47 protein-coding genes, 1 tRNA gene and 2 rRNA genes (1 of these 50 running past the window's edge) are annotated in these 57,671 nt (G+C 44.6%); 4 read left to right on the top strand and 46 right to left on the bottom strand.

Annotated features, from left to right (window positions below):
• The 31 genes from BM243_RS12130 to BM243_RS11980 form a co-directional block, all read right to left on the bottom strand.
• A protein-coding gene (locus tag BM243_RS12130; protein WP_074912615.1) for a DRTGG domain-containing protein crosses the window boundary here: on the bottom strand, positions 1–779 show its 5' portion. 520 nt of this gene lie to the left of the window's left edge; the window shows 779 of its 1,299 coding nt (coding positions 1–779); its start codon is at positions 777–779; its stop codon lies beyond the left edge, outside the window.
• Positions 779–1,729 carry a DNA-binding protein WhiA gene (whiA, locus tag BM243_RS12125; RefSeq protein ID WP_074912614.1) on the bottom strand — a complete coding sequence of 317 codons (951 nt, stop codon included), beginning with the start codon at positions 1,727–1,729 and terminating at the stop codon, positions 779–781. Before whiA ends, BM243_RS12130 begins: the two co-directional genes overlap by 1 nt.
• 209 nt (positions 1,730–1,938) lie before the next feature.
• Complete coding sequence (locus tag BM243_RS12120; protein ID WP_074912613.1) at positions 1,939–3,270, bottom strand: gluconeogenesis factor YvcK family protein; 1,332 nt, start codon at positions 3,268–3,270, stop codon at positions 1,939–1,941.
• Between the two features lie 407 nt (positions 3,271–3,677).
• Positions 3,678–7,055, bottom strand: a complete 3,378-nt coding sequence (locus BM243_RS12115) for a hypothetical protein (RefSeq protein ID WP_207646198.1) — start codon at positions 7,053–7,055, stop codon at positions 3,678–3,680.
• An 86-nt stretch (positions 7,056–7,141) separates the two neighbouring features.
• Entirely contained in the window at positions 7,142–8,050 is a 909-nt protein-coding gene (locus BM243_RS12110) for a carbohydrate ABC transporter permease (RefSeq protein ID WP_242943558.1), read from the bottom strand.
• Positions 8,037–9,008 (bottom strand): carbohydrate ABC transporter permease, encoded by a 972-nt coding sequence (locus BM243_RS12105; RefSeq protein WP_083422790.1) that lies wholly within the window; start codon positions 9,006–9,008, stop codon positions 8,037–8,039. The genes BM243_RS12110 and BM243_RS12105 overlap by 14 nt, the downstream gene beginning before the upstream one ends.
• Positions 9,009–9,062: 54 nt before the next feature.
• The gene (locus BM243_RS12100; RefSeq protein ID WP_083422789.1) at positions 9,063–10,601 is read right to left on the bottom strand and encodes an ABC transporter substrate-binding protein; all 1,539 of its coding nucleotides are present in this window, start codon (positions 10,599–10,601) and stop codon (positions 9,063–9,065) included.
• Between the two features lie 358 nt (positions 10,602–10,959).
• The gene (locus BM243_RS12095) at positions 10,960–12,312 is read right to left on the bottom strand and encodes a glycoside hydrolase family 30 protein (protein WP_074912610.1); all 1,353 of its coding nucleotides are present in this window, start codon (positions 12,310–12,312) and stop codon (positions 10,960–10,962) included.
• Positions 12,309–15,425 (bottom strand): hypothetical protein, encoded by a 3,117-nt coding sequence (locus BM243_RS12090; protein WP_074912609.1) that lies wholly within the window; start codon positions 15,423–15,425, stop codon positions 12,309–12,311. Before BM243_RS12090 ends, BM243_RS12095 begins: the two co-directional genes overlap by 4 nt.
• A 299-nt stretch (positions 15,426–15,724) precedes the next feature.
• Entirely contained in the window at positions 15,725–16,735 is a 1,011-nt protein-coding gene (locus BM243_RS12085; RefSeq protein WP_074912608.1) for a LacI family DNA-binding transcriptional regulator, read from the bottom strand.
• Between the two features lie 213 nt (positions 16,736–16,948).
• Positions 16,949–17,404, bottom strand: coding sequence for a zinc ribbon domain-containing protein (locus BM243_RS12080; protein ID WP_074912607.1), 456 nt, complete (start codon positions 17,402–17,404; stop codon positions 16,949–16,951).
• Positions 17,405–17,419: 15 nt separating this feature from the next.
• A complete protein-coding gene (gene hisC, locus BM243_RS12075) occupies positions 17,420–18,523 on the bottom strand; it encodes a histidinol-phosphate transaminase (RefSeq protein ID WP_074912606.1) in 1,104 nt (367 codons plus the stop codon).
• A gap of 161 nt (positions 18,524–18,684) precedes the next feature.
• Positions 18,685–19,599, bottom strand: coding sequence for a UDP-N-acetylmuramate dehydrogenase (gene murB, locus BM243_RS12070; protein WP_074912605.1), 915 nt, complete (start codon positions 19,597–19,599; stop codon positions 18,685–18,687).
• Positions 19,600–19,829: 230 nt separating this feature from the next.
• Positions 19,830–21,734, bottom strand: coding sequence for an excinuclease ABC subunit UvrC (gene uvrC / locus BM243_RS12065; protein ID WP_074912604.1), 1,905 nt, complete (start codon positions 21,732–21,734; stop codon positions 19,830–19,832).
• A gap of 4 nt (positions 21,735–21,738) precedes the next feature.
• The gene (locus BM243_RS12060; RefSeq protein WP_074912603.1) at positions 21,739–23,235 is read right to left on the bottom strand and encodes a peptidoglycan D,D-transpeptidase FtsI family protein; all 1,497 of its coding nucleotides are present in this window, start codon (positions 23,233–23,235) and stop codon (positions 21,739–21,741) included.
• Complete coding sequence (locus tag BM243_RS12055) at positions 23,232–24,431, bottom strand: FtsW/RodA/SpoVE family cell cycle protein (protein ID WP_074912602.1); 1,200 nt, start codon at positions 24,429–24,431, stop codon at positions 23,232–23,234. Before BM243_RS12055 ends, BM243_RS12060 begins: the two co-directional genes overlap by 4 nt.
• A 9-nt stretch (positions 24,432–24,440) precedes the next feature.
• Positions 24,441–24,872, bottom strand: a complete 432-nt coding sequence (locus tag BM243_RS12050; RefSeq protein WP_074912601.1) for an FHA domain-containing protein — start codon at positions 24,870–24,872, stop codon at positions 24,441–24,443.
• A 212-nt stretch (positions 24,873–25,084) separates the two neighbouring features.
• Entirely contained in the window at positions 25,085–27,904 is a 2,820-nt protein-coding gene (uvrA, locus tag BM243_RS12045; protein WP_074912600.1) for an excinuclease ABC subunit UvrA, read from the bottom strand.
• Between the two features lie 24 nt (positions 27,905–27,928).
• A complete protein-coding gene (uvrB, locus tag BM243_RS12040) occupies positions 27,929–29,926 on the bottom strand; it encodes an excinuclease ABC subunit UvrB (RefSeq protein ID WP_074912599.1) in 1,998 nt (665 codons plus the stop codon).
• Between the two features lie 85 nt (positions 29,927–30,011).
• A complete protein-coding gene (locus tag BM243_RS12035; protein ID WP_074912598.1) occupies positions 30,012–31,145 on the bottom strand; it encodes a PDZ domain-containing protein in 1,134 nt (377 codons plus the stop codon).
• Between the two features lie 17 nt (positions 31,146–31,162).
• Positions 31,163–32,371 carry a S41 family peptidase gene (locus BM243_RS12030; protein ID WP_242943557.1) on the bottom strand — a complete coding sequence of 403 codons (1,209 nt, stop codon included), beginning with the start codon at positions 32,369–32,371 and terminating at the stop codon, positions 31,163–31,165.
• A gap of 41 nt (positions 32,372–32,412) precedes the next feature.
• Positions 32,413–33,297 carry a permease-like cell division protein FtsX gene (ftsX, locus tag BM243_RS12025; RefSeq protein ID WP_074912596.1) on the bottom strand — a complete coding sequence of 295 codons (885 nt, stop codon included), beginning with the start codon at positions 33,295–33,297 and terminating at the stop codon, positions 32,413–32,415.
• Positions 33,284–33,976 (bottom strand): cell division ATP-binding protein FtsE, encoded by a 693-nt coding sequence (ftsE, locus tag BM243_RS12020; protein WP_031574610.1) that lies wholly within the window; start codon positions 33,974–33,976, stop codon positions 33,284–33,286. Before ftsE ends, ftsX begins: the two co-directional genes overlap by 14 nt.
• Before the next feature lie 179 nt (positions 33,977–34,155).
• Positions 34,156–35,019: a YitT family protein gene (locus BM243_RS12015; RefSeq protein WP_074912595.1), complete on the bottom strand. Its 864-nt coding sequence runs from the start codon at positions 35,017–35,019 to the stop codon at positions 34,156–34,158.
• Positions 35,016–35,888: a YitT family protein gene (locus tag BM243_RS12010; protein WP_074912594.1), complete on the bottom strand. Its 873-nt coding sequence runs from the start codon at positions 35,886–35,888 to the stop codon at positions 35,016–35,018. The genes BM243_RS12015 and BM243_RS12010 overlap by 4 nt, the downstream gene beginning before the upstream one ends.
• An 8-nt stretch (positions 35,889–35,896) precedes the next feature.
• Positions 35,897–37,063: an alanine racemase gene (alr, locus tag BM243_RS12005; protein ID WP_074912593.1), complete on the bottom strand. Its 1,167-nt coding sequence runs from the start codon at positions 37,061–37,063 to the stop codon at positions 35,897–35,899.
• Positions 37,064–37,178: 115 nt separating this feature from the next.
• Positions 37,179–38,723: a bifunctional ADP-dependent NAD(P)H-hydrate dehydratase/NAD(P)H-hydrate epimerase gene (locus tag BM243_RS12000; RefSeq protein ID WP_074912592.1), complete on the bottom strand. Its 1,545-nt coding sequence runs from the start codon at positions 38,721–38,723 to the stop codon at positions 37,179–37,181.
• A 4-nt stretch (positions 38,724–38,727) separates the two neighbouring features.
• Positions 38,728–39,102 (bottom strand): holo-ACP synthase, encoded by a 375-nt coding sequence (gene acpS / locus BM243_RS11995; protein WP_242943556.1) that lies wholly within the window; start codon positions 39,100–39,102, stop codon positions 38,728–38,730.
• A gap of 167 nt (positions 39,103–39,269) precedes the next feature.
• A complete protein-coding gene (locus BM243_RS11990; RefSeq protein ID WP_177213518.1) occupies positions 39,270–40,253 on the bottom strand; it encodes a YihY/virulence factor BrkB family protein in 984 nt (327 codons plus the stop codon).
• 161 nt (positions 40,254–40,414) lie between these two features.
• Complete coding sequence (locus tag BM243_RS11985; RefSeq protein WP_074912589.1) at positions 40,415–40,621, bottom strand: DUF2922 domain-containing protein; 207 nt, start codon at positions 40,619–40,621, stop codon at positions 40,415–40,417.
• Between the two features lie 13 nt (positions 40,622–40,634).
• The gene (locus BM243_RS11980; RefSeq protein ID WP_074912588.1) at positions 40,635–40,856 is read right to left on the bottom strand and encodes a DUF1659 domain-containing protein; all 222 of its coding nucleotides are present in this window, start codon (positions 40,854–40,856) and stop codon (positions 40,635–40,637) included.
• A 133-nt stretch (positions 40,857–40,989) separates the two neighbouring features.
• On the opposite strand from BM243_RS11980, the gene BM243_RS11975 reads away from it, so the two are divergent.
• The gene (locus tag BM243_RS11975; protein WP_074912587.1) at positions 40,990–41,859 is read left to right on the top strand and encodes an aldose 1-epimerase family protein; all 870 of its coding nucleotides are present in this window, start codon (positions 40,990–40,992) and stop codon (positions 41,857–41,859) included.
• Positions 41,860–41,925: 66 nt separating this feature from the next.
• On the opposite strand, the gene BM243_RS11970 is transcribed toward BM243_RS11975, so the two are convergent.
• From BM243_RS11970 to BM243_RS11905, 8 genes are all read right to left on the bottom strand, one after another.
• Positions 41,926–43,389: a gluconokinase gene (locus tag BM243_RS11970; protein ID WP_074912586.1), complete on the bottom strand. Its 1,464-nt coding sequence runs from the start codon at positions 43,387–43,389 to the stop codon at positions 41,926–41,928.
• Positions 43,389–43,526 carry a hypothetical protein gene (locus BM243_RS15135; RefSeq protein WP_207646197.1) on the bottom strand — a complete coding sequence of 46 codons (138 nt, stop codon included), beginning with the start codon at positions 43,524–43,526 and terminating at the stop codon, positions 43,389–43,391. Before BM243_RS15135 ends, BM243_RS11970 begins: the two co-directional genes overlap by 1 nt.
• 45 nt (positions 43,527–43,571) lie before the next feature.
• A complete protein-coding gene (locus BM243_RS15065) occupies positions 43,572–46,688 on the bottom strand; it encodes an SH3 domain-containing protein (RefSeq protein WP_083422785.1) in 3,117 nt (1,038 codons plus the stop codon).
• 114 nt (positions 46,689–46,802) lie between these two features.
• The gene (locus BM243_RS11925) at positions 46,803–49,109 is read right to left on the bottom strand and encodes an ATP-dependent DNA helicase (RefSeq protein WP_074912585.1); all 2,307 of its coding nucleotides are present in this window, start codon (positions 49,107–49,109) and stop codon (positions 46,803–46,805) included.
• Positions 49,110–49,263: 154 nt separating this feature from the next.
• A complete protein-coding gene (locus BM243_RS11920; protein ID WP_074912584.1) occupies positions 49,264–49,407 on the bottom strand; it encodes a YvrJ family protein in 144 nt (47 codons plus the stop codon).
• Between the two features lie 47 nt (positions 49,408–49,454).
• Complete coding sequence (locus BM243_RS11915) at positions 49,455–50,033, bottom strand: DUF1836 domain-containing protein (protein ID WP_074912583.1); 579 nt, start codon at positions 50,031–50,033, stop codon at positions 49,455–49,457.
• A 113-nt stretch (positions 50,034–50,146) separates the two neighbouring features.
• The gene (gene rsmI, locus BM243_RS11910; RefSeq protein ID WP_074912582.1) at positions 50,147–50,989 is read right to left on the bottom strand and encodes a 16S rRNA (cytidine(1402)-2'-O)-methyltransferase; all 843 of its coding nucleotides are present in this window, start codon (positions 50,987–50,989) and stop codon (positions 50,147–50,149) included.
• The gene (locus BM243_RS11905) at positions 50,986–51,729 is read right to left on the bottom strand and encodes a tRNA1(Val) (adenine(37)-N6)-methyltransferase (RefSeq protein ID WP_074912581.1); all 744 of its coding nucleotides are present in this window, start codon (positions 51,727–51,729) and stop codon (positions 50,986–50,988) included. The genes rsmI and BM243_RS11905 overlap by 4 nt, the downstream gene beginning before the upstream one ends.
• A 143-nt stretch (positions 51,730–51,872) precedes the next feature.
• On the opposite strand from BM243_RS11905, the gene BM243_RS11900 reads away from it, so the two are divergent.
• Both BM243_RS11900 and BM243_RS11895 read left to right on the top strand, forming a co-directional pair.
• Entirely contained in the window at positions 51,873–52,412 is a 540-nt protein-coding gene (locus BM243_RS11900) for a phosphatase PAP2 family protein (RefSeq protein WP_074912580.1), read from the top strand.
• Positions 52,405–53,064: an HAD family hydrolase gene (locus BM243_RS11895; RefSeq protein WP_074912579.1), complete on the top strand. Its 660-nt coding sequence runs from the start codon at positions 52,405–52,407 to the stop codon at positions 53,062–53,064. Before BM243_RS11900 ends, BM243_RS11895 begins: the two co-directional genes overlap by 8 nt.
• A gap of 58 nt (positions 53,065–53,122) precedes the next feature.
• Here BM243_RS11895 and BM243_RS11890 read toward each other — a convergent pair whose 3' ends face one another.
• A complete protein-coding gene (locus BM243_RS11890) occupies positions 53,123–53,875 on the bottom strand; it encodes a peptidylprolyl isomerase (RefSeq protein WP_074912578.1) in 753 nt (250 codons plus the stop codon).
• 162 nt (positions 53,876–54,037) lie between these two features.
• Here BM243_RS11890 and BM243_RS11885 point away from each other — a divergent pair, with 162 nt between their 5' ends.
• Complete coding sequence (locus tag BM243_RS11885; protein ID WP_074912577.1) at positions 54,038–54,505, top strand: peroxiredoxin; 468 nt, start codon at positions 54,038–54,040, stop codon at positions 54,503–54,505.
• A 42-nt stretch (positions 54,506–54,547) separates the two neighbouring features.
• Here the strand turns inward: BM243_RS11885 and BM243_RS11880 are convergent, their stop codons facing one another.
• From BM243_RS11880 to BM243_RS11855, 6 genes are all read right to left on the bottom strand, one after another.
• Positions 54,548–55,159: a hypothetical protein gene (locus tag BM243_RS11880; protein ID WP_074912576.1), complete on the bottom strand. Its 612-nt coding sequence runs from the start codon at positions 55,157–55,159 to the stop codon at positions 54,548–54,550.
• A 117-nt stretch (positions 55,160–55,276) separates the two neighbouring features.
• Entirely contained in the window at positions 55,277–56,134 is an 858-nt protein-coding gene (gene speE / locus BM243_RS11875) for a polyamine aminopropyltransferase (RefSeq protein WP_074912575.1), read from the bottom strand.
• A gap of 10 nt (positions 56,135–56,144) precedes the next feature.
• On the bottom strand, positions 56,145–56,951 hold the full coding sequence (gene speD, locus BM243_RS11870; RefSeq protein ID WP_074912574.1) for an adenosylmethionine decarboxylase: 807 nt from the start codon (positions 56,949–56,951) through the stop codon (positions 56,145–56,147).
• Between the two features lie 307 nt (positions 56,952–57,258).
• Positions 57,259–57,334: transfer RNA gene (locus BM243_RS11865), tRNA-Phe, on the bottom strand.
• Between the two features lie 7 nt (positions 57,335–57,341).
• Positions 57,342–57,459: ribosomal RNA gene (gene rrf / locus BM243_RS11860) — 5S ribosomal RNA — on the bottom strand.
• Positions 57,460–57,533: 74 nt separating this feature from the next.
• Positions 57,534–57,671 (bottom strand): 23S ribosomal RNA (locus BM243_RS11855); the annotation flags it as partial.

Genomic DNA, 57,671 nt, shown 5'->3' with positions numbered 1-57,671 from the left:
ACAGAAAGATTCACCTTGCGGAGCACCTCTCCCACCCGGTCACTGTCTTCTCTGCCAAGGGTTTCCTTGGGGGTGATGATGCCCTGGACCACCATTTTCTCATCCACCACCGGAAACTTCTCATGGCCAGAACGCTCCGACAGCCTGATATAGTCATGGATGGTGTCCCGCACTGTCAGATGATAGGTTTCCTTCTGGATGATGTCTTTCACATAAGGAATGGTCTGCTTAATGAGATTTTCTGAGATTCCACGATTGATCATGGATGCCGTGGTGAATGTGTCATAGGAACAGGAGATGATAGGAATCTTCAGCCTGTCCGCCAGAGCCACATTCTTTTCCGAAGCTTTGAATCCACCGGTGATAAGAACACCAACCCCCATGTTGAGGGCAAGGCTATGCACTTCATCCCGATTGCCCACAATGAGAAGGCCACCAACTGTGAGATACTTTTTCATGGCTTCCATGGTCATGGCTCCGATGTTGAACCTGTAGATGGTCTTTTCAATGCCATCTCTGCCACCAAGAAGCTCTCCATCTACAATACGGATGATCTCATTGTAGGTGATGGATTCGATCTTTTTCTCTTTTTCACTCTCCACACGGATGGTTCCTGTTCGGGGAAGGGTTTCCAGATACCCCTCCTCCTCCATGAGCTTAATGGCTTTATAAGCCGTGGCATCACTGACTCCCCGGTCTTTTGCCAGGGTTCTGACAGAGAGTTTTGTGCCCAGCTGCATTTCTTTGATATGTTCCATGATACGGTCGATCTTCGCCATTAGAGTCCTCCCTTTCTCAGTTCATCTGCAATCTTTTCTATTTTTCTCAATCTATGGTTCACTCCAGATTTCCCAACCGGCGGATCGAGCATTTCTCCAAGCTCCTTCAATGACTCATCTGGATATTCAAGCCGCAGCTCTGCAATATCACGCAGGGGCTTTGAGAGTCTTTTCAGACCAATCTCTTTTTCGATGAGCTTAATGGACTCCACTTGCCGAACCGCTGCATTAACGGTCTTTGAAAGGTTTGCTGTCTCGCAGTTCACCAGTCGGTTCACATTGTTTCTCATATCTTTGACAATGCGGACGTTTTCGAACTCAAAAAGGCTGTTGTAGGCACCGATGATGGAAAGAATATCCACGATCTGCTCTCCCTCTTTCAGGTAGACAATGTGGGAGTTCTTTCGGGCGATGACCTTTGAAGTCAGCCCATAGGAATTGATGAGCTCTTTCAGCTCTTCTGCAAGTTCCAGAGAGTTCACCACAAACTCCAGATGATAGGCTTTCTCCGGATTTGACACACTGCCGGATCCCAGAAAGGATCCTTTGATATAGGCTTTCTTCAGAGCATCCGTATGCACCAGATTGGGGCTGATGGAGTAGTTCAGTCCCATAGCACCTTCCTCTTCCTTCAGTATTCCTGTCTCCAGAAGAAGTTCCCGAAGGCCCATATCCTCAGAGATGACAATCACATAGACATTGTTTTTCTTGAGCGAACCTGATTTTTTCACGAGAAGCCTTCCGTGAATTTTCAGATGGTCCTTGAGAAGCTTAAAAATAAACCTCGCTGTGGAGGGGTTTTCCGTGGTGATTTTAAACGACAGCTTGGCAGACCCAAAGGCCAGGGTTCCGGACAGACGCATGATAGCGGATAAAAGAGCAATGATCTCTGCCCTTGTAATTTCTGTATTTTTCGTGATTTCATTTTTCACTGTAGAGGAAAAAGACATATAGTTCACCAGCCTGTTTTATTATAGTTCAAAAATTCTCTGTATCTTCTGTATTTTTCAAGACAGTTTTAGTACAGCTGACCCTTCAATTATAGCATAAACCATCCCTGGTGCATCGCAAAAAGACCCCTTTACGCCGTATAAAATTAAACCGGAAGTCTTTGGTTTTGAACTCAAAGACTTCCGGCCCTATCTTTTTTACTCGCAGTTTACTGCTTCTTCCCTTTAAGTTTTCCAGAGAGCGCCACATACTCCAGGATTCTCTTCTTGTCACTGACCAAGGTCTCTTCCAGAACAATCTCCATGAGCTTCTGAGAGAGCTTGTCCGCATCATGACGTACAGAAGATTCTCTAGGTTTGATAAAATCTCCCTGAATCAGTTTGAAAGGCTCCTCTTTAAGGTTCTCATAATCAATCTCTACTTCAAACTGGTTCATTCTATGATACTTGTCCCGAAGATGATCATTTCTGATCTTCATATCATTGGCAAAAACGTAGTCCAGCGGACCGATGTCCCCATGGGCATACAGGGCTTTCAGATGATCCGATACTCTAAATCCATCTGTTTCTCCTGGCTGAGTCATGACATTGGCGATGTAAATCTTCCTGCCTCTGCTTTCTTTAATGGCCTCAGGCACACCTTTCACCAGAAGGTTTGGAATAACGGAGGTGTACAGGGATCCCGGACCTAAAATAATGGCATCTGCCCGTAGAATTTCATTTTTCACATCTTCTAATGCCTCTGCATCCTCCGGCACAATATAAAGCCTTTGAATCCTCGCCCCTTCTTTGATGCTCACATCAGGAATATGGGACTCTCCCACCACCAGCTGGTTGTTGTCCAGCACCGCATGAATCTTCACATTATCCAGGGTCACAGGGAGCACCTTTCCAGTGATGGCAAGAACACTGGCCATCTTCTGCACCGCATCCTCAAAATTGTCTGAGACTCCATCCATGGCCGCCAGAAAAAGATTACCGAAGCTTTGTCCTTTCAGCGTACCATCTTTAAAACGATACTGCATAAGTTCCTCCATAAGAGGCTCTGTATTTGCAAGGGCCACCAGACAGTTTCTGATGTCACCAGGCGGCAGGATGCCAAGATCATCCCTAAGCGCACCTGAGCCCCCTCCGTCATCGGCTACGGTCACCACAGCGGTAATATTGTTGGTATAGTTCTTGATGCCTTTTAAGATGGTGGAAAGACCTGTTCCTCCACCAATGATGACCACTCTTGGTCCTTGGACCAGAAGCTTCTTGTCATGAATGAGGCTTCCGATTTCCCTGGAGTCCATATTAAAATGAATGAGACCATCCTGTACAAGACTCATGAAGCTTTTGATGAGCTCCGCTGTAGATACATACAGGGTGGAAGCTCCCAGTATCAGAAGATACACATAATAGACGCTGTAGGCTTCTTCTCCAAAGCGTCTGAAAATAAGCTCTATGATCGCAAATATCAGAAGTCCTATGCCCACAATCCCCAGTCCAAACCATCTTTTCAACCCCACACCCATATTAAGCCAGTCTTTTATCTTCATAGTTACGCACCACAAATCCCTCATACTTATTACATAGATTATACCACAGCCGCTTGGATAGAGAACATATCGCCGGTACATAAGAAGTTCTTGCGGTAAATACCACGGAATCCCTGTTTCTCCTCTGGCTCCAAAGTCGATAAAACTCAAATGTCTGTAAGGCATACGATGTTCGGGCAATGCTTTTTTTAGCTTAGCACTGAACTTACTTCGCCTCTCCCTAGACCAAGTGCACCCATAAGGTCCCACTCAAATACATATAGTGAAGAATCTCTTATCTTACGCATCATGTGGAAGCTGCCACATTTTCTCAAACTGAAAGAGGAGACTATGGTAAAATAGCCTCCTCTTTCAGAAATTCTGGTTATTACTCATTCAATATACATGAAATCTAACATTCACTTGAATTATCTTTTGTTCTTTACCTTCTCCCAGTTGATCTGTACGATGATTTTGTCAAATTTAGCTTCCCGTCTGAAAATGCTGGATGAGATTTCTCTATTGAGCTTAAGACAGTTCTCAAAGGTGTATCTATCCCCATTCTCATAAAACACCGAAACTGCATCATGATCTGTACATTCGTATATGACAGGCACAGAACATAGGGTGAATCCGAGCTGGTTCTCCCGAATATCCAGCTTCCGTCCAGGCAGCATCCAATCCACAGGGCTCTTTATGAACTCCTCTTCCGATAAAAGAGTCGGTGCAAAGGAGATTTCCCCTTGCGATACGAAGACACCAAGCTCACTGAATCTTGTTATGATATCCTCTTTGACCTGTCCCGTCATACCAGGCTGCTGGACGCCAGCAAAACTTGGTGTATGGGAGTAGGCATCCGTTGGGAACGCACCATAATTCACAGGTGATTTTGTCACACCAATGCCTTCCTTCAACTCTCTGAAGTGCTTTGTCAGCTGATCCGCTTCATCCGCTGCTCCCCTAAGAACAGCACGGTCATGATTTTCCTTCGCTGCCAGCACCAGTTTTGAAACCATATGCCAGTAAATACTTCCTAGGCCCTCATACTTGAAGAAGGTCCCCGATCGGCCGGTAAAGGCATGATGATCAAACAAGTTGCTGAATATCTCACCCACAGCCTGAATATCCTCATACTTGTAGGTATCAACTTTACTCAATGCATCCATGATTTCCTTGGCATTTCGGAACTGGCCATTAAAACGGTACCGTCCATTGACATCCTTTTCCACAAATCTCCGGGAACCCATCTCAAGTTCCTTCTTCAAAATCAGAGAGGTTTCCACCGCTTCTGCTGGAATGATGTTTTTCTCCAAAAACTTCGGTAAATCCCGCTCAGGATACAGCATATAGCTGTTCTGGTCTTCCCGGTAAATTTTACTGTTTCTGAGAGCTTCCAGCACGTTCAGCGCTTCATCCTCGCTTAAGGCTCCAGAGCTTAGCACCGCCACCTGGCCTTCAAGCATCTCATATAAATGGGATAGAGTGCAGGCATTCTCAGAGAACTTCAGCAGATTATAGGAATGATAGAGTCCATCTTCTCTTCTGTTTTCTTTGATGGTCGTGATCAGATGCCGTTCTGCCGTATTCAAAAATCTTCTGACATCCATGTAATCGAGATGAATCTTCTCTCCTGTAAAACCATTCTCATAAATAGCTTGGCGGTAGGATTCTCCAATTTCCCCAAGTTTCTTGACCATCTCATACCGCTCTTCTTCTGTGAGCCCTCTCATGAGAGCTTCCTCACTTTCTGAAAGCACCTTCAGCATCTCATCAAACATGGTTTTCACTTCAGAAGATACCTTTACTGTTCCAGAGACCTCATCCATGAGGCGATCCATAAAGCTCAAGTACCTGTAGAGATAGTATAACGTAACCATCGATACGCCATTTCCAACCAATGCATTGTTGGCATCATTCCATTCCGGACGCTGTGTGTTCATCCATATACCCCCGCCAGGGATATAGTTTGACATCTTGGAAAGCATCACAACAAGGAGTTTTTCCATCAGGTTCACATGATAGATCTCTTCCCCTCTAAAATGCAATTTGCCGTCTGCACCACAGTTTTCCACTCTTTTTTCGATGAGTCCCGCGGATTCTTCATCATAGACAATGGTATCTTTCGGATTTCCAATCAGGCTGTCTATTCCTTTGATTCTATAGGGTACATTGGCATAGACAAAGCTCTCTTTTGAGAGCATTTCACTTAATTTCTTTGGATGGTAATTTCTCGACATCTCCAAGATCTTTAGAAGATAGATGACTTGATGGTCTCCCCAGTAACCGATATTCGACCAAGGATCGGAAGGATCCGGTTCTTCCCAGTCTATTCCATCCTTCGTGATACGGTACGGATTGTATCCGTCTGGTGTAGATGCATTGACGAACTTGGAAATGATGCTTTCAATATATTCCGGGAAGGAAATGGAAAGGGCTTCCCAGTTCTGGAAAATATCTCTCCAGTTTCCTTCAAAATTCAGATTCTGCTCTCCATTTTCTCCATTGATCTTGATGTTGAATTTATTCCATGGACGGCTTGGATCCCCATGGCGTCTGGAATAGGTCAGAGGAAGATATTCAAGAACCAACCGCTCATAATCAGGGTCTCCAGTCTTCTCCACCATAGCGAGAAGGTCCAAATAACTGATCTCACCAGGTAAGTTCTCCAGTTCCTCCTTGTATTTTGCCATAATGGAACTGTTCCATTTTCCAATGAAGGCGATGAGGTCCTGCGTGGGAATCCTATACCCATCCGCATAAATGCCTCCTCGCATGATGTTGTAAAGCGTATTTGAAAAATGTCTGTACCCAGCCAACCGATCTTCGGTGAACTGGAACCCATCCGCATCAAAGACCAGCTTCTTCAGATTATCGTCACCTTTGGCAAGATCCTCTTCCAAGGAAGCCAGTATGCTGTCTCCATCCGCGATCTCTTTCATCAGGGATTCCACATCTGAAGCGCTCTGTTTCAGCTCTGAAACAATCACCCACTTCTTTACGTCAGAAGGTTCAAGCGTCAGTGCAGCGGAGACATAAAACGCACCTCTTTGTCCTTTGATATCATGCTCAGTGGACACTTCAAGACCCTTTCCGAAATTTCTGATCTGCTTTTCGGAGAGAAGATACCTGGCATCCCCCAGGCCCTTTGTCCAGACCGTTGTCGCTTTAAGTGATTCACTGGGTTCTGGCTGGTCCGAAATGATAGAACTGAGTGTAAAAATCCCAAGAGCAGCACTCTCTATCAGTTCATTTCTCTTGTACCCATCAATGAGCGTGCTTCGGCTTGTCTGGGTAAGTGCATCGACACCATAAGGGAGGATATTCCGAATCCCGTCCAGCACAGAGATCTCCACAGTCTTGCTGCAGCTGCTGACAATCTCTGACTCTTTGACTATTCCATAGCGGCTGCTCATTTTCCAGGAGTACCGGTAGGTCAGGTTGAGATCAAGATTCTCTTCCTCGAATATTATTTTATTCCCCAGGGTGTTCTTGTATAGATTTCTTCTGATTTTATATAAATCCGCATTATGGTTCGTAAAAGGTTTCCAGAAAACTTTCCGTTCTCCCAAGGAAACGATCAAAGCGGTATCCGGTCCCGTGGTTTCTATGCTGTCATGGACTTTATCGTCGGTGACGTAGGGAAACAGCGCATTATCTGCATTTTCTCTTCCCGCCGTAAGACCACCGGTACTGGACACAAACATCCAAAAATCCCCATCATTGACAATGGTCATGAAAAACGGAGGCATCTCATGAAAATCACTGATTCTGAAAAATGTTTCACCGTTCATTCCCACTGTTTTCAAAGAAATCTCCGGTGAATCTCCTTGTAAAATACAATCCCCGATATATAAACTCTTATCTCTCATCTTACTATCCTTTCATCCTATGGTTAGCCTTTTACTGCACCTGCTGAGATATTTTCAATCAGATATTTCGAGGCGAAAATAAACACAATAACAATTGGTACAATCGAGATGGCAAATCCCAGATAAATTGCTCCCTGATTCTGATACCAGATCCGAAGGGCCTTCAGCGAGGAAATAACCATGGGCAGTGTTTCATTTTCCTTGGAACTTAAAATCACTCGCGCACTGAGATAATTGTTCCAAGATCCGATGAAGGTGAAGATGGACATGGTTGCCACTCCTGGTGCCATAAGCGGCAGCGCGATCCTATGGAAGATATACATCTCTCCTGCGCCGTCTATTCTTGCCGCCTCTATGATCTCTCTTCCTAAAGATGAGCTGATATAGGCTCTAAGGAAAAACACCGTACCGATGGAGGCAATGGACGGTATGATCAGTGCAAGGTGATTGTCCATGAGACCGATCTGTGTCATGAGTCTGACATACCCAAGAAATGCCAGTTGGCTGGGCACCATCATAAAAATCAGAATCAACCCAAACAGCACATTTTTCCCTCTAAAATTATAGATATGGAACCCGTATGCCGTCAGTGCGGAAAAATAAGCTGAAAGAACCGTAACGGACAGAGCGATTTTCAGAGAGTTTCTGAAGCCTCGCATCACATCAACATTCTCCACGAGAATTTTATAGTTTTCCATTAAACTGTTTCCGGGTATCAAGGTGATTCCCTGAGTCGAAATAGACATGCCGTCTCGGGTGGCATTGATGAGCACGATCCAGAATGGTATCACTGCGATAACCACCAAAAATGCCAAGAAAAGATAGATCAGCGTATATACCGTCACCTTTCTGACTTTATTCCTTCGGAGTTCTTTCTGTCTTTCCTCTTCAGTCTGTGGAGCGCTGCGCTCTACGATTCTATTGCCTTTCAAGGGAATCACCACCTTTCATCATCAGTGCCTGTTTCTTTCTCAACTTCTTCTCTTTACGGTTCATAAAAAACTCTTTAATTTCTCGTCTATTTGTTGCGATGGTAAAAACAGCGGTAAAGACCATAATAAGTAAAAATAAAACAAAGGAAAGGGCGGATGCATAACCGTAGTTTCGATAAACAAAAGCCATGTTATAGATGTATACAATCATCGTGTTCAGACTGCCTTCCGGAAAACCTTTGCCGTCGGTAATGAGAAACGGTATGTCAAAAAGCTGCAGACCACCAATAAGCCCTGTCACCATCACATACATCAGGATGGGTTTAATAGAGGGTATGGTGATGTTTTTCATGATCTGAAGTCTGGTGGCACCGTCAATTCTGGCAGCTTCAAATGTTTCTTTACTTACTGCCTGCACAGAAGCCATGAACAGAATAAACGAATTGCCAAACCACATCCAAGTCTGAATGCCTGAAACACTCATCTGTGCCAGAATAGGCTTTGTAAGCCAACCAATAGCTTGATCGATCCACCCGATGTTAAAGAGAACCTGATTCACCACTCCATAATCCCGATCTAGAAGTTTGAAGAAAATCAAAGCTATGGTCGCAGAAGCGATGAGATTCGGAAGATAAAACACCACGCGGAAGAATCCCAGTCCTTTGACTTTGTATTTGATGTCTGAAAAGATCATCACCAGCAGAAATGCCAAAAAGATCTGGAAAAAAATGTTCACAGCCCAGATTCTGATGGTATTGAAGAAAGCATCCACCACGTTGGGATCATTGAAAACCAGCTTGAAATTCTCCGCTCCAATAAACACTTGTGGTCCATAGCCCTTATATCTTGTCATAGAAAGATAGAGTGTAAACAGAATCGGATATACATTAAATAATGCAAACACCAGAAAAAATGGTGTGATGAAAAAATATCCTTTCCTTTCCTTTGTTTTTCTCATTTTTACCTCCATATGCAAAAGTAGACATTACGTCTACTTCTGCATAGTTTTTGTTTATTCAGTTGGGAGTCCATCCACATAAATTTCAGGATATGTTACCTTCACATCATTGTAGAATGCAGTCAGCACATCCGCTACGGAAGCATAACCTGCAGAACCCTGCTTGTAATTTGTGATATGGATGCCCAGAAGATCATTTAGTCCTCTGTCATACACAGTAACGTTGGATAGATCAATCTTGGCAGCTTCTTCACTGAAAACCTCCAGGTGGTTCATGCCGCCTAGGGAATCTCTTCCAGCATAGTCAGCGATGACTGGTGCCATAACAGATTCAACAGAATACATGTCTCCGTCAGCAGCCTGTCTCTCAGCAAGTCTTTCCTTGTCAAACAGCATGGACTTCAGGAATGCAAATGCTGCTTCTGGATTCTCAGAGTCTGCGTTAACCCCAAGATAAGTTCCACCCCAGAAATAAGAGTTAGGACCTGAAGCCATACCCCAGTTGCCTTTAAACGCTGCCTTTTCATACTCGTCTTTCTTTGCCTGGTCAGCATCCTCTGCTGGCTTAGGTAGTGTGTTGCCATTGGCATCCACTTTTTCCATGTTTGGTTCGATAATATATTTTAGACCCCATGTAGGCATGGAATATGCCATAACCTGCCAGTTCTTTCCTTCTGCATCTGTCAGATCCTTATCCATGGCATCAAACCAAGGACCACTCCACTCAGCTGCATTGGCTGTCAAAGAATCACTGATGGTCTCTCCATACATACCCTTAACCAGATTGATGTAAGGAATCTGCTCTTTGATTTTCGCAGGATTCAGCTTTCCATCTTCCCCAATCCACTTAGCAGGATCATTGGTTCCTGCTGCAAAGTGTCGTACAGCCTGATCATCTGGGAACAAACGCCAGTTTGGATTGAACTCCTTCACTTCCACCTGAGCCTGAAGCATGTTGTCAATGGTATTGAACTTGTTTTCGTTCATCCAGTTTGTGACAGCAGCGTTGTAATCATCTGTACCCTCAGCTGGGAAGCCTGCTTCTGTTCCCCAAACTTCAGCAGCCATATCTGTCTTGAAGAAAATGGCTCCTGGTGTTACCTGCCATGATAATGCGGCAAGCTTTCCTGTTGCAGGATCAATTCCAGACTGCCAGATGTATTCAGCATAATCCGCTTTTTCAGCAGCCAGATCCACATCTTTATCATTCTCCATCATAGTTTCAATATCCGCATAGTATCCAGCTTCAATAAACTGCTTGATATGATCGAGCTCGCCTGTAAAAACGTCTGGTCCATTTCCGGAGGACAGAGCTGGTAAAATCTTATCCATATACCCATCCTGAATGGATACCGCTACAAATTCTACTTCCATTCCAGCAAACGGCTTTCCGTCTGCAGTATAAAGCTCCTTAAAGTTATCAATATCACCAGCGGTCTGAAGTTCATCTGTAAAAGACCAGATTACCAACTTCTCATTGGAATAGTCCTTATTTGGATCAACCTCCACAGAAGGTGCATCCTCTTTCTTGCCACAAGCAGAAAGAACAACCATAGACGCCAGTAAGAATGAAAGAATTTTTTTGATTTTCATCCGATTAACCCCTTTTTAAAGTTTTTTCAACACACAGTAATGTCGTACCCATAATATAACACAATCACGAAAGCGGTTTCAATACTTTTTCTAAAGATTTTTCAAAAAATGAAAACCTTTTTATCTTTATTGAACCAATGCTCATTGAAGATGTCACTTCGCCTCCCATTGTTGAAACAGATCGATTTAATCTCTAGAGCCATTGATATTCAGTAACTTTTGCCTTTCAACCATATAATAACCACTCAGAAAAGTCATCTTGGCCAGAATAAAACGATCTCAAACCTCAGTCATAACAAACATGAAGAATATGGACCGTTTCAGCGCTCAATATCGCAATTTTCGAAACCGCTTTCCTTTAATCAACCATAAATGTTGTAATGGAATGATCCGGAAGATTGACGTTTATCCCTTGACCATCCACCACCAGAGCCAATTCCGCGATAAAACCTTCATTCTGAGCAACCACAACAATCCGGCCGTCAGGATTGCGGAACGCCACAGCATATACCCCTTCTTTTGTGACACTGATCTCCAGCCTTTTCGCTCCCACAGCAATGTATTTCGAAAAATGGCCAATATAATAATAAGAATTATTATAGATCAGTTTCTTCTGGTTGCGGTCATACATCAATGGAGCTTCACAGTAATTGTGGACATGGTTCGGTCCTCCAATCTCATTCAGCACCAGATTCCAGTCAATCCATCCTCGGCTCCAGTTGTTAAAGTCACCAATGATATTTCGACCGTATCTTTCCCCGTTAGACCAGGAGCCCAAATATCCATTGTGTACGGCATTTTCAGAGGTGGTTGTCAGCTCCACGCACCCCTCTGTAAAAAGGAGATGCTTCTCTGGATACAGGTTGTGAAGTGCTGTAAGATTTTCGAAAGCTTCACTGACATACCAGTGATTTCCCACTCCCCACACATACTTTGCCGCTTCTTTGTCTGAAAGCACCACAGACCCACGTTCCACGAGAACGTCCCTATTGTGGTCCCACACGATGATCTCTGTATTGGGATGAGCTTCTTTCAGCACTGGCCCAAGATGATTCTTAATAAAATCCCTCTCTTCCTCAGCTGTATAGATACAGGAATCCCAAGTCTGGGTGGCGAGCGGTTCATTTTGTATACTCACCGCCCAGATATCAATGCCACGCTTCTTCATCTCCTCAATGTATCTTACATAATATTTCGCCCAGGTTTCACTGTATTCCGGAAGAAGTTTTCCGCCATAGTTCATTTCACCTGTATCTTTCATATAACCCGGCGGGCTCCAAGGAGACGCAAGAAGCTTCAGAGGCTCCCCTGCATACCGCACAGCATCTTTGATCATCGGAACAACCCACTTGTCTTCTCTGGAGAGATCAAAGCTGTGAAGATCCCGATCCCCCTCTTCCACATAAACATAATTTTCAAGCGAGAAGTCACACGAATTAATATGAACTCTCCCTAGAACATATCCCAAACCTTCTGATTTCGAAAAATAGGCACGAAGTGCTTCCTCTCGCATCATTTCAGGAGCTTCAGATAACGTGTACGCCGCAGATTCAGTAAATGCGCCACCAAAGCCCATGAACTCCTGATACTCCATCCGGCTGTTCACAACAATCACAGGCCTTTTCGCATCATAAGAGCCCATTTCCCTTTCAGGCAGTGTTTTCCAGAATTTCAACTCTCTCTTTTCAGACCTTACCGCTTTAATTTTCATAGTTCCTCCTTAACCTTATACACCATGACAATCTGCTTCACTTGCCGTTCTCGAACTTTATGCGCCAATGCACCGCTTATAGATGCACACTTTTCCCCATCCACCCTATAGTAATCAACAGCCACTTGCTCCGAATAGGTGGGGAGCCCCGTAGCATTCTCAATGATGAACTCAATCTCTGAAAAGAGTGTAGTTCTCAAACGTCCCTCCACAAAGAAATCCACGTTCAGCACTGGTTTGGGGGTAAACCTCAAGGTGTCTGTATAGGTGAAAAGCATTTTACCAAACATCATGTGCTGCCAGATACTGAGCATCTCCGAAGTGGATCCACTGAGCCTCGCAACAAATCCCTGACCGTGAACACTTCTGTTTGGATTGAGACTGCTTGCAATGAAACTTGAGTTCTCCAGCGTGGAGCGCCCATACATCTGCGGGTCCATGAAACAGACCAGGTTCATTTTGATTTCTTCAAAGAACAAGTCATAGAGACCTCCCTTCAATAGACCCAGAAGATATTTATAGGTCATATGAAGAAAATTACTCTCCCGTTCCAGCCACCCTGGCGAGAAGGCTCTGATTCTGCCAATTTCGTAGCTCATCTCCTCCAGAGACTCACTGGTCTTATAAGTATTCAGCACTTCATCGTACATACCTGAGTTCCTGACCATCTGGTATAGCTTCTGATTCTCCTCCCGTGACCCAATCTTATAGTATCTCGCAGGAGCTTCCAAGAAGAACGGAAGTTTTTTCAGTTCAAAAGCCTTTACGCGAATCGCCTGCAGCCCATATGAGGTTCGTCCCTCCAGCATTTCATAATCACTGACTTCATAATACAGATACGTAGGCAGCATACCGCCATGGAAAGACTTCGCCCGGTCAATTCCATCCAGGAGTTTTCTTTCGATCTGCTCAAGAAACTCAACAGTTTCTCCGACTCCCATAACCCTCTCTGTACCGCTGAATTCATGCTGAATTTTCTTTCGGAAATTCTCTCTAAGGGTGGTCATCTCATCCCATTGGTCAAAAAGAGACAGCCCCTTCGAAAGGACTTCTACAATCCCCCGATAGAGTTCATAAGTTACATCCAACACACCTACGGGGTCTGTCAGATTATTCTTGAGAAATCTCACCACACGAACCAGTTCCACAGTCTCACTCATTCCAGAACCAAATACTCCCGGAAGACCATTCATGGCATCATTCCACCCAGGCCTGTTGGCCTCCATTTCCACACCCATTCCGTAAGGATCCAGTGTAGTGAACTTCACAAGGATGAGATTCAGAAGCTTCTGAGCAAGATTCGTTTTATAGATTCTTCCGTCCACCATTCTCCAGTTAGACTGTTCAAAGCGGATGGAATGCTTCTCTTCTTTGATGGCACCATACTGCCTGATCCTCCCATTTTCCGTGAGCCCGTACTTCTCATGTCGTGGCAGCACATAGGCAGGGCTCTCATAATACCGGTATGTCTTATCTTTAAACAAAAGCTCCTGAAGCCGATCCGGGTAAATGCTCAGATAAGTTTCAATCAGATCAAAATTATACGTCCAATGATCAGACCAGTACCCCTCCCCGAACACCGCCTCAATATGCTGCTCAGACATTTCCAGAAGCCTTGATAAAAACTCCTCTTCAGGGACAAGAAGCTTGATTTCTTCCTGCTGGATCCTCATCATAACGGCACCCGGTGTAAAATGATCAGCGAGAATCTCTTTCAGCTGTTCCTGACCCGAAAGAATATCGTTTTCCAGGAGCGCATTTGCCGCTTCCGTATCTATGGTGAACGTAGTGCCTTGAACCCCCAATGGGTTGTATCCATCCAGCTGCAGAAGATTCATGAACATCTTCACATTGAACAGACCCGCCTCTGGCACAAAAAGAACATCATTACGCCTGTTCTGATTCACATCCCGATAGTTTCCATTTCCCTGAGAGTAAAACTCAGGGGCTAGAGAATAAAAATTATAGTCCCGCTCTGGATCTCCATGTTTTCTGGAGAACACATGATAGACTTTCTTCTTATCGCCTTCCCCAAAGATGAGCGGATAGCCTCCGCGCAAGGTATTGTCCAAAAAGTTCTGTTTCAGATACGCATCGAACACAGGGAATCCGGATTCTGTTTCTATGACGCGAACCATATCATCAATGAGACTCTCCACCTCAAGAAGCTTATGGGAAATATAGCTTTCTTTGGCAAAACAGGAAGCTTTCTCATTGATAATCTTCACATCGGAAACATTGCCGATGATGGTGTGGAGGTGAAGAGGCTCTCCAGACCCAAGGACTTTCGACACCGGAGTAAAGCCACAAGGTACTTTATTGACCAGAATCTGGTTCTGAAGATCCCACTCTTGAAGACTTTGGCGCTGCAGATTGACCGGCACGGTAAGTGAAGTGTCATATCCAAAAATCTTCTCCAGATCCACAATCGGCCTGATCAGCTCTCCATCCTCCAGAAAAGAAAGATAGAAATGCCCCTTCTGATTCATGGAGATTTCCGCATCATCCCCACTGGATGCTCTGAACTTATAAAAGGGAACACGGTTTTCCATATTCTCGACACCCATCCAGGAAACCATGAGATTTGACATATTCTTGTAGGATTCATTGGTTGTGCCTGAGGGAAGAATATTAGCAAGACCATCTACGATTTCAACGGTCCTCCGACTTCCTTCATTGATGATTTCAACCTTTCTGACAAGCCCAGCCACTGGTTCATTCACAAGTCCAAAATACGTGACCTTGTAAGTGATCTCACGGGTTTTATTGACTTCCACTATAGAAAAATGCCCCCGGGAAATCAGCATATCTCTCTGCACTTCATCTTGGCTGCTCACCGCAAAGGGTTCGTACACCTCCCCATCAACCTTCACAAAGCTGCGGAACCCATATCGGTCCACATACTGATAGCTCGTATTGGCGGGAAAAAACTCCTGTATCGGCTCATTTTTGTCTCGAACACCAAAACTGGTGATGCCTTGGCCCCGATTGGCATAAAATGCCCATAAAGGGATTCCATGCACTCCTGCAATCCCCGGCAGAAAACTGGAAAAGGGTTTCCCTTTATCGTAATTTTCTATGATAAAATCCTTATTTTCAAAATAATAGCGCATAGTACCCCCTGATATACATCGAATAAATTACGCCGATTTCCTCTCTGCTATCTAGGTTTTCATCCAAATACCAATTAACGAAATCGGTTTCGTTGACTCTATAATATCATAGGATTTCCTTAAAGCAAACAAAAGGTTTCCCTTAATGAACTTCCTTCAGTTTCACACCTTGATATAACCAGGTTCCTCAAACCTTTCACCAGCGTCCTCCAAAATATTGGCCTCTCAGGAAACTTTAAAATGAAGAAAAGATCTGAAGTATCACCTCAGATCTCTTTTCCAGGTTTGACTATTCTATCTTATTTTGTCGATTCCCGTATCACCAGTTCCACAGGAACTCGTTTAACAATACCAGGAACACTCTCTGTTTCATGATTGATCAGGGCAATAAGATGCTTTGCCGCCTCTCTGCCTATTCTGATCTTGTCCTGAGCAATGGTCGTCAAAGAAGGGGACGTGTATTTGGTCAGCTCGATATTATCGAATCCAACAACACTCACATCTTCTGGTATTTTGTACCCTAACTCCTTCAGTGCTCTGATTGCACCAAGGGCAATATCGTCACTGGCAGCATAAATAGCATCCGGAATGCCTCCATACTGGCTGATCAGCTGATAAAGAGCATTTTTACCGCTGTTGAAATCATAGTTGTTGGCTTCAATGATCAGCTTCTCATCAATTTCCACATCAGCCTTTCTTAAAACGTCTTTATACGCTTCTATACGCTCTTGCGCTGCAAAGGATCTCAACGGACCTGCGATGTGGGCAATCTTCTTGGCCCCCTTTAACCTCAGGTAGTTCAGAACCATCCTTGTACCCTGGTAATTGTCTGAAATGATCGTAGGCACGTTGAGAACGCCATTGTCCACGGTGACAATGGGGATTCCGCTTTCTGTAAGCTCCTTCAGACTGACATCATCCACGTCGACAGTAACAATGAAGACTCCATCCACATTCTTATACTTGCACCATTCAAGATAGCTCAGAGACTGATGGCCCACTTTTTTAGAGACAAAAGTCACTTCATAACCCAGGTCTTCCACATAGGTCTTGAACGCTTCCAACACTCCACTGAAAAAATGATGTTCAAGTCCAATATTCATATCTTCGCTGAAAAGCACTCCTATAGACCAGCTGTTTTTTGTGGCAAGCTGTCTTGCATTGGAATTCGGAACATATCCCATAAGCTTCGCAATCGCAATGATTTCTTCTTTTCTTTTCTTGCTGATTGTCGATGAGTTATTGAGCGCCTTTGAGACTGTACTGGAAGAGCAACCAGCCTTTTTCGCAATATCGTAAATCGTCACCATTCTTCTATCTCCCTATACCGACTAAAAACCACACTCATTGTGGTTTTAACGTTTCATAAACTACAAATTCACTTCTCTTCTAAAAATTCTACACTACAAACCTTATTTCTTCAATCATCTCCATATAATCTCTTTATTATTACTGGAGTATCAAAGGATATCTTCAACAAAAAAAGATGCAGCATGACGATTCATGCTGCATCCTGATGGTATTCAGCCTATTTCCTTCCCACAGCTTTTGCAGAACCTGGCGTCCTCTTCATTGAGTTCCTTGCAATGGGGGCAGCGGATTCTCACGACTTCCTTCGGAACACTTTTCGAAGAAGGCAGATCCATCTCTTCCAGCGCATCTTTCAGCATACCGCCAGCAGCTTTCGTATAGGGAGTGAGATCTTCCCTGGCTTTTTCAGGGTCAAGCACAAGGCCAGACCCTGCAGCTCCTCTGGCCCCTAGATTCATCACAAAGGATCCGATGCCGATCAGAATAAAACCAAAGAATCCGTTTTGCATGAAGTTTCCTTCATGAGCAAAAGGGTCTCCTGTAAAGGCAATGAAAAAGACAGACAGGAAGAGGATGATGCCAATGCCCATCATGGCCATGCCTGCATAGTACAGACCTTTTCTCTCCGGAGATATTTTCTTTTTGTCTCGTGGTTCCTGATTGTCCAAAAATGTGCTCCTCCTTTAAATGCCGTCCATTTCTGCTAAAACTTCTTTGTATGCCTTCATAAATCCGATATTATGGTCCATGGTGGAGATAGATACCCGGATATGGCCTGGAATTCCAAGGAATCCGCCAGGTCTTATGATATATCCTTTCTGCATGAGTCTTCTGAAAATCTCCATATCATCTTTTTGGGTATCCCAAAGGATAAAGTTCGCGTCCGTTACCACATAGGACTGTCCCAGATCTTCCAGCTCTTTGTAGAAGAACTCTTTCCCTCTGGTGTTTTCCGCCACCACTTCATGTAAAAACTCTTCATCCTGAAGGGCTGTAACTGCCGCTTCCTGAGCAAAAAGATTCACATCAAAGGGATCCACCACCCGGTAGAAATATCCGATGAGCTCAGGATCTGCAAATCCATACCCTACTCTTAGTGAAGCCATACCATAGGCTTTCGAGAAGGTTCTGAGCACAATGAGGTTTTTATAGGCGTCCAAATAGTTCAATGCGTCAAAGTAGTCTTCTCTTGTCACATATTCCCTGTACGCTTCGTCTAGAATCACCATGACAGAAGACGGCACTCTTTTCAGGAATGCTTCCAGCTCTTCTTTTCCAAAGGATGAACCTGTGGGATTGTTGGGATTGCAAAGATAAATGATCTTTGTTTTATCTGAAACCGCCTCCAGCATCAGGTCCAGATGGAGGGTCAGATCTTCCATGGCTGTTTTCACAACCTTTGCGCCCATGAGCTTCGCATTGTCCTCATAACGTGAAAAGGAATGCTCCCCCATAATGATCTCATCCCCTGGATACAGAAAAGTAGACGAAATCACTTTAATCAGTGAGTCTGATCCTCCTCCGATGATGATTTCTTCCATGGCTCTTCCTGTCCGAAGGCTCAGTTCATGACGTAAGCCGTAGGACCCTGAGTCCGGATAAAGGCTGATGTCCTCCAATGTTCTTTTCATCATTTCCTTTACTTTTGGGCTGGCGCCCATGGGATTCTCATTGGATGCCATTTTAACAACAGTTTCCAGCCCCAGTTCACGCTTGACTTCAGAAATAGGTTTCCCCGCCACATAGCGTTTCATCGCCTTGATCTCTTCTCTGATTCTAAATTCCATTTTCTTCCCCCTTGAATGAAATCGTATACTCCCATGATACCTTATGTGCCTATGTCAATCAACCCGGGATTTTATTCTGGAATGTACTGGTTTCAGACAAAAAAAAAGAAGGAGAGTTCCATTCAAAGAATCTTTCCTCCTAAACTTCTTAAGATCTATAATTAGTCTTCTCCAACAATGAGCACTTCAGTGCAGAGCTCGACGTTGAACTTGTCCAGAACAGTGGACTGAATATAGCTGATGAGATTTAGCACATCTTTCGCCTCTGCATGGTCTTTGTTGATGACAAATCCGCTGTGCTTTTCAGAAACCTGAGCACCGCCAATCTGATATCCTTTCAGACCTGCATCCTGAATGAGTTTTCCCGCATAATGTCCCGTAGGTCTCTTAAACGTGCTTCCTGCAGAGGGAAACTCCAGCGGCTGACGCTCTTCTCTTCTATGGGTAAGATCATCAATCTTTTCCTTGATGTCCTCTACTCTGCCTGGTGAGAGCTTGATCACTGCATCCAGCACCACATAATTCTCTGTCTTGATGATGGAAGTGCGGTACCCCATCTCCAGACTTTCTTTTTTCAGTGTAATCACTCTCAGATCTTTTGTGATCACCCGGACACTCTCCAGCACAAAAGACATCTCTCCGTCATAGGCACCAGCATTCATAAACACCGCTCCACCCAGAGTTCCCGGAATACCACAGGCAAACTCAAATCCTGTGAGGCTTGCATCAAGGGCTTTCTTGGATATCTCCTCCAGAAGCGCTCCACATTCTGCGACGATGGTGTCTTCTTTGACAGTGATGCCGTTGATTTTATCTGTTTTAATGACAATTCCCCGGATTCCACCATCCTTCACCAGAAGGTTTGAGCCATTTCCAATGAGAAAAGTAGGGATGTCTTTTTTTCTAACATATTCAATAATCTGAACCAGTTTGTCCACAGAATTCGGTATAACCAGTACATCTGCAGTCCCGCCAATTTCAAACCACGTATGGTTTCTCATGGGTTCGTCCAGTAAAATTTCCTCTTTTGTGAGGATCGATGCCAAATCTTCATAGGCATACAAATATTTGTTCATCATCAGTGCTCCTTACAGTTCATTCCATCTATGCATTATACACAATCCTGCGGAAGAAATAAATAGGCATTCGCACAGAATGAAAGACAAATGTTACTTGAGACTCTATGTATCTTTGTCCCTATCCCCATCATAGCGCTCTTCTTTGACGAAATGGTTAAGGAATCATGACGAGAAAAAAAATTGTGAATTTTTTCCTGCTTCGGTTTTTATACCTTTGCAGATTTCCATCATTCTGACTGCGGATTCGGCAATGAACCTGTCTCTTTTTCTTTTCTGCCATGAAAATAGCTGTGGATGCTTTTGGCAGTTTCCAAATCAATACCCGGAGTTTTTTTCAGTTCCTCCACAGATGCCCCTCGAATGGCTTCAATGGAGCCAAACTTCATCATAAGATTCTTTCTTCTTCTCTCTCCCACCCGGGGTATATCTTCCAGTATGGAGTGGAGTGTTCTCTTATCCCGTAGGGTTCTATGATAGGTGACGGCAAACCGGTGAACTTCATCCTGGATCCTTGTGAGGAGATTTCTAGCCTCCTTGCGGTCTCTCAGGCCGTATTCCACATTATTATAGATGATGCCTCTTGTCCGATGGGCATCATCCTTCACAAGACCCATGACCGGAATCTCCAGCCCCAGCTCCTGCATCACTTCTAAAGCGATGTTCACCTGTCCTTTTCCACCATCCATGATGACCAGATCTGGAAAAATAGAGAACTTTCCCCCTTGATGGTCCAGCTTCTGAGCTTGAATCTCCCGGATTTCGTTAAGGCCCCGCTGAAACCGTCTCGTGAGAATTTCTCTCATGGAATCATAGTCGTTGGCACCCTTCACCGTTTTGATCTTGAACCTTCGGTAATCACTCTTTTTAAATTTGTGGTCTTCATAGACCACCATAGTGCCGACGGAATCCACCCCTTGGATGTTTGAAATGTCATAGGCTTCCAGCCTATGAGGCAGATCTTCCAGTTCCAGCAGTGTAGCAAGATCTGTCAGAGCTTCCATGTTGCTCTCGTACTCACTGAGAATTTTTTCCTTGAACTGCTCCATGGTAGCTCTGGCATTGCTCTCTGCCAGGGTGAGCATATTAAGCTTCTCTCCTCTTTTGGGCGCATGGAGAAGAACGCCTTTTCCTCTTCTCATCTCCAGCCATTTCTGAAGAACCTCTTCAGTAATCTCCACCCTTGTATAAATGCTCTTAGGCACGAAAGCTGTGCCACTATAATAGCTCTTCATAAAGTCCATGAGAATGATCTCATCTTCTTCCTTGGCAAAGCCTTTCAGAATATGGTGTTCTCTGCCCATGAGCTTTCCGTCCCGGACATTGAAAACCTGAACGGAGACATCCTCTTCGTCCTTGAACAGACCAATATAGTCCTCGTCGTCGATTCTCCCTGTGAAAATCTTCTGTTTCTGCACTGTCTTCTCAATGGAAAGAAGCTTGTCACGAAGTCCTGCAGCACGTTCAAAATCGAGCTTTTCGGCAGCTTCCATCATCTCATCCTTGAGACTCTTTTTGATTTTCACATCTTTTCCTTCCAGAAGGCGGATGATATCTTCGATCATAAAACCATACTCATCCTTGGAAATATATCCCGCACAAGGGGCTTTACAAAGACCCAGATGATAGTTAAGGCAGGGCTTTGTCCTTTCTCCGAACTCCAGGATGATTCTTTTACAGGTCCGGATGGGATAGATTTTCTTGATGGTATCTAGGGTTTCATGGACCGCTGTGGCATCGGTGTAGGGACCGAAATAACGGTTCCCATCTTTGGCAAAGGTCCTTGTCACATAAACCCTTGGAAAATCCTCATTGGTGGTGATCTTAATGAAGGGAAAGTGCTTGTCATCTTTCAGCAGCACATTATATCGCGGACTGTATTTTTTAATGAGGTTCATCTCAAGAATCAGAGCTTCCATCTCGCTGTCTGTGAGAATATACTCAAACTCCGCCACTTTACTGACCATGACTCTGGTTTTTTCCGAGTGGTTTTTGGAGTTCAGAAAATACGACTTCACTCTCTTTTTGAGATTTTTTGCTTTCCCAACATAGATGATCTCACCTAATTCATTTTTCATAAGGTATACGCCGGGATTATCCGGGAGTATACTCAGCTGATAGTCAAAATCAAACACTTCATCACCTGTTATCTGTGTACCAGCGCATGAGCTCCGTAGCGATGGAGGCAGCTTTTCCACCACCTGAACCGCCATCTAGAATCACCACTGCCACAGCAATCTCTGGATCCTCATAGGGGGCGAAGCCCACAAACCAGGAGTTCACCACATCGATCTTCGTGCCGTCGGTCTTCTGGTAGAAGTCCTGGGCTGTTCCTGTCTTTCCAGCACCTCTCAGTTTTGCCAAGGCTTTCATGGTCTCATTTCTGCTGCTGTCCACATTATTTTTCATATAGGTTTTCACCGTCTGGGCAGTTTCTGTATCCGCTACTGTATTGTACAGTTTCGGTTCAAACTTCTCTTTCTGGGTTCCGTCGTATTTCAGAACCGAGTTCACCATCATCGGTGTCATAAGGTTTCCATCATTGGCTATGGCAGAAGCCAACATGGCCATCTGAAGGGGAGAGGCCGAAACCCCTGTCTGTCCCACTCCCGAGGCAGCCAGTGCCCCATCCTCATTTTTAGGATACTTGGGCGCTTTGGACGTGCTCATATTGAGGAAGGGGAAGGACTGCTCCTTGTTGAATCCGAACCGCTCCGCCACTTCCGCCAGAGATTCTCCGCCAAGCTCGATGGCCAGGGTACCGAACACCACATTGGAGGACACCGCAAAGGCTTCTTTCAGCTTGATGTTGCCATGGATGGTTCCATTGACGTTGGGGAGATCCTTTCCTACATTGACATCTAGATATCCATTATCTTTGAATGTTCTCTCTTCTATGCCATCCAGCTTTTCCAGAGCGGCAAGAAGCGTAATGATTTTATAAGTAGAACCAGGCGCATAACTTCCTCTGGCTGCAGTATTTAAGAAGACGCCATCATCATATTGCTTCTCATTGAGTGATGCATAGTTTTCTTTCAGTCCATTGGGATCATAGCTGGGTCTGTTCACCATGGCCAGAATCTCTCCAGTTTTAGGGTTCATGGCCACAATGGCTCCCTTTTCTCCCAGTTCATCTCCCAGAAGATCATAGGCTCTCCACTGGAGCTCCTGATCTAAAGTTGTGACGACGCTGTTCCCTTCTTTGGTTCTGTTCAATATGGAAGAAGGATCCTTCAGCATCTCCAGAAAGCCTTCTTTCGAGAAGTCAAAGACAAACTCGTCCTTGGTCAGGATGTCATCTAAAGCATATTCCAGTCCTGTGACTGTATTTCTCTGTTCATAGCCCAGGACCTGAGCAAAGGCTTCTGCTCCCTGATAGATCCGTTTCTGTGTGTTGTCCGCTTGCCGTTCGCTATAGGTCAGCACTTTTCCATTTCTATCGAAAATAGCACCTCTTAGAATCTCATTTCTTTTGGCCTGCTCTCTTACATTTCCAGGTTTAGCCGCAATCTCTTCTGCCAGAACCCCATGGAAATAGAGCATATAACCCATGATGCCCATGAAAAGGGCAAGGATCACGGCAGAAATGACTTTTATATTTCTGTTCAGTGCTTTTTTTCGTTCCAGTTCATTCATGACGCCGCCTCCTCTGAAATTTTCTGAATGATGCCAAGGCTGAAGAATACCGTCAGCATGGAGGTTCCACCGTAGCTGATCAGGGGCAGTGTGATACCTGTTAAGGGAATCATATTCAGCACACCACCGATGATGACAATGACCTGCATGGCAATCATCACAGAGAATCCAACTGCCAGGAGGGATGTGAAGGTGGACGTAGCCTTCAGGGCACTTCTGATGTTCCGGTAGAACATCAGAAAATAGATGATGAGAATGAGGAAGGCAAAGATCATACCGAGCTCTTCCACGATCACCGCAAAGATATAGTCCGATTCACGGACAGGGATATACTGCGGAGCTCCATGTCCAAGGCCGCTTCCAAAGAGACCGCCCGATGCCATGGCATAAAGCCCCTGAACAATCTGGTAGCTTTCATTTTGAGCATACTCCCAGGGATTTCTCCAGATCATCACACGTCTTCTGATATGAGGGAAGATGAAATAGCTGAGAACAGCTCCCACAGCACCAATGCCAAAAGACGCCAGAAGATACTTCACCTTCGATGTTGCCGCAAAAATCATGGCAATGCCAATGAAGGCAAAAATCATGGCAGAACCCAGATCTCTCTGAAGAACCATGAACCCAATGGACACCAGGACAATGATACCTGGCTCAATAAGGGATTTCAGCGTTTTGAAATCCTTCAGACTGCTGGCCAGATAAAAAACGAAGAAAATCTTTCCAAACTCAGATGGCTGAAAAGAGATAAACCCTAAGTCCACCCAGTTCTTAGCACCATACCGTGTTTCGCCGATGAAGGTGGCCATGGCCATGAAGACCACAGTCCCTACAAGATACAGGTATTTGAACTTCATAAAGCGTTTCAGATCCGGCAGCACAATCACCAGGGAGATATAGGCACTGATACCGATGATGAACCACAGCACCTGTTTGATGGCAATGGAAGGATTCAGTCTGTAAAGCACCGCTATCCCTATGACCGGAAGAACAGATACAAAGGTCACCAGAAATTTATCGCCATTCCCAAAAAATTTGTTGATGACAAAATGCGCATAGGCAATGAGTACACACATGACCCCTGCCATGACCATGGCCCCGATATCAAACACCGGCTGGAAGATGGCAATATTGAAAAAGAGCCCAAAGGTTAAAAGAAAAATGGGCATCAGCATTCTGATTTTAGAATCTCTCATGGTATCCTCCTAGAGCATTTTCACCTTCATGGTGAGATTGCCCACTTTAATCACGTCATCTCTCTTGAGATACGTCTTCTGTGTCAGCTTCTTGTCATTGAGAAGGGTCCCATTGGTGGATTCATTGTCCTCAATGACAAACCGTCCTTCATGGGGAAAAATCCGGAAGTGGTATCCTGAAACATAAGGGTCTTCCAGCACCACTGTATTGTCTTCTTTTCTGCCGAAGGTGGTCTCTTCTTTGATGTTGAACTTTCCCCCTTCACTGAGCTTATGATTCTCCCCGGTCCTGAGGATAAGAAGCTGCAGAGCTTTCTCCCTCAGAACTTCCTCTCCGTTCATATCTTTTGACATGAGGATCAGAGAGCGGATGATGATATATAAAAGAATAAGGACGAAAAAACCTGTAAAAACCAATCCAATAAATCGTTCGATATCCATATAAAGCCTCCTTGCACATTGCATTGATATTCCTATTTTACTAGGAAAACATGAAGAATTCTTGAAATCCATCTAAATTCTATTAGCTCCATTCTACTAAAAGTCTGAAGAATCTGCCATGAAAGTGACAGAATTAAAGAAAAACTAAAGAAAAGGCTCCCTCTCCAAAAATAGACCGGAATACAACCGCCCTGGAGAAGGAGTCTTTTTTTTTACAGCATTTTCTTCAGATAGAGTCCCGTGTAAGAGTGCTCATTTTTTGCCACTTCTTCCGGTGTGCCCACTGCAACGAGGGTCCCCCCCTTGTCTCCACCCTCTGGACCCAGATCTATGATATGATCTGCGCATTTGATGATATCGAGGTTATGCTCAATGACGATGACACTGTTTCCTAAAGAAACCAGCTTCTGGAGTATTTCGTTCAGCCTCTTCACATCATCCGTATGAAGTCCTGTGGTGGGTTCGTCCAGAATATAGAGGGTCTGGCCTGTGCTGACTTTAGACAGCTCATAAGCGAGCTTGATTCTCTGGGCTTCTCCTCCAGAAAGCTGCGTAGAAGGCTGTCCCATCTTCACGTAGCCCATACCTACATCCATAAGGGTTTCAATCTTTCTATGGATGGAAGGAAGGTTCTCGAAGAACCGCTCTGCTTCTTCTACGGTCATTTCCAAGACATCTGCGATGTTCTTTCCTTTGTATTTCACTTCCAGGGTTTCTCGGTTGTAGCGCTTTCCTTTACATACTTCACAGGGCACATAGACATCCGAAAGGAACTGCATTTCAATCTTGATGATTCCGTCTCCGCTGCAGGCTTCACATCTTCCTCCCTTCACATTGAAGGAGAATCTGCCTGGCTTGTAGCCTCTTGCTTTGGCTTCCGGAGTATTGGCATAGAGATCTCTGATCTTGTCAAAAACCCCAGTATAGGTGGCAGGATTGGATCGTGGGGTTCTGCCTATGGGGCTCTGATCAATGTCAATGATCTTATCAATGTATTCAATCCCCGTCACCGCATCGTGTCTTCCTGGTAGGACTCTTGCCTTGTTCACCTTCCGATGTACAGCTTTATAAAGAATTTCATTGACCAGGGTGGATTTCCCGGATCCTGAAACCCCCGTCACGGCCACCAGCTTTCTCAGTGGAAATTCTACGGTGAGGTCCTTCAGATTGTTCTCCTTTGCACCTTTTACAATAATGTGCGTTCCGTCACCAGGTCTTCTCTCGGAAGGCACCTCAATTTTCATCTCTCCTGTGAGATACTTCGCAGTGATGCTCTTTTTTGATCTCATGACCTGCTTCACCGTTCCCTTGGCGACCACCTCACCACCGTGCTCTCCTGCACCTGGTCCGATGTCTACAATATAATCTGCGTTTCGGATGGTGTCCTCGTCGTGCTCTACCACCACAAGGGTATTCCCATTGTCCCGTAGCGCTTTCAAGGTTTCAATGAGCTTGTCGTTGTCTCTTTGGTGAAGCCCAATGGACGGCTCATCCAGAATGTAGAGTACCCCCATGAGGCTGGAACCAATCTGGGTGGCCAGGCGGATTCTCTGGGCTTCTCCTCCAGAGAGCGTTCCGGCATTTCTGGCCAGATTCAGATAATCCAGTCCCACATTCACCAGAAACTGAAGCCTGGCTTCTACTTCCCTCATAATCTGCTCACCAATGATCACCTGACGCTCCGTGGGCTCATAGCTTCTGATGAAGTTCAGCGCTTCCTGAATGCTCATTGTGGTGAACTCAAAGATATTCTTTCCTGCGATGGTCACGGAGAGCACCTCCGGCTTCAGCCTTGCTCCATTACAGGTTGGACAGGGGTTGCTGCTCATAAACTGCTCAATCTCGCCCTTGATGTAATCGGAACCGCTTTCCATATAGCGCCTCTTGAGGTTGTTCACTTCCCCTTCATAGGCATACATGTATTCTCCTTTGGAATAATTCTTGGTATAGAATACTTTAAGCTTTTTGCCTCTGGTTCCATAAAGAAGAATATCCACAATTTCATCGCTCAGATCTTCGATCGGGGTATTGAGATCAAACTTATACTCTTTGGAAAGTGCCTGAAGAATGCCGTACGTCCAGGAATCTTCCTTCAGTCTGCTGTCTCCCCAGGAGGCTATGGCTCCATCCATGATGCTTTTTGTTCTGTCTGGAATCACAAGGTTCTCATCGATCTCAAGAAGCGTTCCCAGACCATCACAGTGCTCACATTTTCCGTAAGGAGCATTGAATGAGAACAGCCTTGGTTCCAGCTCCTCCAGCCCGATGTTATGCTCTGGACAAGCGAACTTCTCGGAGAAAATCTGATCCTCCCCATCGATGACACTGATAATGACGGTTCCTTCCCCCAGTTTCAGTGCCTGCTCTATAGACTCCGTCAGTCTTCCCTTGATATCTTCGCGGATGACCAGTCTGTCCACCACCGCTTCAATGTTATGTTTCAGGGTCTTTTTCAGTTTCACTTCCTCTTCTGTGATGTCCACAATGATTCCGTCAATCCTTGCTCGGACATATCCGGCTTTCTTGATGGTCTCAAAAATCTTCTCGTGCTCTCCCTTTTTCCCTTTGATCATGGGAGCCAGCACATGGATTCTTGTCCTTTCCGGAAGCTCCATGATCTTATCCACCATCTGGTCCACACTCTGAGAAGAGATCTCCCGATGGCAGATGGGGCAGTGGGGAACACCGAGCCTGGCATAGAGAAGTCTCAGATAATCATAGATCTCTGTGACGGTCCCCACCGTGGATCTCGGATTTTTGGAAGTGGTTTTCTGATCAATGGCAATGGAAGGGCTGAGTCCTTCAATGGACTCCACATCCGGTTTGTCCATCTGGCCTAGAAACTGCCTTGCATAGGAAGACAGGGACTCCACATATCTTCTCTGACCCTCCGCATAAAGGGTGTCAAAAGCCAGAGAGGACTTGCCTGACCCGGATAAGCCCGTCAGAACCACCAGTTTGTCTCTTGGGATCTCCACATCAATATTCTTCAGGTTATTCACTTTTGCGCCTTTGATGACAATATTTCTCATTTTTTACTCCTACCCGCGGAAAGCCTATCCTTTCCTGTTCTTGATCAGTTCTTTCTTCAGTTTGGCAATCTCATCTCTGAGATAAGCAGCTTTTTCAAACTCCAGATCTTTGGATGCTTTATACATTTCTGTCTCAAACTTCTTGATGGTTTTTTCCAGCTGCTCTTTATTATACTTCACCACATCTTCCAGTGACTCAAATTCCTGCACCTCATCCACAATCTGTGAAATTTCCAGAACTCCACGGATGTCCTTTATGATGGTTGTTGGCGTGATCTGATTCTTCGTATTGTACTCTTCCTGAAGTTTCCTTCTTCGTTCCGTCTCTTTCATGGCCCGGTCCATGGATTTTGTGATGGTATCCGCATAAAGAATGACTTTACTCTCACTGTTTCTGGCAGCACGGCCGATGGTCTGAATGAGTGAAGTCTCTGAACGCAAGAACCCTTCCTTGTCTGCATCTAGAATCGCTACAAGAGCAACCTCTGGAATATCCAGTCCTTCTCTCAAGAGATTGATGCCCACAAGCACATCGATCTCACCAAGTCTTAGATCCCTGATGATTCTCATACGCTCCATGGTGTCGATGTCTGAATGCATATAGGTCACCTTGACCCGCAGCTCCTGGAAATACTTGGTGAGATCCTCCGCCATTCTTTTAGTTAGTGTTGTGATGAGGACTCTAAAGCCTTTCTCGACGGTTCTATTGATTTCTCCATAGAGATCATCAATCTGTCCCTTCACAGGCCGTACAATCACCTCAGGGTCCAGCAGGCCTGTAGGTCTTATGATCTGCTCTGCCATGACGGCAGAATGCTCCTTCTCATAAAGTGAAGGTGTGGCAGAGACGAAAAGCACTTGATTGATTTTTTCTTCAAATTCCTCAAATTTTAACGGTCTGTTGTCAAAAGCAGAGTGCAGTCGGAATCCATACTCCACCAGATTTTGTTTTCTGGACCTGTCTCCTGCATACATGGCCCTCAACTGAGGAAGCGTCACATGACTTTCATCAATAAAGATGAGGAAATCATCTGGAAAGTAATCCAGAAGTGTCTTCGGTGGTGTATGAGGTGGTCTTCCATCCAGTATTCTGGAATAGTTCTCGATGCCTGAGCAGTATCCCATTTCCATCATCATCTCGATATCAAAATTGGTCCTCTGTCTCAGACGCTGGGCCTCCAGAAGCTTATCCTGGCTGTTCAGCTCCCGGACCCTTGCCTCCATCTCTTCCTCGATTTCTTTGATGGCTCGTTGAAGATTCTCATAGGAAGTCGCAAAGTGCGAGGCAGGGAAAAATACCGTATGGGAAAGTTCATGGAGGATTTCCCCAGTAAGAACGTCAAACTCTCTGATTCTGTCAATCTCGTCACCGAAAAATTCGATACGGACGCCTCTGCTGGACTCGTTGGCAGGAATCACATCGAGAATATCTCCCCGAACCCTGAAGGAACCTCTGGCAAAATCAATGTCATTTCTTTCATACTGGATCTCAATGAGCTTTCTGATGATATCGTCTCTATCCTTTGTCATACCAGGTCTTAAGGAGATGGAGAGATTCTTGTACTCATCCGGATTTCCCAGACCATAAATGCAAGAAACAGACGCGACAATGATCACATCTCTTCGTTCAAACAGAGCCGAAGTCGCAGAGTGCCTCAGCTTATCAATCTCCTCATTGATGGAGGAGTCTTTTTCAATATAGGTGTCCGTCTGAGCCACATAGGCTTCCGGCTGATAATAATCATAGTACGAAACAAAATACTCCACGGCGCTGTCTGGAAAGAACTCCCGAAACTCCGAGGTAAGCTGCGCAGCGAGGGTCTTGTTGTGTGCCAGAACCAAGGTGGGTCTTTGGGTTCTTTCAATGATATTCGCCATGGTGAAGGTCTTACCGGAACCGGTCACCCCTAAAAGTGTCTGTCCTCTGTTTCCACTTTCGATGGAGTTCACCAGTGTATTTATGGCTTCCGGCTGATCACCGGTGGGCTTGAATTTTGATGCAATGGTAAAGGTTCCTTCCAAAACATAGTCCCTCCTTTTCGCTTGTTCCTCATCTATTATACACTTCTCCGTTTAAAAAGTACATATGTTCACTTATTCTTAACAGCTACAGTTTCCCGTCCTTTTTCATCTGAAAAAACTCCGCACTGGGAGGAACCACAAGGATTCCGGTGCTGGTGCCCGGAAGGATGGTAAACTGTATGCTCTTATGGACAAGGTCCTGTGACCGGACCTCCAGAGAAATGGTCCGCTCATAGGACAAGGTGCCCATGAAGGCCAAAAGATTCTTGTAGGTTGGATTACCCTTTCCATCCACCTGATAAATCCTGTCTCCGGATCTCAGTCCAGCGAGATAAGCTGCGGAATTCTCACGAACCTCCAATACTATGATCTCTTCCTCACTGGAAACAAACTTTGGTGCTCTTTTCTTCTCCATATACCGGAAAACCAGAGGCTCCAGATAAAGAAGTGCTGGAACCAAAGCAAGGAGAAGATAGGTCCACTCCATGCGGAAACTGATGAGATAGGAGAGAAGAAGAATCATTGTGCCGAAAAGTATTCTCAGGCCACTCAATACAAATCTTCCTTCTTTTTTCCCGAAGGTCATCACCGTCTCTTTCATGGAGAAAAACTGAAGCACAGGGAGAAAAAGAAGAGAAGAACCCAGGATACTTCCTCCTGCAGCGACAAAAGCCGCTACAGAGGGCAGCATAAAGCTTTTCTCTATACGGAACCCTCCCCGGAGCTCCTCTTTTCTTGAAAAAAGAACAGGCAAAGCTCCCCCCTCATAGGATACGAGAAAGATAAGTCCCTGAACCATCATGGAGATGCCAAGGAACAAAAAAATCTGGATAAGGTCATGGGAAGAGATGAGTCTTCCCTGGAGAAGATACATGAGAAGAAAAACCGAAAGAGCATGAAACCCGACATTCACATAACCGGAAAATCGGGTGACAGAAAATATACTCAACATAAAAATGATGGCCACTTCCAAATAAGTGAAGAAGGCAATCTGAAACATACCAGCCAGAAGGCTGATGGCAAATCCGCCAACAAGACCATAAAATACCTGATAAAAAGTTAAAACTAGGGGATGGTTTTCACTTTCCCCTAGTACTAATTTTCTCAGTGACGCTTCCTGGACATTCTTTATATAGAACATCACAGCTGCGGCGATTAAAATGATCCATTGCGGAGAATGAAGCAGGCTACTATATCCCTGCAGTATCTCACTATACATACAATGTTCCTCTTTTCTTATTGCAAGCCGTCCTGTAAAATCTCCACAGCTTTCTGAAGCTGTGTGTCATTATCTATGGTCAGTGGAGCTTCTACACCTTCTGGAAGCTGTACCTCCACATCCGGAAGGATTCCCTCCCCATGAATATTGATGCCATTAGGTGAATAGTAGGAAGATACGGTTACTTTCACACCTTCCTTGTTACCGACATTGAACACCATCTGAACGATACCTTTTCCAAAGGATTTCTGACCAACGATGGTTGCGGCTTTATAATCCTTCAGGGCACCAGCCACCACTTCCGAGGCAGAAGCACTGCCTTCATCCAGAAGCACCACCAAAGGGGCACCGATGAAATCTCCACCCTTGGAAAGATATTCCCGTTTCTGCTGGGCTTTATCCAAGGTATAAAGGACTGTCTTTCCTTTTTCCACAAAGAGAGATGCTGTATCCACAGCTTCATCCAGATATCCACCGGGGTTTCCTCGAAGATCCAGAATATATCCTTCAGCACCTTGTGCTTTCAGCTCTTCCATGGCTTCACGGACCTGCTTTGCCGTATTGTTTGTAAACTGAAGCATGGTCACATGGCCAATATTCCCAGCAACCACCTCAGACTGCACATTCACAAGGGTTATGCTCGCACGGACAATGGTCACATCTTTCTCAACCCCATTTTGTGAAATGGTTAAAGTAACCGGTTTTCCTTCTTCCCCCTTGATTACAGATACCGCTTTGTCCATTTCTGAACCTTTATATTCCACACCTTCCACTTTCAGAATGAAGTCTCCCGCACGGATTCCTGCCTCATAGGCAGGCGATCCTTCAAAAGGTGTGATGACAACAATTTTATCTTCCTTGATGCCTACCATGACCCCGATACCAACGTAGTTGCCTTGGCCGTCATCTTGAAACTCCTGATACTCTTCCTGATTGAAAAACACCGTATAAGGATCTCCCACAGCATCCACCATACCTTTGATGGCGCCTTCCAGAAGAGCCTCATCATCAATGTCCTGATAATACTGCTGATGCAGCACATCCTTGACCTCAAAGAGCTTATCAAAAGAACTGTCATTTGTTGAGCTTCCGCCGCCATCTGGAAGTATGACCGGACTGTTCAGGGAACCGTAAATGGATCCGCCGAAAAAGGATCCGATGGCTACCACCAGAAACAGAATCACCAGTATGATTTTAGGAAAACCTCTTTTTTCTTCCTCGTACACAGCTATCACTCTCCAAACGTTACATTTATCTAAGAATTCAATTATACATCCAGGAATCTCTTTAGTGCAATAAAACTACCCAATGCACCAATGACAAGTCCGGTAAGACCAAACTGCCAGGAGAAGCTGTTGAGCACTTCACTGGGCTTCACAAGGCCTGCATAAAAAAGACTCTGCGTGATATCTGCATAGACCAGCTGGTATGCAAAGAAAACCACACCCACAGCAATGATGCCCCCAATGAGTCCCATGATCATTCCTTCAATAAGGAATGGCCATCTGATAAACCAGTCTGTGGCACCGACAAATTTCATGATACCAATCTCTCTTCGTCTGGAATATACCGTCAGCTTGATGGTATTGGAGATCAGGAATAGGGATACCAGCACAAGGATGATGAAAATCACAACACCCATGGTTCGGATGATCTTCGCTAGTCCGATGATTCTTTCCACCGTCTCTCTCTCATTTCCCACATCTTCCACGCCTCTCACCCCAGAAAGGGCTTCTTCCACACGCATGGCCGCCTCAGGTTCTTCCAAACTCACCACAAAGGAATTTGGCAGGGGATTCCGGTCTTCGGAGAATCCGGCAAGAATGGCATTGTCTTCGCCAAGTCTTTCCTTAAACTTGTCAAACGCTTCCTCTTTGGACTCATAGGTAATCTCTTTGACCCCTTCAACACCTTGAAGAATAGTCTCAATATTCGACTGTTCCTGGGTGGTGATCTCATCAATAAGATAGGCTTTGATCTCCACTTTGGACTCCACAGACTCCACACCCATATTGATGGTCTGAGCCACAATCAGAAAGACACCAAAAATAAACAGCGTTGCCGCAACTGTAATGATACTTGCGAAGGTGATGGTCTTATTTCTTTTAAGACTCTTCAGCGCATCTATGATAAACATCTTAAACTTCTGCATTGAACTCGTACCTGCCCTTCTTTTCGTCTCGAACGATTCTACCCTTTTCCAAGGCGATTACTCTTCTCTTGCTGGAGTCTACAATATCTTTAGCATGGGTTGCCATAAGTACTGTTGTTCCTGCCTTGTTGATATCCATGATGAGTCTCATGATATCCTTGGCTGTTTCAGGGTCCAGATTTCCCGTTGGCTCATCCGCAATGAGTACTGTGGGATTATTTGCGATGGCTCTGGCAAGGGATACTCTCTGCTGCTCTCCACCGGACAGTTCATTGGGAAAACTCTTGGATCTGTCGGAAAGTCCGACCAGAGCCAGTACCATAGGTACGCGTCTTCTGATTTCTTTGGGGGTAGCATCTATGACTCTCATGGCGAAAGCCACATTTTCATATACATTCAGTGTAGGAATCAGGCGGTAATCCTGAAACACCATACCGATTTTTCTTCTATAGTACGGAATATCCTTCTTTGTGACATTTCTGAGGCTCTTGGTTCCTACCACAACCTCTCCCATGGTCGGTTCAATCTCTTTCAAAAGCATTTTGATAAAAGTGGATTTACCCGCGCCGCTGGCACCCACGAGAAACACAAACTCGCCGGGCTCAATCTTTATACTTATGTCATTTAATGCTACTACATGATTGTCATATTTTTTGGTTACATTCTTAAATTCAATCATTTTACATCTCCCAAAGTTTCTTTTTTGCATAATGAAGCTTCCCCTTCACTATGCTGTCCATCAGCACATCTGACTTCAGCTGGTGCTGAAGTGATTCACGTCTTCACGATTATACATTATGTCATAACCATGTGAAGATTTTATGAAGAAGCATAGGTGCATGCTATCACTTGAGCCTCTTAGAGTTTGATATCAATAAAGCCCTCACCGAGCACTTCGTGGACTTCATTGACGGAGATGAAGGCCCTTGGATCAATTTCCTTGATGAAACCTCTAAGTCTAATATATTCTCTTCTGCTTAAAATTACATAAAGCACCTGAATGTCCTCTGAGGTATACCCGCCATATCCATTGAGCACCGTACAGGATTTATCCAGCTCCTCGATGATGAACTTGATGATCTCCTGTTCTTTCTTGCTGATGATCATCAGCTCCTTAGAGGTGTTGAATCCCAGGATCAGCCGGTCAATCAAATTTCCGTTGATGACAATGGCAAGAAGCGCATAGAGTCCTGCAGTGATGCCAAAGGTGGCAATACTTGCAAGTCCTATGATAAAGTCCACCACAAGGAGCGCTTTTCCGATGTCCATGTGGATGTACTTATGAAGAATCTTTGCCAGAATATCTGTGCCGCCTGTGGACGCGCCATAGTTGAACACCATGGCCATACCAATGCCGATGACAAAGGTTCCTACAGCCGCATTGATAAACAAGTCTTCTGTAAGGACGCCAGGAGTAAAAAATGTTTCCATCACCCACATGATTACAGACAGTCCAAAAGAAGCATACAGGGTTTTAGCACCGAATCCACCGCCCACGGTGACAAAAGCCACTGCAAACAGAATCACATTCAGCACTAAAATGATGGCTCCCACAGGAATCATACTCAGAAAGCTGTTGATGATGATGGCAAGACCCGAGACTCCTCCGGCAGCAATGTTGTTTGGAATATGGAAATACTCCAGGCCAAAAGCCACCAGAAAAATACCGATGGTGATCATGATAAAGTCTTTTACGCTAAAATCTTTGACTATTCTTTTCATCCCATAACTCCCTTCTTCTCAGGTTTTCTCTTTGGCAGTGAAAATCCCTGCCCCAGAACTTCCGTGGTGCTTGTGACGGTGACAAAGGCATCCGGATAGAACTCCCTGAGAAACGTCTTTAGATTAACGAACTCTTTCGTAGAGAGCACTGTATAGATCACATAATTGCCTTCTCCAGAGTAGGCACCCTCTCCGGTGAAGATGGTGGCTCCTCTTTCCAGAACATCCACCACATAGGACTTCACTTCTTCTTTGTTTCTGGTGATGATGAAGACCTGTTTCTTCTCATTGAATCCGCCAACGACTCTGTCGATGACCACCCCATTGAGGAAAGTGGCAAGACCTGCATAGAGTCCCCGTTCAATCCCAAAAAACGCTGCCACGAGAACCACCACCAGTAGATCGATGATGGTCATGGAGACGCCCATGGAAAGATTTGTATATTTGTTCAGTATTTTTGCAATGATATCCGTCCCACCCGTGGAAGCATCCTGATTGAAGACCATGCCAAGTCCTGTGCCCAGAAGAAGAATCCCGAGGAGCGTTGCAAGCATCAGATCCCCTGTGACCTTTTCGGGTCGGATGACATTCTCAATGACCCACATGATACCCGACAGAGAAAAACTGGCATAGAGGGTTTTGAAACCGAATCCTCCCCCCAGCAGTTTAAAGGCAAGAAGAAAAAGAATGCCATTAAGCACAATGACGTAGGTGGATACAGAGACGCCCGGGAAAATGGAGTTCAGTATCAGACCGATACCGGACACCCCTCCTGGGGCGATTTGGTTCGGAACAAAAAAGAGCTGGATGGCCACCGCCACCAGAAGAGCTCCAATGGTTATAAGAATATATTCTTTAGATTTTTTCATACGTTCTCCTACACATAAACTTTACTTTGAATCTCTTTCCCCTCACTGAGGTAGACCCTGGGTACTCTTTTTGAAACAGCACAAGTAATCTCATAATTAATGGTACCAAGAATCCTTGCCATATCATCGGCATTAAAGACCACACTGCCTTCTTCTCCCATGAGCGTTACAGTATCCAGACGCTTCACATCCGGAACTTCGGTCACGTCCACCATGATATGATCCATGCAGACAGACCCCACCTGGGGACAGAGTACACCATGCACAATGACTTTCGCTTTGCCAGAAAGATTTCTGAAATAGCCATCCGCATATCCAATGGGAATGGTTGCAATCTTTGTTTCTTCCCGCTCTGTTACAAAGCGGTGTCCGTAACTGATCCCTGTTCCTCTGGGCACCGTCTTCAGCTGCGCAATGGTTCCTTTGAGGCTCATGACCGGTTTCAGGGATAGATTTTCTTTTCTTACCTCATGGGAAGGATGATATCCATAAAGAATGATCCCTGGACGGACACTTTCAAGATACGTCTCCTTAAGGTCGACGATGGCCGCACTGTTGGCCACATGTTCATGCAAAAAATGAACTCCTTGCTCTCGAAGTTCTTCCATGGCTCTATTGTACTTTTCAAGCTGTCTGTACGTAAGGCTCTTATCCTCTTCATCGGAAGCCGCAAAATGCGTGTAGATGCTGTCCATGAAAAGACCTTCCAACTGGCTGATTTTTATGATTTCATCCGTTCCATCCTTCTCTGGAGAATAACCAAGACGTCCAATACCTGTATCAAGAGAAATCAGCACCTTTGCTTTTTTCCCCTGCCTCAGTGCCTCCTCATGAAGAATCACCGCATCGTCATAATTTACCATATGAAGTGTCAAGTCTTCTTTGACTGCCTCCTCATAAAAAACAGGGGGTGTATAGCTCATCACAATGATGTCTTCGCTGATTCCGCTTTTCCTGAGAGCTAGAGCTTCTCCTGCGATGGCGACACCAAAAGCATCCGCTCCATTGTCCAGCATGGTTTTTGCCACCTCTACTGCACCATGCCCATAAGCATCCGCTTTCACAATGGCAATAAGACGGCTGTTTCCAACAAGTTTTTTTATATTTCTTACATTATATGCCAAATGATCCAGATTGATTTCCGCCCATACTGGACGCAGCTTTTCGGTAAACATCAAGCTCAGTATCCTCCCTGTGATGTAAGCGGAAGTTCCACTTCCACCTAAAAATAAATCCATCTTCTATCTTATCATAGGTCTCAATGATGTTTCATCCATTTCTGCGGATATTTTACACATCAGCTTTGGATACCCTTTCTCTGACAATGGTTTTATCCAACAGCTTTTTCAGATACTTGGGTATGTTCTCCACCACTTCGCTGGGTTTCACTGTATATCTCGTTTGCGACAGCTCATCCCCGATGGCCCCATGGATATATACCCCAAGGACGGCTGCATCAAGGGGATGAAGCCCTTGACCTGCAAAGGAAGCGATGATGCCTGTAAGCACATCTCCCATTCCCCCTTGGGCCATGGCCGAAGACCCTGTGGAGTTCACATAGGTCCTTTCCCCATCGGTGACTACGGTATAATATCCCTTCAGCACCACCACAACCCCATGTTTTTTCGCAAAGGATACCGCAGTTTCCAGCCTGTTTTTCTCCAGCTCTTCTTTGGAAACACCGGAAAGAATGGACATCTCTCCTGGATGAGGCGTAATGATCACAGGAAAAGACATCTCTTCAAAAAGATCACATTTTCCCACCATCGCCCGAAGGCCATCGGCGTCCAGCACCAGTGTTTTTCGGCTTTCTTTTTCTTCCTGAAGTGTTTTTACCGTCCTTAAGAGCATTTTGTACACATCCCGATGCTGTCCAAGACCTGGTCCAAAGGCTACCGCCTGGGCACTGCGCACCCCACTTTCCAGTTTTTCCAGAGGAAGGCTCATAACTTCCGTGAGCCGCGGTACAAGGATTCCTAAGGTTTCATCAAAGGAAGTAAGGACCACTAATCCGGAGCCTGAGGAAACCGCAGCATCCACACTCAGCATGGCCGCACCCGTGAAGCCTTGTGATCCAGCCACTGCAAGGACTCTTCCGTAGGTGTTCTTATGACCGGTAATTATTCTTCTGGGAAGAAGAGCACATGCAGTTTCTTCCGTAACAAAATATGTGGACTGTGTCATTTCAGCTTTCAGCTTCTTTGGTATACCCACAGATTCTAAAAGGACCTCTCCAAGATATGGCATGGCCTCATAGGAAAAAAAACCTTTCTTATATGCTTCAAAAGTCACAGTTCTGTTTGCTTGAACCGTATAAGGAGAAGGAGTCCCTTGATCAGGCAGTAGGCCTGACGGAACATCCACCGCCATGACTTTCTCCTGATACTCATTGACCATGTCAATGACAAGGCCTAGGAAGGGAGGCATTTCTCCGTGAAACCCTGTGCCGTATACTGCATCCACAATAAGATCCGCATCACCAAGGGCCTCCTGAAAACTCCAAAGGTCCTCCTCTTCCTTGAGTATCGTCATTGGGATTTCCATGTTCTGTGCCATCTGATAAAATACAGATGCATCTCCATTGATTTTATCCGCATCATCCAGAAGATAAAGATCCACCTCTTTGCCCATCTGAAACAGTTTAATGGCTAGAGCAATGCCATCGCCACCATTATTTCCGCGCCCGCATAGGATCACCGCATAGGACAAAGAAGGATTGATATGGCGCAGTAAAGAAGAGGCTGCTGCCTCCATGAGGAGGATTCCCGGTATCCCATATTCTGTGATGGCTCTCTCATCCATGGACCGTAAGGTTTTGACATCCATAATCTCCATATGTTCAGACCTCCTCAATAATGACCATGGCAATGGCTCTTTCCTTGTCATGGGACAAAGAAAGATGTACTGCCATTTTTTTATCTCCATACACTCTCTTCAGGTGTGGAGATAGAAGCTCCATATTGAAATACGGTTTTCCGAGCTCATCTTTCAGAACTTCCATCTCCACAAAAGAAATGCCTCTGATTCCTGTGCCTAAAGCTTTAGAACAGGCTTCTTTTGCTGCAAAACATCCAGCTAGACTTGCTTTATTGAGCTCACCAATGCGCTCGATCTCCTTCGACGTAAAGACACGTTCTTTTTTCTTTCTTGTGGAGAAGGTCTTCGCTACCCGCTCAATCTCAATAATATCGACACCAGAACCTAGAATCATCATTTCTCCCACCTTTCATTTCTATCATTATATCGTTTCAAAGTTCATGAAAGTAGCATTCTCTCTCCATAGCGGAAAATTATTCTCAAAAAGTTCATAAACCCATGAGCATCGTAGAGCGTTCCATGGAAAACTCCAATAAAAAAGACCCGGCATCCCGGGTCCAAGGATCAGTCATTGGCTTCACTCTCTTCTGAAGACTCCAACTGATTTTTCAGTTTCTGAAATTTCCCTTCTGTTCTGCTTAAGGGAGCGGATTCATGTACGTCCTCTTTCTTTTCTGGTTTCCTGTTCATTCTCCCTCGTCTCCAGTCCCTGATGCTGCGAAGATAAGGCCGTTCCACCTTTCTGTATATAATAAGATACGCATTGAGTTCAGCCCCCAGAACCATGATGCTGGATGTGAGCAGAAGCCAAAGAAGAAGACCGATGACCGCACCTAAAGTGCCATAGAACCTGGAGTAATTGGCAAAATTATTAATGTAGTACTGGAATCCCAGAGTAGCCAAAATCCAGACCAGTGTGGAAAACACCGCACCGGGATACGCATATCTGAACCGGATGCTTTTCACCGGAATAAACATATAGGCTAGAATGAGAATCCCCAATATGAGCCCTACAGGCAGAAGTATTCTGATGAGGGTTATGAATCCTTCGGTGGGAAAATGAGGGAAATAACTGGAGATGATGTTGAGAATCGTTCTGCCAAAAACAATACCGACCAAAGCCACTAGGATGGCAAAGGCCAGCTGCACCACCCAGAGGAAGGATACCACATACTTCTTTATAATATTGCGGTCCTCCTTAAAATCCATGGCCCGGTTCATGGCAATCATAAAAGCCCGGAAACCTCCAGACGCTGTATAAACCGCTGCAAAGATCGATGCTGTCAGAAGGCTCCCCCTCTGAACCAGAACCAGATCCAGCACCGGACCGCTGATGAGCTCATAAATCTCTTTGGGCAGTGAATTCTCCATGAGATTAAGAATATATCCCGCATCCAGACCCAGGTAAGCAATCACGGATAAAAGGAAAATCAGAAATGGAAAAATGGACAGAAGAAGCCCATAGGTCAGTCTGTATGCATAGACCATGCTCTCGTCTGCACCTACTTTTTTAATGAATCCCAGGATGAAATCTATAACTTTCTTCATCTTTTCACTTCCTTTTTTTCCAGAATCACGAAAATATAGTTCCATTATACTACAGATACGTCCTTTCCATCTTTCTCTTCCGTAAACAAAAGGAGAAAAAGACATGAACGAAAAAAGGCTCTTGAATCCGGATTTCCGGATTCAAGAGCCCTTTAACAGAATTATGCGATGAGTTCCTCTTCACGGTTGATGGATGCTGACTCGATGTCCACCAGCTCCTTCTCTCCGTCAAAGAGAACATTCTTGGAAATGATGGCACTCATGAGCGCCTCCACCTCCTCATCCAAAATATCCTCACGGACCTTTGGAAGTCTCAAGTTCCACTTCTTGCCTTCTTTTGTCAGGAATGTCATGGTTAATGTGTTCATACTGCCTTACCTCCTACACTAATTGAATTTTGCTGGTTTCCTGAACTGAAACCCCTTCAAAGGTCTGTTCAGAAAGATCCGCAATGAGCATAGCCACCTCATGAATGTCTTCTGCGAGAGCAGTAACCTTGAAGTTTTTGATTCTTCTCAGTTCCCCCACATTCTTCCCCTGGTCGTTCAGCCTCGTAAAGGTAAGAATAAGCTCCTTGGTCTGTAGTTCTTGTGATACTGTCATATTTACCAACCCCTTTCACTACTGAATTATGCAGTTTAGTCAAAAAGAGCAAAGCTTTTTTGAAAAAAGTGAATAAAATTTACACCAGATGCTATACTGAAGATAATATCAATTGAGAAAAAAGGAGTCTTCTATGCTAGAACTTAAAAATGAACACCTCACCGCAACCTTTTTAACCACAGGCGCTGAACTGATTTCTCTAAAAGACACCAAGGGAACCGAATACCTCATGAGAGATGAAAGATACTGGGGCTATACCGCTCCCCATCTGTTTCCTGTCATTGGGATGCTTCAGGATTCCACGCTTCGTCATGAGGGCAAGGACTATCCTCAGAAACGGCACGGCTTTGCCAGAAACATGGAGTTTCAGGTAACCTCTCAGGATGAAGATACCTTGGTATTTGATCTCATCTCCAGCGAAAAAACAAAGTCCCTTTATCCCTTTGATTTTTTATTCCGGGTCATCTATACCTTAAAAGACACCGCCCTGACCATCTCCTATCAGGTGGAGAACAGAGGCAGTGAAGTAATGCCCTATTCTGTTGGTGCACACCCCGCTTTCTGGGTCCCTTTCCATAAGGATGGCCAGTTCACAGACTATGCTCTGGTCTTTGAAAAGGAGGAGCATCTTGAACGGGTTCCCATCAATATCGAAACCGGACTCCTGAAAAAGCCAAAAACACCTTTCATGGAGAAAGCTTCCAGAATCCCTCTCCAAAAGAGCCTTTTCAAGGAAGATGCCCTGATCTTCCAGAATCTTGAATCCTCTTATGTCTCTTTGGAGTCTTCCACAAATGAAGGCGCTGTCCGTTTCCATTTCAAGGAATTTCCTTTTCTTGGCATCTGGACCACCGACGATGATGCACCGTTCCTCTGTTTGGAGCCTTGGGCAGGACATGCGGATTATGAAGGGTTCCAGGGGGACTATGTAGAGAAAGAAGATAATGTCCTTCTAGACCAAAACGAATCCAGAACCTTCTCCTATACCATTGAAATCCGATAAACACAAAAGCGGCGCCGGTCCCCAAAAAAGGACTGTGCACCGCTTTTTTCATATAGTTTATGATTGTCAGTCTTCCTCATCCAAGAGATATTTGAGACGAACCACAGCTTTGGTGATTTTCTGATACCTTTTGAAGTTCTCTTCATACAGAAAAACCTCTTCACCCGGCAAAACCATCTCCATCTTCTTCGTGTTCAGCCTTATGGCTGCTCCACCCAGACGGACAGCCCCCAAAGCAGAGCTGCCGGCTGCATCCACTCTTTGCACTTCACGTCCCATGACTTCAGCAAGAATTTTAACCATCTCCTGGTTCTCAAAGACTCCGCCAGACACTTTAAGGCGTCTTACCTTCCCATGAAGCCTTTCAAGCTCTGCCAGCACTTCCTTCAGATTGTAGAAGATTCCTTCCACCGCAGCACGGATGAAATGCTTTTTTCCTGCCCTGGGTGTGATTCCGACAAAACCTGCAAAAAGATGGCCATCATAATAAGGAGCCCGCTCTCCATAAAGGTAGGGAACAAAAATGATCCCCTCTGCACCTGGTTTAGATTCTAATAGATTTTGGGAAAGCTCTCTGTAAAAATGATCCGGATGCTCATAAAAGAGACCGCTGAGATAAGCCAGAATATTTCCTCCGTTATTCACTGCTCCCCCCAGGACATACTGCCCCTTCCTGAGATAATAGCAGAAGGTTTTCCCCTCCGGATGGAGAAGAATCCTGTCAGAGGTGATCCTCACCGCACCGCTGGTGCCAAGGGTCACCGCAGCCTCATAAGGCTCTGTCACCTCCCCGCCAAGATTTGCAAGGCAGCCGTCGGACCCGCCAATGAGAACCTTGCAGCTTAAGGGCAGTTTCGTTCTTGAAAGAGCTTCTGGAGTGCTCACTGAAAACATCTCCTCCACATCCACTGGCCTTGAAAACTGCGAAGGCACCATGGAGATCTCCTTGAGAATCTCCTCATCAAAGACCAGGTTCTGAAGATGAAAAAGCCCTGTGGCGGAGGCTATGGAATAGTCCACCACATATTCTCCAATGAGTCTTCTCATGATGAACTCTTTGATGCCAATGGCCTTCTTGGTTTTTTTCAAAAGGTCCGTATTCTTTTCAAACCAAAGCAGTTTAAAAAATGGGCTCATGGGATGAAGGGGCGTACCTGTTTTCTGGTAAAAAGCTTCTGCATCCCCTCTTTTCTTAAACTCCTTCACAAGTTCTTCAGCGCGGCTGTCAGACCAGAGTATGCTTTTTGTCAGCGGCTGATCTTTTTCATCCATGAGAATCAGGCTATGCATGGCACTGGAAAAAGCCATATAAGCCACATGCTCTCTCTTCTCCTCATGTCTTTCCATGAGATCTTCCAGCGCTTGAAGAAGGCTTTCATACACCTCTTCCGGATCCTGCTCTGCATAGTACGCTTGGCTATGATAGGTATCATACCCTCTACTTATGGAGTCAATATTTTGGAGCGCTTCATCAAAAAGCACTACTTTTGTGCTGGTGGTGCCAATATCTGCACCAATATAATATTTCATCACTTAACATCCTTTTTATGGACCTCATGACCACCAAAAGCATTTCTCAGGGAAGTCACGATTTTTTCTCCGTATTTTTCCTCATCACCTGAAGCATACCGCACCATGAGAGATTGTGCAATCACCGGTATGGACACAAAAAAATAGCCCCTTGCTAAGAAGCAAGAGGCTGAAAAATTAAATCAGTATCCGAAATACGCTCGGATTTTATCTGCGATTCCCTTGGCCATGGCCTTTTGGAACACAGGATCTGTTATTTTGGAAAGATCTTCTGCATTGCTCATATATCCAATTTCAGAAAGCACAGAACGCATTTCTGTCTGCCTCAGCACTGCCAGTGTATGGCCGGAAATGCTGCTGTCGGTTCCATTTCTTCTATCCTGGAATCCCATGGCAATGAAGGACTGCTTAATGGCAGAAGCCACATCCACACTTTCCTTCAGTGTAGACTCAGAGATGCTTGTTACTTTTGTAGATGGATAAATGAGGAAGGCACCCTTTGAGCTCGGATTGCTGTTGTAGTCATGATGGATACTGAAGAACAGATCCGCATGGGCTGCGTTGGCAATTCTTGCCCTTTCATTCAGTTCGATGAAAGTATCATTATTTCTTGTCATGATGGTGTTGTATCCTGCTGCCTTCAGTTCTGCTTCCAGGGCTAAGGCAAACTGCAGCACATACACTTTTTCATAGACATAGCTTCCATTGAGAACACCCCTTGCTCCAGGGTCTTTTCCGCCGTGTCCGGCATCAATGACGATGGTAGGAATCTTCTCTACCTTCAGGACCTTAGTGAACTCCAGTTTCTCTCCACCGTTTCCGGTGACTTCCACACGCAGTGTGTTCTCACCAGGGAAGAGGTTATTTCTTCGGATGAGGTATTCATATCCAGTGTTGGCATTCCCGTCATCGGTTCTTGGCTTGCCGTATACCGCTGTGCCTTGAACTCTTCCGTTCAGATAAACCCTGACATTTTTCACGCCTGTAGCAATCTTCGCGTATCCGGACACTTTGATATCCTCATTCTTATAATTCACCACATCTTTGTTGTCCAAAACACCAACCGGGTCAAAGGTTGGTCTGTTGTAGGTGAAGGAGATGGACTGGGAGGTGCTGCTGCCATCGGACAGCTTGGCTGTTGCTTTTACTGTATTGGTACCATTGACAAAAACATCTTTATTTACTGACAGACTGAATCCTGCTGAAGAAGCATTTGGATATTCTGCATGTGACGCCAGAAGATCATCCCGCTTCTGATTCAGTGTGGCATTTCCAATGGTGATGCCATTGACTGAAATACTGATGCTTTGAAGGGTTCCTTTGGTCAATAGATATCCGGAGATGGTCTGATCTGCGTACTCTTTTGTTCCTGTAGGACCTTCGATCTTCAGCACAGTGTCTACGGCAGGAACTTCAGGAGCCGGTGGCTGTGGTGCTGGTGAAAGCACCTTTGTCAGGTAGTCCACGGATACATATCCCGTCTTCCCATTATAGGTCACTTTCGCCCAGGAGCCTTCAAGTGCTTCTATGGTCAGCTGTGTTCCCTTAGGAATCGTCAGTATAATCCCATGACTTGTTCCAGGTCCCACTCTCATATTGAGGTTGTAGGTGGTCTGACGCACATCCTTCTCTGCAGGAGGTGTCTCGGTTGATGGTGGCGCTGTATAAGGGCTCATATAATTAGTGGAAGCATACCCTACCATTCCATTATAAGTAATCTTCGCCCATTTTCCTGTAAGAGCTTCCACTGTAACAATGGTCCCCTTCGGCAGAACCGTCAGCACCTTTGATGCACCATCGGCAGCTTCTCTCATGTTGAGATTTCCAGTGATGATTCTTTGGTCTTTCTCTGTCACAGGCACTTCAACCGGTGGGGTTGGAGTCGGATCCGGCGTTGGCGTAGGATCCGGCGTTGGCGTAGGATCCGGCGTTGGCGTAGGATCCGGCGTTGGCGTAGGATCCGGCGTTGGTGTCGGTTCTGGAGTTGGCGTTGGTGCCGGCGCTGCAGCAAGTTTCTTTAAATAACTGGTAGAAGAAAATCCTTCTGTTCCATTATACCTGAGCTTTGCCCAGCCATTGCTCTCACTAAGAACTGTCACCTTACTGCCTTTTGGCATGGTAAGGATGATTCTGCCACTTACGCTGGCTGTACTTCTGAGATTCAGATTTGCAGTTGTTTCCCGCTCATCTGTTCCTACAACAGGTCCCGGATTCGGGTTCGTAGGTGTGGATGGCTGACTGACAGCAACTTTTTCCAAATAATTGGTGGAAACATATCCTGTGCTTCCCGCATAGCTCACCTTAGCCCAAGTGCCACTCAGTGCTTCTACGGTAAGTGTTGTTCCACTTGGTATGACGCGGATGACACTGCTTGTCGTTCCAGGTCCAGTTCTCATATTGAGATTTCCTGTGGTTTTTCTTGTGTCCTGTTCCCCTGAGGTTGGTGGGGTTGGAGTCGGAGTTGGGGCAGGTGCTGGAGTAGTGCTTACCGCTTGCAGATAGCTTGTGGAAACATATCCTGTTTTCCCTCCGTATGATACCTTGGCCCATCCGCTGGACTGACTCTCCACAGTCAGAGAGGTTCCTTTGGGTATGGTAAGTAATATTGAATTATTAGTTCCTGCGCCACTGCGCATATTAAGATTTGCGGTTGTCTTTCTTACATCAGTCCCAGCCGCTGGCGTTGAAGGCGTTTCGGGTACTCCGGTCTGAGGTGGAGTAGTTACAGGTGAAGACACAGTGACCGCTTTCAGATAATTGGTGCTGACATACCCAGTTCTGCCACCATAGGAAACTTTTGCCCATACACCTGAAAGACTCTCAATCTTTACTCTTGTGCCTTTTGGAATGGTCAAAAGAATTCTGGCATTGAGTGTTCCGCTCTCCCTCATATTGAGGTTGGCTGTGGTCTCTCGAGTGTCACCTGCAGTCTGAGCTGGCGCTGAGGGTGCAGAAGGTGTCTGAGAAGCACCTGCTGCTTCAAACTTCACATAAGCAGGGTTTGCACTTATATAGAGACCGTTGGAGAGCTTATACATTTCTCTGCCATCAATCGAATGTTTTTCCACCACATCAAACGTTGTTCCATTACTATAAGTTCTCGTTTTTGCATTCCAGTCAGGTGCGTTATATGCCCATAAGGAAAACGCGGTTACAGTCAGTTTTCCAGTCTGTGAGTTGACGATTGCTGCCTCAACTGTGAAATCCATCACATGTGAGGGTAAAGCTAACGACGATAAACTGATGGTCAGTGCAATTCCTGTCTGCAAAAGAACCTTCTTTGTCTTTTTGCTTAACATACTCGACCTCCTTTGATTTCATTTTGATTTCTACTATATGTTATAATTATTTCATAAGTTGTGTCAATAAATTAAACTGTATTAAAAATATTTCACAATTGGCCCTGGGAATCCTTACTTAAATTCAGCCCAAGGCAGAAGAGGAAGCCACTCCTCAGGCAGCAGTTTTTTATATTGAGCCCAGTTATATCTGAGATCCATAAGAAGAACCATCCCCTCATCTTCCTCAGAACGGATGACTCTTCCAGCAGCCTGCAGAATCCTGTTGATACCCGGATAGATATAGGCATACTCAAATCCGCAGTTCTCCTTAGAAAAGTATTCTTTTATAAGATCCCTTTCATAAGACACCTGAGGATACCCTACAGAAACAACCGACGCACCGACAAGTGCCTCTCCCTGCAGGTCAATCCCTTCGGAAAAAATACCGCCAAGGACCATGAACGCAAGAAAACTCTTCTCTCTCTCCTGATAAAATAGCCCCAATACATCTTCCCGCTCTTTCTCCGTCAGGCTCGGTTCCTGAATATACACTTCATGAGTTCCGCCATACTTCTCTTCATAAGCCTCATACACATCTCTCATATATTTATAGGAAGGAAAAAATGCGATATAATTCCCTTTCTTCTTTGAAGCCATCCGTTCCAGGTTCTCGGCAATGGCGGTATAACTGTCTTCTCGTTTGGAGAATCTAGTATCCACCGCAGCATCAAGGAACACCCGAAGCTTCTCTTTGTCAAAGGGAGACCGAAGGGTTCGCCTAAAGTCCCCTTCCTCACCACCTAAAACATCGAAATAGTAATTCATAGGCGAAAGAGTCGCAGAAAACAGCACCGACGCTTTGGCCCTCTTGAACACCTCTACCAGCACATCTCTTGGGTCCACACAGAAGAGTTTGATTCTCACATTGGTTCCATAGGTTTCTTCATAGGTCACATACCCTTCATCATAAAGCTCTGAGATATTGAGAAAGGTGTTTACTGCGAAAAAGAAGTCCACAATCTTCTCTCTACCTTCAAACTCCTCCTGCACTTCTTTCTGAAAAATCTCAAATCCCTGCAGAAAATCTTTAAGAAGAAAAACAAGATCGTCTGAAACACCAAAATAGGTATGCTTTCCTCCTCTTTCCTCCAGTGCTTTTCGCATATCAATGAACTTTTCATTGATCTTCTTCAGAGGTCTTTTCAGATAGCTGTACTTGTCCGCAGCTTTTTTTGCTTCCATCAGCAGCTCCTTGGTAAGCTCAGCGGAGTACATGTCTCTGGCCCGATCCACCAGATTGTGCGCCTCATCCACAAGAAAAATGTAATTTTCTTTCACGTCCAAAAAAAATCTTTTAAGATAAACCCTAGGATCAAACACATAATTGTAATCGCCTATGATGAGGTCACTGAAATAGGCAAGGTCCAAAGACAGTTCAAAGGGACATACCCGATATTCCTTGGCATAAGCAACAATCATCTCTTTTGTATAGCGCTTCTCTTTTTTCAGAATGGCCAATATACAGTCGTTTACCCTGTCATAGTGGCCCTTTGCCATTTCACAATGGTCTGGATGACAGTTCACTTCATCGTTGATGCAGATCTTCTCTTTACTCGTCAGAGTCAGAAATTTTACCTGTCCCCCTTTTTTCTCAAGGATAGACATGGTCTCCTCCGCAACAGTTTTCAGTGTTCCTTTCGCGGTGAGGTAAAAGATTTTATCCGCCTCACCTTCTCCCAACGCTTTCACAGCAGGGAACAATGTAGAGATGGTCTTCCCAATTCCGGTGGGGGCTTTTGCAAAGAGCTTTCCACCCTGACGCATGGTACGGTACACATCCACGGCAAGATCCCTCTGACCTTCACGGTACCGGCTGAAAGGAAATCCTAGAGACTTCAAAGACCTGTTTCTTTCTTCTTTCCAGTGGATATCTTCTCTGACGAATTTGAGATACTCTTCTATGGTCTGATCTACAAATGTCTTAAGTTCCTGTATGGTATATCTTCTTTCAAAGGTCCTGGAGATTTCAGTTTCCAAATTATGATATGTAAGAAGAAGTAGGATCTCTTCCAGCTCCTCTTCCTCCATATGCATAAATCCATAGAACATCACCTGAGCCCAATGAAGAAAATTATACTCCTCTGTCAGTTCTTCCAATGGCATGTAGGTGGATTTGATCTCTTCGATATAGGAACGTGGAACGATTCCATCCGCACGCCCATCTACAATGAACATCATGTCCTCTTTTTGCACAGAATATTTGAAATACCTTTCTTTCTCATAAGAAGCATCTTCTTTCTGTCTCTGCTTCTGGATCTTTACATGTGCCCGGGTTCCCTCTTCCATACGGCTTGGACTGGATCCCATACTCGAAGAGATGATATCACCATAACGGTGCACAAATTCAATTAAGTTTCTGACAGATATCTTGATTTCCATTGATTGACTCCCGGTTTCATTCGTTACGTATACACTGATTATAGCACTATTTACTGCAGTTCAACTTGTGGGTGCCAAAAACCTTGAGAGAATTGAAAAAAGCCCCAGATTCTCTCTGAGGCTTTCTCCTGTTTAATTTGATTTCCATGGAATTTTAGGTGGTTTTTTCCAGTGCTCCTGTCAATTTGTTGATACTGACCGTCAGATTCTCCATTTTCCCTTCAATTCTTGTAAGAAGATAAATGGACACAACCATCGGAAAACCAACATTAGCTGCAGCTTCCAGTAAAACATCCACATCAATCACCCCTAACTGAACTATGCAGAAATGATCGAAATAGCTGATTAATCCAAAAGCCTCTTTGCTGTATTTTTGATGAAACTCGCTTGAGCAACAAGGGCAAGCACAGAAATGAAGACAAATATTCTTTCTTTATCCTCATCTCTAATATGAAGCTTCGCCACAATACTTCTTAGCCTTTCTTCATCCATGATCATTGTATTGGGATTATTCGCCTGGTCATTGATGATCTCATAGAAGAGCTCATAGGCTGTTTCCCAGGAAATAATATCATCTTCCCTATTGTTGATGTCATTGAACGCAAGGCGGAAAACCTTCTTGATTTCATCTGTACTCAACACTGGCCTCATGTAGCTCACAAAAACCAGCTGAATCAGATGAAGCTTCGTATACCCTTTCTTTTTGCCCTGATATGGTTTGGCAATGACCTCGCTCTTGATATAATTCTGAATGATATTGATGGTATAGGTATCATCATTCATAAGATCTTCGATGAACTCGATGACTTGAGAGAGAAAAAGGTCATACTTCGGAAAAGCGTCCAAAGACATGATACTGTTGATGGCCTTGGATTTTACAGAGTCCTCAATACTGAGAGAAGCTTTGTTCTGTGGATCGAACATGGATTCACTTCCTTTACATTCATGGTATTTAACTCTATTATAAGTTATTTAATACCATATAGCAAAGAGTTTTTAAGTCCAATTTTTACTTTACTGCATTTCTGTTGTTTATATCATTCCAGCTCCAGGCTTTCTTTATAGACTTCTTTTTTCGGCATCCCTCTTAAGTCCGCCACCACTTTCACAGCATCCTTTTTACTCATCCCATTTTCAATGAACTGAAGCAGATGCTCCTTTATGGTAAGATGCGCATACAGACTTTCTTTTTCCATCTGCTGTGCTTCCTGACTCATTCCTTCCACAACAAGAACAAATTCCCCTTTGGGTGTCCTGTCTTTATATGTTTCCAGCACTTCTTGAACCGTTCCCCTCTGATGCTCTTCATAAAGCTTGGTCAGTTCTCTGGACAATGAAACCTTTCTTTCACCAAACACCTCCTGGACCGCCTCCAATGTATCCAGGATTCGGTGGGGTGCTTCATAAAGTATCAGTGTCTCTTCACGATCCCGGTACTTCAGGAGTTCATCCCGCTTCTTTTTCCTGGCTTTATCCAAAAAACCGATGAAGGTGAATCTAGATGTGTCAAGACCAGAGGACACCAGTGCATTAATCAGTGCTGAAGGACCTGGAAGCACATTCACTTCGATCCCTCTTTCGATGGCCTTTCTGACAAGCACTGATCCTGGATCTGATATTCCAGGCATCCCTGCATCTGAAACCAGTGCAATGGTCTCCCCGCTTTCGACCTTATCCAGAATCTCTTCAGACACACCCATTTCGTTATGTTCACGATAACTGAGCAGAGGTTTTCTGATTTCATAGCGGTTCAGAAGTTTTGAAGTGACCCTGGTGTCCTCACAGGCGATGCGGTCTGCTTCCTGAAGCACTTCCAGCACTCTGAAGGAAAGATCCTTTAAATTTCCAATGGGTGTAGGTACAATGTATAGCTTGCTCATCTTCTTTCATCTCCATAAATTCTTCGGATTTCTTCTGAATAATTTCCTTCATCATCATAAATAAATAAAGGGGCTTCTACCTTGAGAAACGCACCACCATCTCTGACACCTTCGATGAGAACCATCGTCGGAGGCTTTTTGGTGTTCGGATAAACCAATCGGATCCGTTTAGGCTCAATTCTATATTTTCTCATGAGTGAGATTATATCCGCCAGTCTTTCCGGACGATGGATCATATACAGCCTTCCTTGGTCTTTCAAGGCTGTCCTAGCGGCTTCTATCAGCTCCTCCAGCGTCACTGCTACCTCGTGTCTTGCAATGGTTAATGCATCTTCCTCATTGAGGATGCCGCTGTTCACCTTCTTGTAAGGGGGATTGGCTGTGACCACATGAAAATGTCCTAAAGTCTTCAACAGATTCCGATCTTTGAGATCTCCCAGATGCATCTTCACTTTCTCTTCTATTCCATTCAGTATGATGCTTCTTTCTGCCATCTCTGCAAACTCTTCTTGAATCTCCAGACCATGGATCTCTCCCGCTTCTGTCTTCCCATATAGAAGAATAGGCACAATTCCAGTTCCTGAGCAGAAGTCCATGACCCTGTCTTTTTTTCGGACCTGAGCGAAGTCAGAGAGCAGCACAGCATCCACTCCAAAGCGAAAGCCTTTTTCTTTCTGAATGATTCTAAGCCCCTGTAGATTAAGATCCTCCACAGTCTCTCCCGGTTTTACAAATGACATCTGTTCTCCTCACTTCCTTTTGTACTTCTTTCATTTTATCCTCTCCATTCTCTTTATACAAGAAATAAGGAAAGAGGGGCGGTATTCTGAAGAGAAATAATAAGGTATAATAAGTTTTAGTCAGTATTTCATGCGAGGTTCTTATGATAGAAAAAATAAAAGCTTGGGATGAGCGTGTCATCCTCTATATCAATCGGTATTTGAAACACAAGGTGCTGGATTATTTCTTCATCGCTGTCACATATCTAGGATCTGATGTGTTTGCCATCGGGTTCATTCTGGCCTTTGCCATCCTGCCGGTTTCCACCGTCCAGTCTTTTGCGCTCTATGCTGCGGTGGCCCTCATCTTGTCGGGTCTGACCGTTGGGATCATGAAAAACAGCATCCGAAGAAAACGGCCATTTGAAACACTCATTGAGCTAAAAAGCTTACGAATTGGTGTGGATCAGTTCTCCTTTCCTTCAGGTCATACCACTGCGGCTTTTTCTCTGGCCGTGACTTCAGCCTTAGTCACCCAGGGCAATATCGCATCTTCTGTGTACCTGATTCTTGCACTTCTTGTGGCCATCTCCAGGGTCTATCTTGGGGTACATTATCCATCTGATGTGATTGTTGGAGGAATCATCGGCAGCAGCTATGCTGTGCTCATACATATTATTCGGGAGGTAATTATTGTTGTTTAATGAAATAAAAGGTGTAATATTCGATATGGACGGCACCCTCATCGACTCCATGTGGGTATGGAGAAAGATCGATGAGGACTTCATCCGTGAGAGAGGCATCAATCTTCTGCCGGAAGAGCTCATGGGTAAAATTTCTCATCTCAGCTTCCATGAAACGGCAGAGTTTTTCAAGAGAGAATTCATGCTGCCTGAGTCCGTGGAGGATATCAAAAACCACTGGAACACCATGGCAAGACACGAATACATCCATCATGTCCTGCTGAAAGATCATGCCCTAGAGTTTCTTGAGGCTCTAAAAAAGAAAGGAATCCGTATGGCCATTGCCACCAGCTCCTCAAAAGAGCTCTTGGAAGAAACCATTCATTCCAAAGGCATCGCTCAGTATTTTGATACCATTGTCACCACAGACATGGCTGGAAAAACAAAGATTGAACCCGATGTCTATCTGCTGGCGGCAAAGAATCTTGGACTGAACCCACGTGAGATTGCTGTCTTTGAAGACATTCCTGCAGCAATGATTGGCGCAAAGAAAGCAGGCATGCTGGTCTTTGGAGTCCATGATAAGTTTTCTGAAGACAAGATGGAGGAGATTTTAGGCACTTGCCATCATTACATCCATCACTTTGGAGAACTCCTGCCACATTTGATATAACCCTATTAATGAATAACACCCCACTTTCAAACTGCTTGAAGGTGGGGTGTTTGTTATTCTACTTATTGTATGTTACTGGAAACTTCTCCTGAAGCTCAGTGATGAGCTTTGTATAATACTCCATCTGCTTGTCCTGGAGCATCTTATTCATCACTTCAGACTTCACTTCTTCAAAGCCCAGAGGCTCATTTCCTTTTTTATCTGTGGTCTTGATCACATGATAGCCGAACTGTGTCTTCACAGGCTCTTTGGTCATTTCTCCAACTTCCATGGCGAAAGCTGCATCTTCGAATTCCTTCACCATCATGCCTCTTCCGAATTCTCCCAGGTCTCCTCCTTGCTCACTGGATGGACAGCTGGAATACTCCTTCGCCGCATCCTCAAAAGTCAGCTCACTGGATTCAATCTTTGAGATCAGACCCTTCGCAATCTCTTCGTCATCCACAAGAATATGGCTGGCCTTGATGCTTTCCTGACCCTGATATCTTTCAGGATGAGCAGCATATACTTCCTTGGCTTCATCTTCTTCAATGGTGATGGTGCTTAGAATCTTATTCATGGTAAAGCTGTACTTGATGTCTTTTAGTGCCTGCTCAACCTGTGACATGAACTGTGGATCATTATCCAGTCCAATCTCAGTTCCGAATGCATTGATGAGCTCTACACTGATGAGCTGATCCAAGAGCTGCTTACGGCCATATTCTGATTCAAAATAGCCCCTTCTTTCAGGTGCCAGTGACTGTATTGTTGTGTCCAGAATTTCGTCTGTAATGTCTATGCCATTTACTGTGGCAAGTACTTTGTTCTCCATACTATACTCCTTTAAAGTGAATTCTTTTCTATCTTAACATATTTCTCCAAGGAGTTGAAACCATAAGGTGAAAAATAGCCTGTATCGGGATTTCTTAACCGCCAGTTCATAGTTTTTCACTATACTATGAATCATAGATTTGAACTGAAAGGAGTTTGTACTATGGTTAAACTAAACGAAAAAGCACCCGGCTTCACACTCATGGGTTCTGACGGCAAGGAGCATTCTCTCTCTGACTATCTGGGAAGAAAAGTGATTCTTTATTTCTATCCTAGAGACAACACGCCAGGATGCACTTTGGAAGCAGAGAGTTTTAGAGACAATCATGATGATTATCAAAAAGAGAATGCAGTAGTTCTAGGCATTTCAAGAGATACCCTGGATTCTCATGACAAGTTCATTGATAAGCTGGGACTTCCATTTGTACTTTTGTCTGATACAGAAAGCACCGTATGCACCTTGTATGATGTGCTGAAAGAAAAAAATATGTACGGAAAAAAATCCATTGGAATCGCCAGAAGCACCTTTATCATTGATGAAAAAGGAACCATCATCTATGAAAACCGCAAGGTCAAAGCTGAAGGACATGGTGAGGAAATTAGAGATTTTCTGAACAGCCTCGAGAAATAAGGGTAGCAGCAAATGAAATGAAATTTAAAGGAAGAGATTTCGTCATGAAATCTCTTCCTTTTGATTTTCTTCTAGAATGCGGATCGCTGCAGTTGCCACAAACATCCTTTTTTCTGAAAGCTCCTTCAGATCAAGGACCTCTCTTTTTCCATTATTCGATACCAGAACCTTAAAGTGGTCTGCATATCCCGTCACAGTGACCCAGTGGTTGTACAGACCTTCCCGATACCCTTTTTTCAGCTTCAGTCCAACGATGAGGGGCACAGGATTGTCTCTATCAATATTTCTCTTGATTTCCAGCATGATTCTTCGGAGGCCAAAATTACCGCCTAAAAAGCTATGGATGATGTTCACTCGGATACTCTTTCCTTGTCTCATATAATACCAGTGGGCTGCCAGTTTGAACCGCAGCGCTGTGGTGGGTCCCAATAGATATTTCCGGAACATCTCGTTCTGATCTTTAATCAGCTCTTCCCGTACGTAACTCTTTCCTTCTTTATACGCCACGAAATTATTGAGCGTCACAGATCCGCATCCATATTTTGCCAGGGCTTTTGTCGACAAGTGCTGATTTCCTCCGTAGAGCCCATCAAAGATGCTATGAAAACTCTTGTTTAAAATGGTAAACTCAATGCCATCAACTGTATACTTCACAAAATCACTCCAGAAATTTTTCTTTATCATAACAGAAAGCAGCCTGTCTGTGTCTGATTTTAGAAAATTTTAACTTTGAATCTAAAAAAGGAAGCATTACATGCTCCCTCCTTCATCCTATTCTTCTACTGCTTCCTGAAGAAGCTTTTTAACATAATTTGGCAGTGCAAATGCTGCGCTGTGGATGTCGGTGTTATAGTATCCTGTTTCCAGTCCAAGACTGTTCCACCACTCTTCTTTAAGATCTTTCACCGGGTCCAGTGATTTGGATGCAAATCCAAAGAGCCAGTGACCTGAAGCATAGGTAGGAATGTGCACCTGGTAAACTCTTGCCACCGGAAAAAATTCATGAATTCTCTTATGAGAACGCTTCATGGCTCTCTGGTACTCTTCGTAAAACGGACTCTCATGCTGGTTCACCAAGATTCCATCTTCTGTGAGTGCTTCGTAACAGTTCTTGTAGAACTCCCGTGTGAAGAGGCCTTCTCCTGGACCTATAGGATCCGTGCTGTCCACGATGATCAGATCATACGCATTCTTCTTTTCCTGAACAAACTTCAGTCCGTCCTCAAAATATAGGTGCACCCTCTCATCATCCAGTCCGCTGGTGGAGTTTGGAAAGTACTCACGGCAGATATCCACAACCATCTGGTCGATCTCCACCATGTCAATATTTTCCAAATGTGCGTATCTGGTAAGCTCACGAACTGTTCCACCATCCCCGGCACCGATGACAAGCACATTCCTGATCTTGGGATTTGTAGCCATAGGCACGTGAACAATCATATCATGATAAATGAACTCATCTTTTTCTGTAATCATCACAAGTCCATCTAGTGTAAAAAATCTGCCAAATTCGTTACTTTCAAAGACATCCATTCTCTGAAAGTCGCTTTGTCCGGAATAGAGCTGCTTTTCCACCTTGATGGAAAATTTCGCTTCTTTGCTGTGGTTTTCTGTATACCAAAGTTCCATGGGAACCTCCTTAATCATATATATTTCTTCCGCTGTAGATCTCGATCATTTCTTTTCTGAGGTTGCTGGATATTTCCAAACGTTCTTTTGGCGTGAATTCTCTGATGTCATTTCTGAAAAGATAGTTTTGAAGATTCAGCTCCTTGATCAGCATCTTCGTATGGAAAATATTAGCGTGATACATATTAATGTCATGTGCATCATAAGCTTCTAAGGTCTTTTCCTTGATATAGTCCTGGATGGACCGGATATCATGATCGATGAAGAACTTTCTGCCGTCTTCATCCCGAGTGAATCCTCTCACCCGGTAGTCTATGGAAATGATGTCAGAATCAAAGCTTCCGATAAGATAATCCAGCGCATTCAAGGGTGAAATCTTACCACAGGTGGATACTTCGATATCCACTCTAAAACTTGCAATGGATTTATCAGGATGATACTCCGGATAGGTGTGAACAGTCAGGTGACTCTTATCAAGATGCCCCACCACACTGTCACGTTTCTCATAAAGACTCAGTCCTAAGTTGCAGGAAGGATCCACATGGCGCTCAGCCAAAGGCTCTTCTGAAATAAGTATTGTTACACTTGCTCCTTGAGGATCATAATCCTGTTTGGAGATATTAAGTACGTTCGCCCCAATCATATCCGTCACATCACAGAGGATTTTAGTAAGTCTCTCCGAATTGTACATCTCATCGATATAGTCTACATACTCGCTTTGCTCTTTTTCTGTCTTCGCATAACAGAAATCATAGATATTAAAACTCAGCGTCTTTGTTAGGTTATTGAATCCATACAGTTTTAGTTTGTCTGCCATTTTATTCCCCTTCCTGGCGGCAAAATTTGAACTATTTCAGTGCACTTCAAAAGTAAAATTGAAATTACAGATGTGATTTCTCTTCATTTAAAAAATGCTCTAGGATAGAGTTTACAAGAGGATTGCCTCACTGTCAATATATTTCCGTTAAGTTTTATCAAGTATTTTGTTTAGTATAACTAAACTTTTTGAGGTCTTTTTTCTCATTTTAAAAAATACTTTTTGGGGAGCCTTTGTGTTTCTTGATTCGCGTCGGAAACAGCTTCTGAAAGCACAAAAAAACCACATCAGACGATGTGGTTTTTTGTGGTGGCTTCACTCGGAATCGAACCAAGGACACGTAGATTTTCAGTCTACTGCTCTACCAACTGAGCTATGAAGCCATGGTACATCTGGCGACGACCTACTTTCCCACAGGGCTTCCCCTGCAGTATCATGGGCTCCTTGAGGCTTAACCGTCGTGTTCGGAATGGGAACGGGTGTAACCCTCAGAGATATAGACACCAGATATGTGGTTTTAGAAAGATCTGCATCTTTCAAAACTGCATACAGAGATTGTAAAGAATTTAAGTTGTTCTTTTTTTGATTAAGCCCTCGATCTATTAGTATGAGTAAGCTGAATACATTACTGCACTTACACCTCTCACCTATCAACCTCGTGTTCTTCAAGGGATCTTACTGACTTACGTCATGGGAAATCTTATCTTAGGGTAGGCTTCA

Origin of the sequence: Proteiniclasticum ruminis, from assembly GCF_900115135.1 — a bacterium.
In the GTDB taxonomy this organism is placed as follows: Bacteria; Bacillota; Clostridia; order Clostridiales; family Clostridiaceae; genus Proteiniclasticum; species Proteiniclasticum ruminis_A.
This window is presented reverse-complemented; position numbering and strand designations above follow the sequence as displayed.

Excerpts from the sequence above, each read along its gene's own strand:
- BM243_RS12010 (WP_074912594.1), bottom strand. The coding sequence starts at position 35,888 with ATGAAAAAATCTAAAGAATATATTCTTATAACCATTGGAGCTCTTCTG.
- BM243_RS12050 (WP_074912601.1), bottom strand. The coding sequence starts at position 24,872 with ATGGATATCGAACGATTTATTGGATTGGTTTTTACAGGTTTTTTCGTC.
- alr (WP_074912593.1), bottom strand. The coding sequence starts at position 37,063 with ATGTTTACCGAAAAGCTGCGTCCAGTATGGGCGGAAATCAATCTGGAT.
- BM243_RS12035 (WP_074912598.1), bottom strand. The coding sequence starts at position 31,145 with ATGTATAGTGAGATACTGCAGGGATATAGTAGCCTGCTTCATTCTCCG.
- BM243_RS12000 (WP_074912592.1), bottom strand. The coding sequence starts at position 38,723 with ATGGAGATTATGGATGTCAAAACCTTACGGTCCATGGATGAGAGAGCC.
- BM243_RS12055 (WP_074912602.1), bottom strand. The coding sequence starts at position 24,431 with ATGAGAGATTCTAAAATCAGAATGCTGATGCCCATTTTTCTTTTAACC.
- hisC (WP_074912606.1), bottom strand. The coding sequence starts at position 18,523 with ATGGAATTTAGAATCAGAGAAGAGATCAAGGCGATGAAACGCTATGTG.
- BM243_RS11915 (WP_074912583.1), bottom strand. The coding sequence starts at position 50,033 with ATGTTCGATCCACAGAACAAAGCTTCTCTCAGTATTGAGGACTCTGTA.
- BM243_RS11970 (WP_074912586.1), bottom strand. The coding sequence starts at position 43,389 with ATGAAATATTATATTGGTGCAGATATTGGCACCACCAGCACAAAAGTA.
- BM243_RS11990 (WP_177213518.1), bottom strand. The coding sequence starts at position 40,253 with ATGAAGAAAGTTATAGATTTCATCCTGGGATTCATTAAAAAAGTAGGT.
- BM243_RS12105 (WP_083422790.1), bottom strand. The coding sequence starts at position 9,008 with ATGAGAAAAACAAAGGAAAGGAAAGGATATTTTTTCATCACACCATTT.
- BM243_RS12090 (WP_074912609.1), bottom strand. The coding sequence starts at position 15,425 with ATGCGCTATTATTTTGAAAATAAGGATTTTATCATAGAAAATTACGAT.
- speE (WP_074912575.1), bottom strand. The coding sequence starts at position 56,134 with ATGGAACTTTGGTATACAGAAAACCACAGCAAAGAAGCGAAATTTTCC.
- BM243_RS12095 (WP_074912610.1), bottom strand. The coding sequence starts at position 12,312 with ATGAAAATTAAAGCGGTAAGGTCTGAAAAGAGAGAGTTGAAATTCTGG.
- ftsE (WP_031574610.1), bottom strand. The coding sequence starts at position 33,976 with ATGATTGAATTTAAGAATGTAACCAAAAAATATGACAATCATGTAGTA.
- murB (WP_074912605.1), bottom strand. The coding sequence starts at position 19,599 with ATGAACAAATATTTGTATGCCTATGAAGATTTGGCATCGATCCTCACA.
- BM243_RS11980 (WP_074912588.1), bottom strand. The coding sequence starts at position 40,856 with ATGACAGTATCACAAGAACTACAGACCAAGGAGCTTATTCTTACCTTT.
- BM243_RS12060 (WP_074912603.1), bottom strand. The coding sequence starts at position 23,235 with ATGAATGAACTGGAACGAAAAAAAGCACTGAACAGAAATATAAAAGTC.
- BM243_RS12100 (WP_083422789.1), bottom strand. The coding sequence starts at position 10,601 with ATGAAAATCAAAAAAATTCTTTCATTCTTACTGGCGTCTATGGTTGTT.
- BM243_RS11905 (WP_074912581.1), bottom strand. The coding sequence starts at position 51,729 with ATGTCATTTGTAAAACCGGGAGAGACTGTGGAGGATCTTAATCTACAG.
- BM243_RS11885 (WP_074912577.1), top strand. The coding sequence starts at position 54,038 with ATGGTTAAACTAAACGAAAAAGCACCCGGCTTCACACTCATGGGTTCT.
- BM243_RS12120 (WP_074912613.1), bottom strand. The coding sequence starts at position 3,270 with ATGAAGATAAAAGACTGGCTTAATATGGGTGTGGGGTTGAAAAGATGG.
- BM243_RS12085 (WP_074912608.1), bottom strand. The coding sequence starts at position 16,735 with ATGGTGACGATTTACGATATTGCGAAAAAGGCTGGTTGCTCTTCCAGT.
- BM243_RS11975 (WP_074912587.1), top strand. The coding sequence starts at position 40,990 with ATGCTAGAACTTAAAAATGAACACCTCACCGCAACCTTTTTAACCACA.
- uvrA (WP_074912600.1), bottom strand. The coding sequence starts at position 27,904 with ATGAGAAATATTGTCATCAAAGGCGCAAAAGTGAATAACCTGAAGAAT.
- BM243_RS11900 (WP_074912580.1), top strand. The coding sequence starts at position 51,873 with ATGATAGAAAAAATAAAAGCTTGGGATGAGCGTGTCATCCTCTATATC.
- BM243_RS11985 (WP_074912589.1), bottom strand. The coding sequence starts at position 40,621 with ATGAACACATTAACCATGACATTCCTGACAAAAGAAGGCAAGAAGTGG.
- BM243_RS11925 (WP_074912585.1), bottom strand. The coding sequence starts at position 49,109 with ATGGAAATCAAGATATCTGTCAGAAACTTAATTGAATTTGTGCACCGT.
- BM243_RS12015 (WP_074912595.1), bottom strand. The coding sequence starts at position 35,019 with ATGAAAAGAATAGTCAAAGATTTTAGCGTAAAAGACTTTATCATGATC.
- acpS (WP_242943556.1), bottom strand. The coding sequence starts at position 39,102 with ATGATGATTCTAGGTTCTGGTGTCGATATTATTGAGATTGAGCGGGTA.
- whiA (WP_074912614.1), bottom strand. The coding sequence starts at position 1,729 with ATGTCTTTTTCCTCTACAGTGAAAAATGAAATCACGAAAAATACAGAA.
- rsmI (WP_074912582.1), bottom strand. The coding sequence starts at position 50,989 with ATGAGCAAGCTATACATTGTACCTACACCCATTGGAAATTTAAAGGAT.
- BM243_RS11890 (WP_074912578.1), bottom strand. The coding sequence starts at position 53,875 with ATGGAGAACAAAGTACTTGCCACAGTAAATGGCATAGACATTACAGAC.
- speD (WP_074912574.1), bottom strand. The coding sequence starts at position 56,951 with ATGGCAGACAAACTAAAACTGTATGGATTCAATAACCTAACAAAGACG.
- BM243_RS15065 (WP_083422785.1), bottom strand. The coding sequence starts at position 46,688 with ATGTTAAGCAAAAAGACAAAGAAGGTTCTTTTGCAGACAGGAATTGCA.
- ftsX (WP_074912596.1), bottom strand. The coding sequence starts at position 33,297 with ATGCAGAAGTTTAAGATGTTTATCATAGATGCGCTGAAGAGTCTTAAA.